The 54,883-nt window shown below is 72.3% G+C and carries 57 protein-coding genes and 1 riboswitch (2 of these 58 cut by a window edge); of the genes, 22 read left to right on the top strand and 35 right to left on the bottom strand.

The window, feature by feature from the left end; translation table 11 throughout:
- The 4 genes from AC5677_RS18955 to AC5677_RS18940 form a co-directional block, all read right to left on the bottom strand.
- Window positions 1-364, bottom strand: partial view of a hypothetical protein gene (locus AC5677_RS18955; RefSeq protein ID WP_497196197.1) — the 5' portion only. The gene continues 266 nt to the left of window position 1, outside the view; only the first 364 of its 630 coding nucleotides appear in the window; its start codon is at window positions 362-364; its stop codon lies beyond the left edge, outside the window.
- 152 nt (window positions 365-516) lie between these two features.
- On the bottom strand, window positions 517-1,014 hold the full coding sequence (locus AC5677_RS18950; protein ID WP_497196196.1) for a GNAT family N-acetyltransferase: 498 nt from the start codon (window positions 1,012-1,014) through the stop codon (window positions 517-519).
- A 9-nt stretch (window positions 1,015-1,023) separates the two neighbouring features.
- Window positions 1,024-1,620 carry a hypothetical protein gene (locus tag AC5677_RS18945; RefSeq protein ID WP_497196195.1) on the bottom strand — a complete coding sequence of 199 codons (597 nt, stop codon included), beginning with the start codon at window positions 1,618-1,620 and terminating at the stop codon, window positions 1,024-1,026.
- A gap of 67 nt (window positions 1,621-1,687) precedes the next feature.
- Complete coding sequence (locus AC5677_RS18940; RefSeq protein ID WP_497196194.1) at window positions 1,688-2,728, bottom strand: cation diffusion facilitator family transporter; 1,041 nt, start codon at window positions 2,726-2,728, stop codon at window positions 1,688-1,690.
- Between the two features lie 303 nt (window positions 2,729-3,031).
- Here AC5677_RS18940 and AC5677_RS18935 point away from each other — a divergent pair, with 303 nt between their 5' ends.
- Window positions 3,032-4,243 carry a cytochrome P450 gene (locus tag AC5677_RS18935; protein ID WP_497196193.1) on the top strand — a complete coding sequence of 404 codons (1,212 nt, stop codon included), beginning with the start codon at window positions 3,032-3,034 and terminating at the stop codon, window positions 4,241-4,243.
- A gap of 50 nt (window positions 4,244-4,293) precedes the next feature.
- Here the strand turns inward: AC5677_RS18935 and AC5677_RS18930 are convergent, their stop codons facing one another.
- From AC5677_RS18930 to tsaD, 6 genes are all read right to left on the bottom strand, one after another.
- Window positions 4,294-5,583 (bottom strand): cytochrome P450, encoded by a 1,290-nt coding sequence (locus tag AC5677_RS18930; RefSeq protein WP_497196192.1) that lies wholly within the window; start codon window positions 5,581-5,583, stop codon window positions 4,294-4,296.
- Entirely contained in the window at window positions 5,580-6,254 is a 675-nt protein-coding gene (locus tag AC5677_RS18925; protein WP_497196191.1) for a GTP-binding protein, read from the bottom strand. Before AC5677_RS18925 ends, AC5677_RS18930 begins: the two co-directional genes overlap by 4 nt.
- Window positions 6,235-6,591, bottom strand: a complete 357-nt coding sequence (locus tag AC5677_RS18920; protein WP_403500099.1) for a DUF742 domain-containing protein — start codon at window positions 6,589-6,591, stop codon at window positions 6,235-6,237. The genes AC5677_RS18925 and AC5677_RS18920 overlap by 20 nt, the downstream gene beginning before the upstream one ends.
- The gene (locus tag AC5677_RS18915) at window positions 6,588-7,001 is read right to left on the bottom strand and encodes a roadblock/LC7 domain-containing protein (RefSeq protein ID WP_497196190.1); all 414 of its coding nucleotides are present in this window, start codon (window positions 6,999-7,001) and stop codon (window positions 6,588-6,590) included. Before AC5677_RS18915 ends, AC5677_RS18920 begins: the two co-directional genes overlap by 4 nt.
- Window positions 6,998-8,677 (bottom strand): sensor histidine kinase, encoded by a 1,680-nt coding sequence (locus tag AC5677_RS18910; RefSeq protein WP_497196189.1) that lies wholly within the window; start codon window positions 8,675-8,677, stop codon window positions 6,998-7,000. The genes AC5677_RS18915 and AC5677_RS18910 overlap by 4 nt, the downstream gene beginning before the upstream one ends.
- Before the next feature lie 460 nt (window positions 8,678-9,137).
- Window positions 9,138-10,211 (bottom strand): tRNA (adenosine(37)-N6)-threonylcarbamoyltransferase complex transferase subunit TsaD, encoded by a 1,074-nt coding sequence (tsaD, locus tag AC5677_RS18905; RefSeq protein WP_497196188.1) that lies wholly within the window; start codon window positions 10,209-10,211, stop codon window positions 9,138-9,140.
- Between the two features lie 206 nt (window positions 10,212-10,417).
- Here tsaD and cbiE point away from each other — a divergent pair, with 206 nt between their 5' ends.
- Both cbiE and cobM read left to right on the top strand, forming a co-directional pair.
- Window positions 10,418-11,725, top strand: coding sequence for a precorrin-6y C5,15-methyltransferase (decarboxylating) subunit CbiE (gene cbiE, locus AC5677_RS18900; protein WP_497196187.1), 1,308 nt, complete (start codon window positions 10,418-10,420; stop codon window positions 11,723-11,725).
- Window positions 11,726-11,771: 46 nt separating this feature from the next.
- Window positions 11,772-12,587, top strand: a complete 816-nt coding sequence (gene cobM, locus AC5677_RS18895) for a precorrin-4 C(11)-methyltransferase (protein ID WP_497196186.1) — start codon at window positions 11,772-11,774, stop codon at window positions 12,585-12,587.
- 40 nt (window positions 12,588-12,627) lie between these two features.
- Here the strand turns inward: cobM and AC5677_RS18890 are convergent, their stop codons facing one another.
- From AC5677_RS18890 to AC5677_RS18880, 3 genes are read right to left on the bottom strand one after another with little or no spacing between them, the layout of a single operon-like run.
- Window positions 12,628-13,566: a MerR family transcriptional regulator gene (locus AC5677_RS18890; protein ID WP_497196185.1), complete on the bottom strand. Its 939-nt coding sequence runs from the start codon at window positions 13,564-13,566 to the stop codon at window positions 12,628-12,630.
- Window positions 13,567-13,600: 34 nt separating this feature from the next.
- Window positions 13,601-15,268, bottom strand: coding sequence for an MDR family MFS transporter (locus AC5677_RS18885; protein WP_497196184.1), 1,668 nt, complete (start codon window positions 15,266-15,268; stop codon window positions 13,601-13,603).
- A gap of 31 nt (window positions 15,269-15,299) precedes the next feature.
- Window positions 15,300-15,896 (bottom strand): NADPH-dependent FMN reductase, encoded by a 597-nt coding sequence (locus AC5677_RS18880; RefSeq protein ID WP_497196183.1) that lies wholly within the window; start codon window positions 15,894-15,896, stop codon window positions 15,300-15,302.
- A gap of 190 nt (window positions 15,897-16,086) precedes the next feature.
- Here AC5677_RS18880 and AC5677_RS18875 point away from each other — a divergent pair, with 190 nt between their 5' ends.
- Window positions 16,087-16,845 (top strand): TetR/AcrR family transcriptional regulator, encoded by a 759-nt coding sequence (locus AC5677_RS18875; protein ID WP_497196182.1) that lies wholly within the window; start codon window positions 16,087-16,089, stop codon window positions 16,843-16,845.
- Window positions 16,846-16,864: 19 nt separating this feature from the next.
- Here AC5677_RS18875 and AC5677_RS18870 read toward each other — a convergent pair whose 3' ends face one another.
- Window positions 16,865-18,055, bottom strand: coding sequence for a cobalt-precorrin-5B (C(1))-methyltransferase (locus tag AC5677_RS18870; protein WP_497196181.1), 1,191 nt, complete (start codon window positions 18,053-18,055; stop codon window positions 16,865-16,867).
- Window positions 18,056-18,072: 17 nt separating this feature from the next.
- On the opposite strand from AC5677_RS18870, the gene AC5677_RS18865 reads away from it, so the two are divergent.
- Both AC5677_RS18865 and AC5677_RS18860 read left to right on the top strand, forming a co-directional pair.
- Window positions 18,073-18,834, top strand: a complete 762-nt coding sequence (locus tag AC5677_RS18865) for a cobalt-precorrin-6A reductase (protein WP_497196180.1) — start codon at window positions 18,073-18,075, stop codon at window positions 18,832-18,834.
- Between the two features lie 195 nt (window positions 18,835-19,029).
- On the top strand, window positions 19,030-19,587 hold the full coding sequence (locus AC5677_RS18860) for a CchlQ (RefSeq protein ID WP_497196179.1): 558 nt from the start codon (window positions 19,030-19,032) through the stop codon (window positions 19,585-19,587).
- Window positions 19,588-19,732: 145 nt separating this feature from the next.
- On the opposite strand, the gene AC5677_RS18855 is transcribed toward AC5677_RS18860, so the two are convergent.
- From AC5677_RS18855 to cobG, 3 genes are read right to left on the bottom strand one after another with little or no spacing between them, the layout of a single operon-like run.
- Window positions 19,733-21,301, bottom strand: a complete 1,569-nt coding sequence (locus AC5677_RS18855) for a precorrin-2 C(20)-methyltransferase (RefSeq protein ID WP_497196677.1) — start codon at window positions 21,299-21,301, stop codon at window positions 19,733-19,735.
- Entirely contained in the window at window positions 21,298-21,930 is a 633-nt protein-coding gene (locus AC5677_RS18850) for a precorrin-8X methylmutase (RefSeq protein ID WP_497196676.1), read from the bottom strand. The genes AC5677_RS18855 and AC5677_RS18850 overlap by 4 nt, the downstream gene beginning before the upstream one ends.
- A gap of 2 nt (window positions 21,931-21,932) precedes the next feature.
- Window positions 21,933-23,324, bottom strand: coding sequence for a precorrin-3B synthase (gene cobG, locus AC5677_RS18845; RefSeq protein ID WP_497196178.1), 1,392 nt, complete (start codon window positions 23,322-23,324; stop codon window positions 21,933-21,935).
- Window positions 23,325-23,464: 140 nt separating this feature from the next.
- Window positions 23,465-23,554, top strand: a riboswitch (cobalamin riboswitch).
- 56 nt (window positions 23,555-23,610) lie between these two features.
- On the opposite strand from cobG, the gene cobN reads away from it, so the two are divergent.
- A complete protein-coding gene (gene cobN / locus AC5677_RS18840; RefSeq protein WP_497196177.1) occupies window positions 23,611-27,252 on the top strand; it encodes a cobaltochelatase subunit CobN in 3,642 nt (1,213 codons plus the stop codon).
- A 626-nt stretch (window positions 27,253-27,878) separates the two neighbouring features.
- Here the strand turns inward: cobN and AC5677_RS18835 are convergent.
- From AC5677_RS18835 to AC5677_RS18825, 3 genes are all read right to left on the bottom strand, one after another.
- Complete coding sequence (locus AC5677_RS18835) at window positions 27,879-28,409, bottom strand: hypothetical protein (protein ID WP_497196176.1); 531 nt, start codon at window positions 28,407-28,409, stop codon at window positions 27,879-27,881.
- Window positions 28,410-28,471: 62 nt separating this feature from the next.
- Complete coding sequence (locus tag AC5677_RS18830; protein WP_497196175.1) at window positions 28,472-29,695, bottom strand: MFS transporter; 1,224 nt, start codon at window positions 29,693-29,695, stop codon at window positions 28,472-28,474.
- A 165-nt stretch (window positions 29,696-29,860) separates the two neighbouring features.
- Window positions 29,861-30,604: a DUF4097 family beta strand repeat-containing protein gene (locus AC5677_RS18825; protein WP_497196174.1), complete on the bottom strand. Its 744-nt coding sequence runs from the start codon at window positions 30,602-30,604 to the stop codon at window positions 29,861-29,863.
- Between the two features lie 232 nt (window positions 30,605-30,836).
- Here AC5677_RS18825 and AC5677_RS18820 point away from each other — a divergent pair, with 232 nt between their 5' ends.
- Together AC5677_RS18820 and AC5677_RS18815 are read left to right on the top strand one after the other, a co-directional pair.
- Window positions 30,837-31,109 (top strand): DUF1876 domain-containing protein, encoded by a 273-nt coding sequence (locus AC5677_RS18820; protein WP_497196173.1) that lies wholly within the window; start codon window positions 30,837-30,839, stop codon window positions 31,107-31,109.
- 131 nt (window positions 31,110-31,240) lie between these two features.
- On the top strand, window positions 31,241-31,729 hold the full coding sequence (locus AC5677_RS18815) for a VanZ family protein (RefSeq protein WP_497196172.1): 489 nt from the start codon (window positions 31,241-31,243) through the stop codon (window positions 31,727-31,729).
- Between the two features lie 34 nt (window positions 31,730-31,763).
- On the opposite strand, the gene AC5677_RS18810 is transcribed toward AC5677_RS18815, so the two are convergent.
- On the bottom strand, window positions 31,764-32,534 hold the full coding sequence (locus AC5677_RS18810) for a hypothetical protein (protein WP_497196171.1): 771 nt from the start codon (window positions 32,532-32,534) through the stop codon (window positions 31,764-31,766).
- A gap of 301 nt (window positions 32,535-32,835) precedes the next feature.
- Between AC5677_RS18810 and AC5677_RS18805 the strand changes: the two genes are divergently transcribed.
- The 3 genes from AC5677_RS18805 to AC5677_RS18795 all read left to right on the top strand — a co-directional run bounded on the left by AC5677_RS18805 (window position 32,836) and on the right by AC5677_RS18795 (window position 34,464).
- Window positions 32,836-33,678: a helix-turn-helix domain-containing protein gene (locus AC5677_RS18805; RefSeq protein WP_497196170.1), complete on the top strand. Its 843-nt coding sequence runs from the start codon at window positions 32,836-32,838 to the stop codon at window positions 33,676-33,678.
- Window positions 33,660-33,872 (top strand): DUF397 domain-containing protein, encoded by a 213-nt coding sequence (locus AC5677_RS18800; RefSeq protein WP_497196169.1) that lies wholly within the window; start codon window positions 33,660-33,662, stop codon window positions 33,870-33,872. Before AC5677_RS18805 ends, AC5677_RS18800 begins: the two co-directional genes overlap by 19 nt.
- Window positions 33,873-33,942: 70 nt before the next feature.
- Window positions 33,943-34,464 (top strand): SMI1/KNR4 family protein, encoded by a 522-nt coding sequence (locus AC5677_RS18795; RefSeq protein ID WP_497196168.1) that lies wholly within the window; start codon window positions 33,943-33,945, stop codon window positions 34,462-34,464.
- A gap of 104 nt (window positions 34,465-34,568) precedes the next feature.
- On the opposite strand, the gene AC5677_RS18790 is transcribed toward AC5677_RS18795, so the two are convergent.
- From AC5677_RS18790 to AC5677_RS18775, 4 genes are all read right to left on the bottom strand, one after another.
- The gene (locus AC5677_RS18790; protein WP_497196675.1) at window positions 34,569-35,903 is read right to left on the bottom strand and encodes an LCP family protein; all 1,335 of its coding nucleotides are present in this window, start codon (window positions 35,901-35,903) and stop codon (window positions 34,569-34,571) included.
- 255 nt (window positions 35,904-36,158) lie between these two features.
- A complete protein-coding gene (locus AC5677_RS18785) occupies window positions 36,159-36,407 on the bottom strand; it encodes a hypothetical protein (protein WP_497196167.1) in 249 nt (82 codons plus the stop codon).
- Window positions 36,408-36,571: 164 nt separating this feature from the next.
- On the bottom strand, window positions 36,572-37,537 hold the full coding sequence (locus AC5677_RS18780; protein ID WP_497196166.1) for a M56 family metallopeptidase: 966 nt from the start codon (window positions 37,535-37,537) through the stop codon (window positions 36,572-36,574).
- Between the two features lie 3 nt (window positions 37,538-37,540).
- Window positions 37,541-37,969 carry a BlaI/MecI/CopY family transcriptional regulator gene (locus AC5677_RS18775; RefSeq protein WP_497196165.1) on the bottom strand — a complete coding sequence of 143 codons (429 nt, stop codon included), beginning with the start codon at window positions 37,967-37,969 and terminating at the stop codon, window positions 37,541-37,543.
- 301 nt (window positions 37,970-38,270) lie between these two features.
- Here AC5677_RS18775 and AC5677_RS18770 point away from each other — a divergent pair, with 301 nt between their 5' ends.
- Entirely contained in the window at window positions 38,271-38,846 is a 576-nt protein-coding gene (locus AC5677_RS18770) for a TerD family protein (protein ID WP_497196164.1), read from the top strand.
- 58 nt (window positions 38,847-38,904) lie between these two features.
- Here AC5677_RS18770 and AC5677_RS18765 read toward each other — a convergent pair whose 3' ends face one another.
- Entirely contained in the window at window positions 38,905-39,360 is a 456-nt protein-coding gene (locus AC5677_RS18765; protein WP_497196163.1) for a tellurite resistance TerB family protein, read from the bottom strand.
- A 224-nt stretch (window positions 39,361-39,584) separates the two neighbouring features.
- Between AC5677_RS18765 and AC5677_RS18760 the strand changes: the two genes are divergently transcribed.
- The 3 genes from AC5677_RS18760 to AC5677_RS18750 are packed head-to-tail and all read left to right on the top strand — an operon-like array spanning window position 39,585 to window position 41,388.
- Window positions 39,585-39,821: a hypothetical protein gene (locus AC5677_RS18760; protein ID WP_497196162.1), complete on the top strand. Its 237-nt coding sequence runs from the start codon at window positions 39,585-39,587 to the stop codon at window positions 39,819-39,821.
- Window positions 39,818-40,804 (top strand): acyl-CoA desaturase, encoded by a 987-nt coding sequence (locus tag AC5677_RS18755; RefSeq protein ID WP_497196161.1) that lies wholly within the window; start codon window positions 39,818-39,820, stop codon window positions 40,802-40,804. The genes AC5677_RS18760 and AC5677_RS18755 overlap by 4 nt, the downstream gene beginning before the upstream one ends.
- A gap of 50 nt (window positions 40,805-40,854) precedes the next feature.
- A complete protein-coding gene (locus AC5677_RS18750) occupies window positions 40,855-41,388 on the top strand; it encodes a DUF5994 family protein (RefSeq protein ID WP_497196160.1) in 534 nt (177 codons plus the stop codon).
- Between the two features lie 37 nt (window positions 41,389-41,425).
- On the opposite strand, the gene AC5677_RS18745 is transcribed toward AC5677_RS18750, so the two are convergent.
- From AC5677_RS18745 to AC5677_RS18730, 4 genes are all read right to left on the bottom strand, one after another.
- The gene (locus AC5677_RS18745; protein ID WP_497196159.1) at window positions 41,426-42,094 is read right to left on the bottom strand and encodes a response regulator; all 669 of its coding nucleotides are present in this window, start codon (window positions 42,092-42,094) and stop codon (window positions 41,426-41,428) included.
- Window positions 42,087-43,397, bottom strand: coding sequence for a sensor histidine kinase (locus tag AC5677_RS18740; RefSeq protein WP_497196158.1), 1,311 nt, complete (start codon window positions 43,395-43,397; stop codon window positions 42,087-42,089). The genes AC5677_RS18745 and AC5677_RS18740 overlap by 8 nt, the downstream gene beginning before the upstream one ends.
- Before the next feature lie 124 nt (window positions 43,398-43,521).
- The gene (locus AC5677_RS18735; RefSeq protein ID WP_497196157.1) at window positions 43,522-44,292 is read right to left on the bottom strand and encodes an ABC transporter permease; all 771 of its coding nucleotides are present in this window, start codon (window positions 44,290-44,292) and stop codon (window positions 43,522-43,524) included.
- A gap of 1 nt (window position 44,293) precedes the next feature.
- Window positions 44,294-45,268, bottom strand: a complete 975-nt coding sequence (locus AC5677_RS18730; RefSeq protein WP_497196156.1) for an ABC transporter ATP-binding protein — start codon at window positions 45,266-45,268, stop codon at window positions 44,294-44,296.
- 269 nt (window positions 45,269-45,537) lie between these two features.
- Between AC5677_RS18730 and AC5677_RS18725 the strand changes: the two genes are divergently transcribed.
- Window positions 45,538-46,002, top strand: a complete 465-nt coding sequence (locus AC5677_RS18725; RefSeq protein WP_497196155.1) for a DUF6344 domain-containing protein — start codon at window positions 45,538-45,540, stop codon at window positions 46,000-46,002.
- Window positions 46,003-46,524: 522 nt separating this feature from the next.
- On the opposite strand, the gene AC5677_RS18720 is transcribed toward AC5677_RS18725, so the two are convergent.
- The 3 genes from AC5677_RS18720 to AC5677_RS18710 form a co-directional block, all read right to left on the bottom strand.
- Complete coding sequence (locus AC5677_RS18720) at window positions 46,525-47,094, bottom strand: DUF1707 SHOCT-like domain-containing protein (protein WP_497196674.1); 570 nt, start codon at window positions 47,092-47,094, stop codon at window positions 46,525-46,527.
- 63 nt (window positions 47,095-47,157) lie between these two features.
- Entirely contained in the window at window positions 47,158-47,337 is a 180-nt protein-coding gene (locus AC5677_RS18715; RefSeq protein ID WP_497196154.1) for a DUF5708 family protein, read from the bottom strand.
- Between the two features lie 150 nt (window positions 47,338-47,487).
- A complete protein-coding gene (locus AC5677_RS18710; RefSeq protein WP_497196153.1) occupies window positions 47,488-48,210 on the bottom strand; it encodes a DUF4232 domain-containing protein in 723 nt (240 codons plus the stop codon).
- Between the two features lie 170 nt (window positions 48,211-48,380).
- Here AC5677_RS18710 and AC5677_RS18705 point away from each other — a divergent pair, with 170 nt between their 5' ends.
- Entirely contained in the window at window positions 48,381-49,160 is a 780-nt protein-coding gene (locus AC5677_RS18705) for an aminotransferase class IV family protein (protein ID WP_497196152.1), read from the top strand.
- Between the two features lie 67 nt (window positions 49,161-49,227).
- Here AC5677_RS18705 and AC5677_RS18700 read toward each other — a convergent pair whose 3' ends face one another.
- Window positions 49,228-49,515, bottom strand: coding sequence for a hypothetical protein (locus AC5677_RS18700; RefSeq protein ID WP_497196151.1), 288 nt, complete (start codon window positions 49,513-49,515; stop codon window positions 49,228-49,230).
- 177 nt (window positions 49,516-49,692) lie between these two features.
- On the opposite strand from AC5677_RS18700, the gene AC5677_RS18695 reads away from it, so the two are divergent.
- Together AC5677_RS18695 and AC5677_RS18690 are read left to right on the top strand one after the other, a co-directional pair.
- On the top strand, window positions 49,693-50,826 hold the full coding sequence (locus tag AC5677_RS18695) for a site-2 protease family protein (protein WP_497196150.1): 1,134 nt from the start codon (window positions 49,693-49,695) through the stop codon (window positions 50,824-50,826).
- A 7-nt stretch (window positions 50,827-50,833) separates the two neighbouring features.
- Window positions 50,834-51,580: a PP2C family protein-serine/threonine phosphatase gene (locus AC5677_RS18690; protein WP_497196149.1), complete on the top strand. Its 747-nt coding sequence runs from the start codon at window positions 50,834-50,836 to the stop codon at window positions 51,578-51,580.
- Between the two features lie 98 nt (window positions 51,581-51,678).
- Here AC5677_RS18690 and AC5677_RS18685 read toward each other — a convergent pair whose 3' ends face one another.
- Window positions 51,679-52,572, bottom strand: a complete 894-nt coding sequence (locus AC5677_RS18685) for a D-alanyl-D-alanine carboxypeptidase family protein (RefSeq protein ID WP_497196148.1) — start codon at window positions 52,570-52,572, stop codon at window positions 51,679-51,681.
- A gap of 350 nt (window positions 52,573-52,922) precedes the next feature.
- On the opposite strand from AC5677_RS18685, the gene AC5677_RS18680 reads away from it, so the two are divergent.
- Together AC5677_RS18680 and eccCb are read left to right on the top strand one after the other, a co-directional pair.
- Window positions 52,923-53,360, top strand: a complete 438-nt coding sequence (locus AC5677_RS18680; RefSeq protein WP_497196147.1) for a hypothetical protein — start codon at window positions 52,923-52,925, stop codon at window positions 53,358-53,360.
- On the top strand, window positions 53,353-54,883 hold the 5' portion of the coding sequence (gene eccCb, locus AC5677_RS18675; protein WP_497196146.1) for a type VII secretion protein EccCb. It continues 2,834 nt past the right edge of the window; 1,531 of the gene's 4,365 nt are visible here — the first part of the coding sequence; the start codon lies at window positions 53,353-53,355; its stop codon lies off the right edge, out of view. Before AC5677_RS18680 ends, eccCb begins: the two co-directional genes overlap by 8 nt.

The following is a 54,883-nucleotide window of genomic DNA, read 5'->3' as shown; positions in this document are numbered from 1 at the left end:
CGTCCGTGGTCGGGACGCGGGGCGACAGGGCGGTGGCGAGCCGGCCCGCCAGGCTGTTCCAGCCGCCCTTGAGCGGCTTGCCCTTCCTGCCCCGGCCCCCGAAGAGGTCCGGCATCGGTTCGAGGACGGCGTCGAACAGCCGGAAGATCCCCCACAGGCGCCGCTTGGTGCCCTCCCAGCGGTCGCCCGGCAGCCGGTGGCCCGCCAGGACACGGGGACGGTTCCAGCGCCACGGCTTCGGCAGCCGGTGCCCGGGAAGGGCCACTTCGCTCTGGACGAGCCGCTCGCCGGCCGGGAGCGCCGTCACCGCCCGCTCCCTCGCCTCCTTGTACGGGACCCTGCCCCAGGCGACCCGTAGGCTCATACATTTCCCCCGTGGCGGTACGCCGCCCCCATGCCCGTCGCATGTCAAGTCTGCGCGAAAACAGGACCGTTGCTTGGAAGGAACTGTAGCGAGCCCGGCCGCTCGGCAGGGTGCGAGGGCACCCACGGCAACGGATCCCGGTGGCGCCGGGGTCAGTGGCGCTCGGTCTCCTCGGTCTTGAAGGTGCGGAAGCCCCGGCGGTGATAGTTGGGCAGCGCGCGCGGGTGGTCGAACGACGAGGTGTGCAGCCAGACCCTGTTCACCGTGGGGAGATGGGCCCACGCCTGCTGGATCCCGAGCGTCAGCGCGTATCCGCCGAGCCCTCTGCCGACGAACTCCGGGAGCAGCCCGAAGGTTTTGATCTCCACTTCGCCGCCAGGGTGCAGATCGTAGGAGACGATGCCGGTCGGCTCCCCCTCGAAGGACAGCAGCCAGAACGTCCGAGCCGGGCAGGCGGCCAGCCACGCGGCCCATTCCCGCTCGGTCCGGCGTGCGCTCCGCCAGCCGTAGGGGGCGCCGATCCTGGCCGGCAGGTCGATGACCAACGGCGAATCCCGCTCCAGCCGCTCCAGGGCCAGACCGGTCACGGGGGCCGCCGGATTGAGCTGGTCACGGGCCGTCATTTCGACGTACGTCACGATCTCCTTCATTCGCGAAGGTTAGGGCCTGCCCGGGGGCGCATCGGCCAGGCGTCGGCGGCACTCCTCGAGAGCCCGCTCCACGGTCCGGTCCCTCTCGCCGTCCCCGGGCAGGAGCAGCGCACCGGCCGCAGACAGCATCCTCCAGAACTCCGCGGGCCTGCCGCGGTCGGCATCGGGGCCGATCCGCACGAGCACCAGGAAAGCGCCGGTCAGCTCGCCTTTGAAGAGGCGGCGGGACAGCCCGAACGCAATGCCGCTGCCCATGCTGCCCGCGGCTGCCGCGGCGAGGTTCAGCAGGCGCCGGGCCTCCGTGCCGCGCTCGTCCAACGACCCGGGAACGTCGAACACGCCGCCCATCTCCAGAAATTCCCCGCACAGCTCCTCCTCCCCCGCGCAGTAGTGCTGGAACAGCTCGTCGGCATCCCCGCCGAGCCGCTTCTCCACGTCGGCGACCGGCCGGCCGAGGGCAAGGCAGACGGCCCACATCGAGGAACGCCAGTCCGCCGTCCGCGCCGCGAACTCAGCGAACACCTGGACCGGTGCGACGCCCGCCCGCAGCCTCTCGCCCGCCGCCCTCACCATCGCGCCGTCCGCACCGGTGCCCTGGACCGTCATCTCGCTGTTCCTCCCGCCCCAGCTCGGCATCGAGCCCACCACATGACCCCGGCTGCCGAGAACTGTCCTAGTGCCGGTGCGGTCCCGGCCGGTGGACCGGTCCGTGGGCGTCCTCGCAGTGGCCGGTGGCGTACGGCTCGGTGGTGGCGTCCGGCCCCAGGGTCAGGACGTCCGGGGCGCTGGACTCCTCGCCCACGTGGTCGACCTGGAGGGTGGCGTGGGTGATGCCGTACTCCGTGCTCAGCAGTTCCTGGAGGCGGCGGCGGACCTTGTGGCAGTCGCCGCCGGGGGCCACCAGGATGTGGGCGGAGAGGGCCGGCTGGCCGGAGGTGATCTGCCAGATGTGCAGGTCGTGGATCTCGACGACCTGTTCCTCGGCCACCAGGTGGTCGCCCAGGGCGTCCGGGTCGACGCCGGCCGGTGCGGCCTCCATGAAGATCCGGCCGGACTCGCGGACCAGGCCGGTGCCGGCCTTCAGCATCAGCGCGACGACGACGAGCGAGGCGATCGCGTCGGCCCGCTGGAAGCCGGTGGTCAGCACGATCAGGCCGGAGACGGCGGTGGCGACGAAGCCGAACAGGTCGGTGAGGATGTGCTGGTAGGCGCCCTCGATGTTGAGGCTGGAGCGGTTGGCCCGGGAGAGGAACCAGGTGCAGATGAGGTTGATGACGATGCCGGAGAGGGCCGTGACGACGACGAGCCCGCCGGTCACCTGGGGCGGTGAGATCAGCCGGGTGACCGCCTCGTAGCCGAGCCAGGCGGACAGGAGCAGCAGGGTGATGCCGTTGGCCTGGGCGGAGAGGATTTCGGCGCGTTTGAGGCCGTAGGTGTAGCCGCCGCGTGCGGGGCGGGCGGCCAGCCGCATCGCGATCAGTGCCAGGATGATGGAGACCGCGTCGGTGAGCATATGCGCGGCGTCCGAGATCAGGGCCAGGGACTGCGCCACGACGCCGATGACGACCTCGATCGCCATGTAGGCGGTCAGGAGCAGCAGCGCGGCGCGCAGCCAGCGGCGGTCGGCGTCCGGGGAGACACCGTGCGAGTGGCCGTGCGAGTGGCCGCCCGGCCGGCTGTGGTCGTGCCCGTGGCTGTGGGCGTGCTCGGTCATGGGCGCGCTCCTTCCTGGGTCGTCGTTGCGAAGCAAACCGCACTTCGACGAAAGATCCAAAGGCTGCACCGGTGACCGTTGTCATTACCGTCGAACGGCGTATCGTGCCTGGTCAGAGCGGTGTGGGCGGCGACGCGGCCGGGACGGGCCGGGACGCGGAAACGGACTGCCGGCATCCCTTTCCGCGCGATGCCGAGGACCGGAACCCTTGATAAGGGCACGCCAAAGAGACGATCTTGGTGGGGCGGACGGCTCGCGATGCCGCGGTCCGTGTTCGTACCCCTACTGAGGAGAGTCGTGCCCGTGAACCGAGAAGCGCCGGACATCCTGTCGCCGGAATTCGCCGCGGATCCGTATTCCGCCTATCGCGTGCTGCGCGACGACTTCCCGCTGCTGCACCACGAGGCCACTCAGAGCTACATCATCTCGCGGTACGAGGACGTCGAACGGGCCTTCAAGGAGCCGGTGTTCACCACGGACAACTACGACTGGCAACTGGAGCCGGTACACGGCCGGACCATCCTCCAGATGAGCGGCCGGGAGCACGCGGTGCGCCGTGCGCTGGTCGCGCCGGCCTTCCGCGGCAACACCCTGGAGCAGTCGTTCCTGCCGGTGATCGAGCGCAATGCCCGTCAGCTCATCGACGGGTTCCGGGGAGCGGGCACCGCCGACCTGGTGGCGGAGTTCGCCACCCGCTTCCCCGTCAATGTCATCGTCGACATGCTGGGGCTGGACCAGGGCGATCACGAGCGCTTCCACCGCTGGTACACCGCGATCATCGGGTTCCTCGGCAACCTCTCCCAGGACCCGGACGTCGCCGCGGCGGGACTGCGCACCCGCGACGAGTTCGCCGCGTATCTGCTGCCCGTCATCCGCGAGCGCCGCGACCACCTCGGCGACGATCTGCTCTCCACGCTCTGCGCCGCGGAGATCGACGGGACGCGGATGAGCGACGAGGACATCAAGGCGTTCTGCAGTCTGCTGCTGACGGCCGGCGGGGAGACCACCGACAAGGCGATATCCAGCCTGCTGCACAACCTGCTGCGCCACCCCGAGCAGCTGGCCGCGGTGCGCGCGGACCACTCGCTGATCGCGCCGGCGTTCGCCGAGACGCTGCGGTACACCCCGCCGGTCCACATGATCATGCGGCAGGCCGCCGAGGACATCACCATCGGCGGCGGCGAGGTGCCCAAGGGCGCCACCCTCACCTGTCTGATCGGCGCGGCCGGGCGGGACGAGCGGCGCTACGCCGACCCCGACACCTTCGACATCCACCGTGCCGACCTGTCCGCCACCACCGCCTTCTCGGCCGCCGCGGACCATCTCTCGTTCGCCCTCGGGCGGCACTTCTGCGTCGGCGCGCTGCTGGCGAAGGCGGAGGTCGAGGTGGGCGTGGCCCAACTGCTCGACGCGCTGCCGGAGATGGCGCTGGAGCCGGGAGCGGAGCCGCGGGAGCAGGGGGTCTTCACGAGGGGGCTGGATACGCTGCCGGTGCGGTTCACCCCGGCGGGATAGCCCGCCCTTCGCAGGGCGGTGTTTCACGTGAAACACCGCCCCGTGCCCGCTCATCCGTACAGCGCGCCCGGTGTCCCCATCGCCGGAATCGGCGTATACGCGGGCGTGAACTCGACCGGCAGCCCGACCAGGCCGCGCATCCACAGCGACGGATGCCACACCAGGTCCTCGGCGGGCACCGTCAGCATCACGTCCGGCAGCCGGTCGAGCAGCACCTCCACCGCCGCCTTGGCGATTACCTCGGCGATCTCCGGGGCGGGGTAGGGACAGGCGTGTTCCCCATGGCTGAAGGACATATGGGCCTGGTTGCCGTCGGCGCCGGCCTCGCTGAAGTCCGGCCGCACCTGGGGATCGGTGTTGGCGGCGGCCAGCCCGAGAATCACCAGATCCCCGGTACGGATCCGGCGGCCGCCGAGCTGGGTGTCGCGCGCCGCCCAGCGGCCGATGTAGTTCTGGGTCGGGGTGTCGTGCCAGAGCACCTCGTTGAGCGCCTGGCCGACGCTGCGCCGCCCGCCCGAGAGGCTGACCGCGAACCGGTCGTCGGTCAGCATCAGCCGCAGCGTGTTGCCGATCCAGTTGGCGGTCGGCTGCTGCGCGGCGGCCATCACCACCAGCAGATCGATGACCGCTTCCTCATCGGCCAGCCCCGCCTCATGGCCCAGCAGCCGGGACGGCACATCGGCGCCCGGCTTGGACCGCCTGGCCTTGACCAGCCGCTGCATCCGCGCGGCGACCCGCTGGTGCGCCGCGATCGAGCCGTCGTCGGCGTTCAGTGACGCGGCGATGTCGGCGGCCAGTTCGGGCACCTCGGTCGCGGGGAAGCCGAAGAGCTCGGCGATGACGAGCAGCGGCAGCCGGGCAGCGTAATGGACCATCAGATCCGTCTCGCCGGACCCGGCGAACGCGTCGATCAGCCCGTCCGCCAGCCGCTCGCAGATCTGCCGCAGCTCGAACTGGTCGATCGCGGTCAGCGCATCGCTGATCGCCCCGGCCCGCCGCCGGTGCTCGGGCCCCTCGGCGAACATCACCGACGGCTGGTGCCCGACGAACGGCATCAGCGGCCAGCCCTCGGGGATGTGCTCCCAGGCGTGCCAGCGCCGGGAGTCGCGTGCGAACAGCTCCGGGTTGCTGGTGACCTGGTGCAGCTCGCGGTAGCCCAGGACGAACCAGCCGGGGATGTCGCCGTCCAGGAGGACCGGCGCGACCGTCCCGTACCGCGCGCGCATCTCGCGGTAGAGCTTCGCCGGGTCGTCGCTGAAGCCGGCGCCGTACAGCGGTACGGCGTCCGTGCCGGGCCGCATCGGGCAGCCGCCGGTCCGGGGGTGCTGCTGTTCGGTCATGGCGCGGTCTCCGCGGTCTCCTGTACGGACAGGGCGTAGAGATGGTCGACCAGCGCGATCAGCACGGCCTTGCTGGACTCACGGTCGCGCGCATCGCAGTGGATCAGCGGCACGTCCGGTGAGAGGTCGAGCGCGTCGCGGATCTGATCGAGGGTGTGCCGCTCCCCGCCGAAGTCGTTGTGCGCGACGATGAACGGCATCCCGTGCGCCTCCAGCCGGTCGATGGCGTACCAGGAGTCGTCCAGCCGCCGGGTGTCGACCAGGACCACCGCGCCCAGCGTTCCGGAGAACAGCCGGTCCCACAGGAACCAGAAGCGTTCCTGGCCGGGTGCGCCGAACAGATACAGCACCGAGCTGTCGTTGATGCTGATCCGGCCGAAGTCGAAGGCGACGGTGGTGGTCGACTTGCCCTCCACGCCGGTGGGGTCGTCGACGCCGACGCCCGCCCGGGTCATCGTCTCCTCGGTGTTCAGCGGCCGGATCTCGCTGACCGAGCGGACCATGGTGGTCTTGCCGACGCCGAAGCCGCCGACGATCACGATCTTCAGCCCGTTGTCGGCGGTGGCGCTCAGCGGAATGCGGTCGGCGTCGGTGCCGGTCGCCGTGGCCGGGTTCGGAGGGGCGGTCACAGCGGCGGTCGCGGCGGCGTTCTCAGAGGCGGTGGAGTGCATCGAGCACCTCCTTCAGCAGGTCGGCGGCGGGGAGTTGGGCGGTGGCGGCGGTGCGCGGATGGCGGGCGGTGACCTGCCCGCGGTCGAGCAGGTCGGACAGCAGGATCCGGACCACGCTGACCGGCATCCGCAGCTCCGCCGAGACCTCGACCACGGCCAGCGGGCGACGGCACATGGTCAGGATCCGGGCATGCTCGGACTGCATGCCCGGTGTCGGATCGCATTCGCTGACGATGAGGGTCACCAGGTCGAGCGTCCGGTCGTCGGCGGACCGGCTGCGTCCGCCGGTCACGGTGTAGAGCCGGTCCGGATCATCGTCAGGACCGAGCCGTTTCATGCCGGCTGCCCGCCCTCGTCACGCGGCGCGGCCTGCAGATACTCGCCGATCTGCTCCACCAGCTCGTTCATGTTGAAGCCGATCAGGCCGACATCGGCGTCCTCGACGGCGATCAGCGCCAGATGGGCGCCGTTCCCGGCCTCCACGATGAACAGCACGCCACCGTGGAACTCCGTCATCGCCTGCCGTACGCCACCCGTACCGTCCCCGAACTCCACGGACGCGCCGTGCGACAGGCTCTGTATCCCGGAGGCGATGGCGGCCAGCTGGTCGGCCTGATCGATGGTCAGGTCCTTGGAGTGGCACAGCTTGAGCCCGTCCCGGGACAGGACCAGCGCATGGCGCGCGCCCGGAGTCTTCTGGAGCAGGTTCTCCAGCATCCAATCGAGGCTGTGGTCGGTGGTGTTCATCGGGTCTCGTCCTCCGGACGTGCTGGAGAGGGTGCAGGGGGTGACGCGGGTGCGCCGCCGGTACGGGTGTCCGGGGCGGCGTCGGTGGGCGTGCCGTCGGCGGTATCCGGGGCGGATGTGCCCCGGAAGGCCTTACGGAAGGAGCTGAAGCGCGCCGCCGACTCCTCCACGGAGCGGGCGGGCCGGGCGGGCCTGCGGGCGTCCGGCGTCCGGCCGTGCGCCGGACCCGTGCCCATGGGGGCGGAGGCCAGGGTCTGGCCGCGGCGGCGCTTGGGCAGGCCGCTCTCGCCGAATTCGGTCGGCGGAGCGGGCTGCGCCTCGGGGGCGGGCTCGGGCGCCGGAGCCGGCTCCGGGGCGGACTCGGCCCGGGGGCCGGGGGTCTGGGCCTGGCGGGTGCGCCGGGGGAGCGGCGCCGGTGCCTCGGACCCGGACACGGGCCGGTCCTGGGGCGCCGGCTCGGACTGCGCCGGGCGCGGGGACCGGCTCTCCGGCTCGTCCTCGGCGGCGCGCCGGGGAGCGGGGACCGCGGCCCGCGGGGCCGTCACGACCGTGTCGGCGATCGGCGGCTGCTCGGCCTGCTGGGCCGGCCGGGCCTCCGTCACCAGCTGCTGCGGAATCAGCACGACCACGCCCGTGCCGCCGCGCGCCGACGGCCGGAAGGACACATTCAGTCCGTGCTTGCGCGCCAGACAGCCCACCACCGCGAGCCCCAGCCGCGTCCCGGACAGCGACATCAGGTCCAGCGTGGCCGCGGACACCGACTGCTGGGCCCGCTGCAGCGCGGCCTCACCCATCACCAGCCCGCTGTCCTCGACGCTGACCACCACGCCGGCCTGCGCCTCCTCCACATACACATGCACCGGGGACAGCGGCGGCGAGAACGACGTCGCGTTGTCCATGATCTCGGCCAGCGCATGCATGATGCCCTCGGCCGCATGCCCGGCGATGGCGACGTCACTGCTGTTGTGCAGCTGGATACGGCGGTAGGCGCTGATCCGCCCCATCGCACCGCGCAGGATGCTCTCCATCGCGATCGGCTTGTTCCAGCGGCGGCCGGACCGCGCCCCGGTCAGTACGGCGATGCTGTCCGCCAGCCGCCCCGCCTGCGCCGTCGTATGGTCCAGCTTCATCAGATCGCCCAGCACTTCCTCGCCGTGCCGGTCCTCCATCTCGCGCAGGTCCGCGAGCATCCCGGTGGCGAGCGCCTGTACGCGGCCGGCGGCATTGGCGCAGGCGGACATCGCCGCGGCCCGCATCCGCTCACCGCGGCCGACCTCCTCGGCCAGCGTCCGCAGGATCCGCTGATGCGCCCCGGCCGTGGGCGTGGTCGTACGGCTGAGCGCGGTGTCCACCGAGGCGCCGTCCCGCAGCTCCGCGACCAGCGCGGGCAGCGTCTCATCGGCCAGCCGGTCGGCCTCGGCCCGGATGTCCCCGATCCGCGACCGGTAGTGCCGTACCAGCCGCTGCTGATGCACGGCGGTCGCCACCGCGGCGCTCAGCGCCACCCCGCCGGCCCCGCCTGCCCAGGCCAACGGCATCCGTACGGACGGCGGCGCGAGCAACACCGCCCACACGCACAGCCCCCCGGTCACCACCAGAGCGACTGCCAGGGTGCGCGCGGCCGCGCCCAGCGGCGTGTGCGCTGCCTGACGGCGGGAGGGTATCCGTGCTGACATCAAACAGGTCCTCGTGAGCGATGGCGGCTGCGGGCGGTGCGGGGTGGTGATTGTGTCGGGGCGGACGGGGGGAGCGAAACCCCTGGGGGAATCGAGGTATCGGCGTACGGGAGTTGCGTCCTGCGACGTGTCGTATGACGCGTCACGCGACGTGGTGCGTGACGTCTCCCGTGGCGCGTTCTGCGACGTGGTGCGTCATGCGCCCTGCAAGGCGTTCTGCGGCGGATGCGGCGTGTGCGTTACTCCAGGTAAGGCTCGGTGTGCGACGAAGAAACGATCGAAGATCGTCCAGGCACTTTAGCCGCTCGCCGGGATCGGGCAACTTCCGTATCGCCCTCTGCCGTTGAGGCACGATTCGCGCAGGTCATCCCGCGATAGCCGGACTTCAGCCGGACTTCAGCCGGACTTCAGCCGGACGGCGACGAGGCGGCCGTCGGGACGGCCGGCGCCCGGTCCCCCGCTACGCCGCCCGGACGCGCTCCCCGGCCACCGGATGCAGCGCCGCGAACTCCAGCGGCGCCGACGGGTCGATGGACACCTCCAGCGGGGCGGGTTCGGCCCCCGCCCGGACCAGCAGGTCCCCGACCGCCGCGATCATCGCCCCGTTGTCCGTGCACAGCCGCAGCGGCGGCACCCGCAGGCGGATCCCCGCCGCCGCGCAGCGCTCCTCGGCCAGCGACCGTACGCGCGAATTGGCGGCCACCCCGCCCACCACGACCAGCGTGCCGACGCCGTGTTCGGCGCAGGCGGCCACCGCCTTGCGGGTGAGGACATCCGCCACCGCCTCCTGGAGCGAGGCCGCGCCGTCGGCGAGCGGGAGGGGGCGGCCCGCGGCGCGATGGCTCTCCGCCCACCTGGCCGCCGCCGTCTTCAGACCCGAGAAGGAGAAGGCGAAGCGGTTCCCGGGCGGTCCCGAGGTCAGCGGGCGGGGAAAGGGGACAGCGCGCGGATCCCCCTCGCGCGCTGTCCGGTCAATGGCCGGGCCGCCGGGATACGGCAGCCCGAAGACCCGGGCGACCTTGTCGAAGCACTCGCCGGCGGCATCGTCCAGGGTGTCGCCGAGGTGCACGATCGGGTCGCGCGCCAGGTCGCGTACGAGAAGGAGGGAGGTGTGGCCGCCGGAGACGATCAGGACGACGCAGGGGTCGGGCAGCGGGCCGTGCTCAAGGGTGTCGGCCGCGACATGCCCCGCGAGGTGGTGCACCCCGTACAGCGGCACACCGAGCGCGTACGCCAGCCCCTTCGCCCCCGCCAGCCCCACCTGAAGGGCCCCGGACAGCCCTGGTCCCGTCGTCACCGCAACCGCTCCGATGTCCTGGGCCCGCAGCCCCGCATCGGCCAGCGCGGCCCGTACGACCGGGGTCAGGGCATGCACATGGGCGCGGGCCGCGATCTCGGGGACGACGCCGCCGAATCGCGCATGCTCGTCCATGCTCGACGCCAGCGCCTGCCCGAGCAGCCGGCCGTCCCGCACCAGCCCCGCGCCCGTCTCGTCGCAGGACGATTCGATCCCCAGCACCACCGGCGAGTCCACCGAGCCGCTCCCTCCGTTCCGTCCCGCGTTCTTCTCTCTTGGCCGTAATTGCAAACTATATGCAATAAGGGGGGAAGGGTATCGGGCGGCCGAGGGCCGGCCGGGGCTCCGCCCCCACCGGCGACCCGTACCCGCCGGTCAGTAGAGTTCCCCTCCCACAGAGTTCCCCTCCCTCTCCCGCCCCGACGAACCCCGAGGTACCGGCAGTGAGCCCCGCATCCCCCCTCTCCGTGGTCGGCATCGGGGCCGACGGCTGGGACGGTCTGCCGACCGGCTCCCGGCAGGTCCTGCGCGAGGCCGAGGTGCTGATCGGCGGGGCGCGGCAGCTGGCGCTGCTGCCCGAGGTGTGCGCGGGCGAACGGGTGCCGTGGCCGTCGCCGCTGCGGCCCGCCGTGCCGGGGCTGCTCGCCGCCCACGCCGGACGCCGGATCTGCGTGCTGGCCAGCGGCGATCCGATGTTCTACGGGATCGGGCGGACGCTGAACGAGGTGGCCGGAATGCCCCTGCGGGTGCTGCCGCATCCCTCCTCCGTCTCCTACGCCTGCGCGCGGCTGGGCTGGCCGGTGGAGGAGACGGAGGTCGTCACGCTGGTCGGGCGGCCCGCCGAGAGCCTGGCCGGGGCGCTGTACGACGGGCGGCGGCTGCTGGTGCTGTCCGCCGGTGCGGGCACCCCCGCCGAGGTCGCCGCGCTGCTGTGCGCCCACGGCTTCGGGCCGACCCGTATGCGGATCCTCGAACAGCTCGGCGGGGAGCGGGAACGGGTGGCCGAGTGCACGGCGGCCGACTGGCCGGAGCCGTCAGGGGACGACCCCGGTACCGTCGACCCCCGCAACGTCGACCCCCGCCACGTGGACCTCCACACCATCGACCCCCTCAACGTCATCGCGCTCGACTGCGTCCGCGGGCCCGCCGCCCGCCGCCTCTCCCTCGTCCCCGGCCTCCCCGACGACGCCTACGAGCACGACGGCCAGCTGACCAAGCGCCATGTCCGCGCCGCCACCCTCGCCGCGCTGGCCCCCGCCCCCGGCGAACTCCTCTGGGACATCGGCGGCGGCTCCGGCTCCATCGCCGTCGAGTGGCTGCGCGCGCACCGCAGCTGCCGCGCCGTCAGCGTGGAGCGCGATCCGGTGCGGGCCGAGCGGATCGGCCGTAACGCCCGTTCGCTGGGGGTGCCGGGGCTGCGCGTCGTCACCGGGGCCGCGCCCGCCGCGCTGGCGGATCTGCCGGTGCCGGACGCGGTGTTCATCGGCGGCGGACTGACCGCCCCCGGGCTCCTGGACGCGTGCTGGCAGGCGCTGCCGCCGGGCGGCCGGATCGTCGCCAATACGGTGACGCTGGAGTCCGAGGCGCTGCTCGCCGACCGCTACCGGCGGCACGGCGGCGACCTCGTCCGCCTCGCCGTCGCGCACGCCGTCCCGGTCGGCGGCTTCACGGGCTGGCGGCAGGCGATGCCGGTCACCCAGTGGTCGGCCGTGAAGCCGGCCGGTGGCGAGGCGGGACGCTGTTTCACGTGAAACCACGCCGCACACCACCCACGCAGCATCTGGAGAACGAGGAACGATGACCGTCTACTTCATCGGCGCGGGCCCCGGCGCCGCCGACCTGATCACCGTGCGCGGCGTCCGCACCCTCGCCTCCTGCGGGGTGTGCCTGTACGCGGGCAGCCTGGTGCCGCGCGAGCTGCTGGACGGGTGCCCGCCCGGCGCCCGGCTCGTCGACACCGCGCAGATGGACCTCGACGCCATCGTCGGGGAGCTGGTGCGCGCCCATGAGGAGGGCCACGACGTCGCCCGGCTGCACTCCGGCGACCCGTCCGTCTTCAGCGCCGTCGCCGAGCAGATGCGCCGCCTGGACGCGGCCGGGGTGCCGTACGAGGTGGTGCCGGGCGTCCCGGCCTTCGCCGCTGCGGCCGCCGCCCTCAAACGCGAACTGACCGTCCCCACCGTTGGCCAGACCGTCATCCTCACCCGCGTCGCCCAGCGCGCCACCCCCATGCCCGAGGGCGAGGACCTGGCCACGCTGGGCCGCAGCGGCGCCCTCCTGGTCCTCCACCTGGCCGCCATGTACGTCGACCGGGTCGTCGCCGAACTCCTCCCGCACTACGGCGCCGACTGCCCCGCCGCCGTCGTCGCGATGGCCTCCCGCCCCGACGAACTCGTCCTGCGCGGCACCCTCGCCGACATCGCCGACCAGGTGAAGGCCGCGGGGGTGGTCCGGACCGCCGTGATCATGGTCGGCCGGACGCTGGGCGCCGAGCAGTTCCGCGACAGCCACCTGTACTCGGCGGACCGGGAGCGCCCGCATGCGCCGTGCGGGGAGAGCGGGGAGAGCGGGGGGACGCGGCGCGGGGATCCGGGGCGGTCTCCACTGCGGTGACCAGGTGACCAGGTGACTGGGCGACCGGGCGACTGGGTGACTATGCGTCGCGGTCGTTCCGCAGGGCTTGGACGAGCCAGGGGTACACCGGAATCAGACTCGGTACCACCTGCCAGCCGTTGACGATCCACACCAGCCGCCAGTACCGGTCCACCCTGGGGTCGTGCGCCTCTTCGAACTGGCGGGCCATCCAGTCCCGGAATTCCGCGTCGGGGGTGCGCGCGAGCGCTTCGGCGAAGCGGCGCACGAGGTCGTCGACGACGGGTACGGCACTGTTGCTGAGCGGGTCGATGCCCGACTCCATGGCCTCGGAGACCGTCTGACGGGTGAACTCCATCAGGTCCTCGCCGGCCTCGCGCTCGATGGCGGGCGTGCGCCCGGCGGCCTGGAGCATGGCCGTCCGGCGCATCCGGGCCCGGAAGTCCTCGTCGCCGACCAGCTCGGCGAGCTCCACCCACGCGGCGACCTGTTCGCCGGACGGATCGTCGGGGAGGTCGGGAGTGGCAGCGCGAACCATGGCCACCGCGGCCGGGTCGGCATCCACTGTGCCGAAGGTGCCCTCCACGAAATCGTCGATCAGACGTCGGCGTTCTTCGCCGGACAACTGCGTGAGCCGGTGCATGAGCTTGATCTCCTCGGGATCGGACCCGCGTCCGGCCACGACTCGCAGCACGCTCCGACGCAGTTGCAGCACCCGGATCTGGACGTCCATGGCATCGGCGTGCGCCGCGGCGACGTCCGCCACCGAGAGCTCGCGGTCCAGTACCCGTTGAATCGTGGCCAGGTCCATGCCCAGCTCACGCAGTGTGCGGACGAGTTCCAGACGAAGCAGTGCGTCGAGGTCGTAGAGCCGATAGCCGGCGGGACTTCGGGTGGTCGGCGCCACCACCCCCGAATCGGAGTAGAACCGGATGGTCCGCACGGGCAGGCCGGTCCGCCGGGAAAGCTCCCCGATCGAGTAGAGGGTGGTCGCGTCCATGTCCCCCACTCTGCTGCCTCCAGTCACTGGAGACTCAAGCCTGGTCCCCTCCTCCTGAAGGGTCCCCTCTTCCTGAAGGATCCCCTCCTCCTGAAGGGTCCCCTCTTCCTGAAGGATCCCCTCCTCCTGAAGGATCGCCTCCCTCCGAAGTGCCCGCCGCCGCCGGCCCCTTCCGCAGCGGCACCTCGCGGATCAGCCAGGCGGCCGCAAAGGTGACGGCGCACAGCGCGGCCGTGCCGACCATGACGCCGTGCAAGCCACCGGTGACGCCCGCCCGGAAGGCGTCCCGCACCGGCTCGGGCAGCCCGCGCAGCACCGCGGGGGTCATGTCGTGGCCGCCGGCGAGCCGCGCTCCGTCCGGGCCGAGCCGGTCCGTGAGGGTGGCCGCCATCCGGCCGGCGTAGACGGAGCCGAGCACGGCGACGCCGAGCGAGCCGCCGATGGTGCGCAGGAGTGTGGTGGTGCCGCTGGCCGCGCCCATGTCGCGGGGGTCCGCGCTGTTCATGGTGATCAGCATCGAGGGCTGCATCAGGCAGCCCAGGCCCGCGCCGAGGACGAGCGTCAGCGCGGAGGACACGGCCGTGGGGGTGTCGTCGCCGACCGTGAGCAGGGCCAGGGCGCCCGCCGTGGCGACCGCGCCGCCCGCGATGGGGTACGGGCGGTACCCGCCCCCGTTGGCGACCGCCCGCCCGATGAACAGCTGCGCGCCCATCATGCCGAGCATCAGCGGCAGGAGCAGCAGCCCGCTCTGCGTCGACGACATGCCCCGTACGAACTGCATGTACTGCGGCAGATAGCTCGCCGCGGCCAGCATCGCCGCGCCCACCAGGAAGCTCAGCACCTGCGCGAGCGTGAAGTTGCGGTCGCTGAACAGGCGCGGCGGGATGATGGGTTCGGGTGCCCGTCGCTCCACCCGGACGAACCAGCCGAGGGCGGCGACCGCGAGCGCGGCGAGCCCCGCGATCTGCGGTGAGATCCAGTCGTACGCCGTGCCGGCCCAGGTCCCCAGCAGGGTGAGCGCCAGAATGCCCGCGGTGAGGAGCGCGGCGCCCGGGTAGTCGATCCGGGCCGCGCTGCGCTCGCCGCGCAGCCGGATGCGGAGCCCGACGATCAGGAGCGCGGCGGCGCCGACGGGCACGTTGACGTAGAAGACCCAGCGCCAGTTCAGCTGGTCGGTGAGGAACCCGCCGAGCAGCGGGCCGCCGATCATGGCGACCGGCATCATCACGCCGATCATCGACTGGGCGCGCCCCGCCTGCGCAGGCGACAGAAGCGTCCCGATGAGGGAGAGCGCACCCACGAAGAGGCCGCCCGCGCCGAGTCCCTGAAGCGCCCGGAACGCGATCAGCTGCCCCATGTCCTGGGCGAGCCCGCAGAGCACGGAGCCGATGAGGAAGACCACGATCGAGGCCAGATAGCCGCCCTTGCGGCCGTACAGGTCGCCGAGTTTGCCCCAGATCGGGGTGGTGACGGCGGTGGTGAGCAGATAGGCCGTCACCACCCAGGAGAAGTGGTCGAGGCCGCCCAGGTCGCCGACGATCGTCGGCAGGGCGGTGCCGACGATCGTGCCGTCGAGTGTCGCCAGGATGATGCCGAGCAGCAGCCCCAGGACCGCGAGCCGCGACGGCGGCGCCGGGTCCGGCGGCCGGTGGCTGCCGGGCCCGGCCGTCTCGTCCGCCGCCTCTTCCGTACGTTGACGCATTCTTCCCTCCCTCGGAAGCCCTGGTGCCGCGTCAGGCGGCGTACGGGCGGACGGTCCTGGCGTCCCGCAGCGCCTGGGCCCACCAGGCGAGCTGGTCGAGCATGGCCTTGGCCGCGGTGTCGCTCTCCGCGTCCTTCATCGCGTGCGCCTCGTCGAACAGGCCCCAGGCGTGGTGGAGGCTGACCGTGTTGCGGATGGTGGTGGCGTTCAACTCGGCCATGACGAGCCGGAGTTGCTCGACCGCGCGCAGGCCGCCCGAGATGCCGCCGTAGGAGACGAAGCCGATCGGCTTGGCGTGCCACTGCTCGTTGTGCCAGTCGATGAGGTTCTTCAGGGGCGCCGGGAAGCTGTGGTTGTACTCCGGCGTGACGAATACGAACGCGTCGGCCGCGGCCAGGCGCGGCGAGACGGCGGCGAGGGCCTCCTCGGTGCCGGGCGCGGCCGGTTGGCCGAAGGCCGGGAGGACGGTGGGCAGCGGGGTCTCGGCCAGGTCGACGACGTCGACGCTCATGTCGTCGCGCTGTGCGAGGTGGCCCTTGATCCACTGGGTGACGACGGGCGCGAAGCGGCCCTCCCGGGTGCTGCCGACGACGACCGCGATGTGGAGCTGCTGCGGCTGCTTGCTCATGGAAATCCCCCTGCTGTGTAGGACGTCGGCCGTGTAGGACGTCGGCTGTGCACGTCGCCCGTCGCGCACGACGTCTGTCGTGTACGACGTATCGAGACGCGTACAACGTACACGTCGATGTGTACGCCGTCTACTAGAGATACGCTGTACACGAACGGTCGGCCGAAGACCGGCCGGAGAGGAGCCCCACGTGGCAGCCCAGAAGAAGAGCGACGGCGCGGATCAGCCCGTGCTGTGGGAGCGCCTGGAACGCCCCACCGCCGCGCCCCGCGCCGCACTGACGCCCCGGAAGATCGCCGCGGTGGCGGTGCGGGTCGCCGATGCCGAGGGCTTCGCCGCCGTCACCATGCGCCGCCTCGCCACCGAGCTGGGCGTCGCGCCGATGGCCGCGTACCGCCATGTCTCGGGCAAGGACGACCTGTGGGCGCTGATGGTCGACCAGGTCATGACCGAACTCGCCGTCCCCGACGAGGTGACCGGCTGGCGCGACGTCCTGCGCGCCTACGCGCTGGGCAACCGCGCCATGATGCTGCGCCACCCCTGGCTGGCCCAGCTGCCCACGCCGCACTTCGTGCTGACGCCGAACCGGATGGCGGCCGCGGAACGCCAGCTGGCCGCGCTCGACGCGCACGGTCTGGACACCGACACGATCATGGCCGCCTTCCGCGCGGTCAACGCCTATGTGCACGGCGCAACGCGGTCCGAGGTGGCGCTGCGCGAGTACATGGAGGACAACGGCTGGGGCAGCGGCGACGAGACGCGCCGCGCGCTCGCGCCCCAGATGACCTATCTGATGGAGACCGGCCGCTACCCGACCTACCGGCGCTACACCGTCGGGGCCGCGCGCAAGGACGACGCCGCCTGGCAGTTCGAGACGGGGCTCGACTACGTGCTCGACGGCATCGCGGTCCGGCTCGGCGACAACGTCAGGCCCCAGGACAGGCCCTAGCCGGGTGTGGAGTCCAGGGCTAGGACCTGTCCGAGCCGCCCGGCCCCCGTGGCTCCGCCCGCCCCACCACCATCCCCGCCCGGTCGATGCAGATGACGTCGACGGCCACCGGGGCGCCGCGCAGCACGGTCAGCGCCTCGTCCCGCGCGGTGGCCGCCACCAGGTCACCCAGCGGCACCCCCGCCGCCTCGCACAGCCGCAGCGCGGCGAGCCCCGTATTGGCCTCGGCGACGGCGCCCGCCAGCTCCTCCCCGGCGCCGCCCCGCCGCGCCAGCTCGGCCAGAAAACCCTTGTCCACCTGCGAACGCGCCGAATGCAGATCCAGATGCCCGGCCGCCAGCTTCGACAGCTTGGCGAAGCCGCCGCAGATCGTGAGCCGTTCGACGGGATGCCGCCGGATGTACTTCAGCACCGCCCCCGCGAAGTCCCCCATGTCCAGCAGCGCGTCCTCGGGCAGCTGGTGCAGGGCGACCACGGTCTTCTCCGACGTCGACCCCGTACACCCCGCCACATGCCGCCGTCCCGCCGCACGCGCCACATCCACCCCGCGCCGGATGGAGTCGATCCAGGCCGAGCAGGAGTACGGAACGACGATCCCGGTGGTGCCCAGGATGGACAGCCCGCCGAGGATCCCCAGCCGGGGATTCCATGTACTGCGGGCGATCTCCTCCCCGTGATCGACCGAGATCTCGACCTCGACATCGGCCGACGCCCCCGCGCCCCCGTAGCGTTCGGCCACCGCCGCCAGATGCTCCCGCATCATCTGCCGCGGTACGGGATTGATCGCGGGCTCGCCGACGTCCAGGGGCAGGCCGGGACGGGTGACCGTCCCCACGCCCGGCCCGGCCCGGAACACCACGCCGGAGCCGGGTGCCAGCCTCCGCACCCGCGCCCGTACCAGCGCCCCGTGCGTCACATCGGGATCGTCCCCGGCGTCCTTCACCACCCCGGCCATGGCACCGGTCCGGTCCGGCGCCAGTTCCTCCACCGCCAGGGCGAAGGACGGCGTCTGCCCCTTCGGCAGCGTGATCGTCACCGGATCCGGGAACTCGCCGCTCAGCAGGGCCGTGTACGCGGCCGTGCTCGCCGCCGTCGCACACGCCCCGGTCGTCCACCCGGGCCGCAGCCCGGTGTGCGCGAGCTGGGCGGCGCGCCCGCCGCTCCCCTGGCCCGTCCCCGTCGCCGTACCCTTCGCTTGCGCGTCACCCACGGAGGAAATCACCGCTCATGCACGACGACCGCCCCGCCCACGTCCTGATCCTCGGCGGTACGACCGAGGCCCGCCGCCTCGCCGGAATACTCGCGGCGGAGCCGGGCCTGCGCGTGACGACCTCGCTCGCCGGCCGGGTCGCCGCGCCCCGGCTGCCCGCCGGGGAGGTACGCATCGGAGGGTTCGGCGGCCCCGCGGGCCTCGCCCGCTGGCTGCGCGAGCACGCGGTGGACGCGCTCATCGACGCCACCCATCCTTTCGCCGGCACGATCAGTCACAACGCGGCCCAGGCGGCCGCCACCGCCCATGTTCCCCTGCTGGCCCTCCGCCGGCCCGGCTGGGTCCCCGGCCCGGACGACACCTGGCACCCGGTCGACTCCCTGCCCGAGGCCGCCGCCCTCCTCCCCACCCTCCCCGGCACCCGCATCTTCCTCACCACTGGCCGTATGGGCCTCACCCACTTCGCCCACCTCACCGACCTCTGGTTCCTCGTGCGCTCCGTGGACGCCCCCGAGCCCCCGCACCCGCCCCGGATGCACACCCTGCTCGACCGCGGCCCCTTCACCCTGGACGGCGAACGGCAACTGCTGCGCGACCACCGCATCGACGTCCTGGTGACCAAGGACAGCGGTGCCACGGCCACCGCCGCCAAGCTGACGGCGGCCCGGGAGGCGGGTGTGCCGGTGGTGGTCGTACGGCGGCCTCCGGCCCCGGCGGGGGTGCCCGAAGCGCCGGACCCGGCGGCCGCGGCGGACTGGGTGCGCAGGCTCTTCGGCTGATCCCTGCACCCTTCAACTCCCGCTTCTGGCGGACAATTTGATCGCAACGGGGCGGTGCCGGTGCCTCTCGGGGACGACTCCGGACCGGCCGAACCGAACCGACCGCAGGACAGGCGTGGTTGAGCGATACTGCCTGACGCGGTGACGCGGTACTGCCTGGCGTGGTGACGCGGGGGACACGGTGAAGGGGGAAGCGTGGACTGGGGCACCCTCGTCGCGACGGTGAGCGGCGGCTTGATGGCGATCTCCGGCACCGTCCTGGCGGATCGCCTCCGTCACCGCCACGAGACCGACCGCAGCAGCGAGGCGCGGCGCCGGGCGGTGTACATCGAGTTCATCACCGCCGCCGGGGAGTGCCACGCGCGCCTGCGCCGCCTCGCCCAGGACCCGGACGCCGAGACCGACCTCGACGCCGCCGCCCGTGCGGCGCTGAACGAGGCCGCGATCCATGAGGTGCGGGAGCGGCTGTACATCGACGCGACGGCCGCCATCGCCGGCGCCGGGCAGGAGATGTTCGAGCGCCTGCGTGCGCTTCAGCGGGCGGTCGCCGCGGGCGCCCGGCACACCTCACCCGCCTTTCACGAGGCCTATCACCCCTACCTCTCGGCCGTCTGGGCCTACCGCGTGGCGGTCCGCACGGAACTGGAGGGTGAGGCCCTGACGCCCGGGGTGTTCGGTTGGGGCGAATGGGACGGCACGGACCGCTGCACGCTGTGCCGCGAGCCCTTGAGCGCCGCACCGGCGTCGGGCTGACCGAGGTCGGAGGCGGACCGGCTGCGGGGCCTTTCCGTCGCCCCTGAGCTCGCCCGCCCCAAACCGGCGATCCGAGCCGCCCGGCAAGTAGCGCGCCGAGCGCCCCGCGGCCCCCGCCCCAACCCGGCGGGGGCCGCGGTAGTCGCTATGCCTCCGGATACCTCCGGGGTGTCCACACCACGTCCTTGTTCGTGCCGTCCTCGCGTCGTACGGCCTGTGTCTGGGACGAGCCGATGAGCAGGATGGTGCGCATGTCGACCTGGGCGGGGTCGAGGTCGGCGAGGCGGACGGTACGGACGGACTCCTCGGGGCCGCCGACGTCGCGGCCGAGGACGACCGGGGTGTCGGGGGCGCGGTGTTCCAGGAGGAGTTCGCGGGCCTTGGCGACCTGCCAGGTGCGGCTGCGGGAGCCGGGGTTGTAGAGGGCCAGGACCAGGTCGGCGGCCACCGCGGAGCGCAGGCGGTCGGCGATGACTTCCCAGGGCTTGAGGCGGTCGGAGAGGGAGATGACCGCGTAGTCGTGGCCGAGGGGGGCGCCGGCGCGGGCCGCGGCGGCGTTGGCGGCGGTGACGCCGGGCAGGACGCGTACGGGGATGGCGCGGTACGGCTTCTCACACGCCACCTCCAGGACGGCCGTGGCCATGGCGAAGATGCCGGGGTCACCACCGGAGACGACGGCCACCCGGCGGCCGCGGCGGGCCAGATCCAGGGCGAGTTCGGCGCGTTCGGACTCGACCTTGTTGTCGGAGGCGTGGCGGCGCTGGCCGGGGCGGGACGGGACCCGGTTGAGGTAGGTGGTGTAGCCGACGAGGTCGTCGGCGGCGGCGAGGGCGCCGCGCGACTCCGGAGTCAGCCAGAGGGGGCCTGCCGGGCCGGTGCCCACCACGACGACTTCGCCGACGGCGGGGGAAGTCGGGTCGGCCGGGTCGGCAGCCTCGGCCGGGTCGGCCGCGGCCGGCGGGTTCGCGATGCGGCTGGGGACGACGGCGACGGAGAAGTAGGGGACCGTGTCGGAGTCGATGGCCGACAGGGCGTCGGTGCGTTCGCCGGACATGGTGGCCCGCTCGACGTAACACGCCTCCGCCATCCGGCCCGAGCGCTCCATGGCGCGGCGGACGGTCGGGAAGGTGCGGCCGAGCTTCATGACGACGGCCGCGTCGGTGGCGGTCAGGCGGGCCGTCAGCTCCTCCTCGGGGAGCGTGCCGGGCAGGATCGTCAGGACCTCGTCGGCCTCGGCGAGCGGCTTGCCCAGGCGCGCCGCGGCGGCGCTGATCGAGGTGACGCCGGGGATCACCTCGGTCGGGTAGCGGTCGGCCAGCCGCTTGTGCATGTGCTGGTAGGAGCCGTAGAAGAGCGGGTCGCCCTCGGAGATGACGGCGACCGTGCGCCCGGCGTCCAGGTGGGCGGCGAGGCGCGCCGCCGCCGCCTCGTAGAACTCGTCGAGCGCGCCCCGGTAGCCGCCGGGGTGGTCCGTCGACTCGGTGGTCACCGGGTAGACCAGCGCCTCTTCGATGTGGTCGGGGCGGAGGTGCTCGGCGGCGATGGAACGCGCGATGGACCGTCCGTGCCGGGCGCTGTGATACGCCACCACATCGGCTTCGGCGATGACCTGTACGGCCCGTACGGTCATCAGCGACGGGTCGCCGGGGCCCAGCCCCACCCCGTACAGACGGCCGGTGTCACGGGCGTTGGCCTGCTGCTCGCTCACGCTTATTCTTCCTCGCTCGCTATGGCGTTGATGGCGGCCGCGGTCATGGCGCTGCCGCCGCGCCGCCCGCGCACCACGATGTGGTCCAGCTCCGACGGGTGGGCGATCAGCGCGTCCTTGGACTCGGCCGCGCCGATGAAGCCGACGGGTATCCCGATGACGGCGGCCGGGCGGGGCGCGCCCTCCTCGATCATCTCCAGGAGGCGGAAGAGGGAGGTGGGGGCATTGCCGATCGCGATCACCGCGCCCGCCATGCGGTCGCGCCACAGCTCCATGGCGGCGGCGCTGCGGGTGGTGCCCATCCGGGCGGCCAGGTCCGGGACGGAAGGGTCGGCGAGGGTGCAGACGACGTCGTTGTCCGCGGGGAGCCGCTTACGGGTCACGCCGCTGGCCACCATGTTGGCGTCGCACAGGATCGGCGCGCCGGCGCGGAGCGCGGCGCGGGCGCTCGCCACCACCCCGGGGGTGTAGGCGAGATCGCGTACGAGGTCGACCATGCCGCAGGCGTGAATCATCCGAACCGCCACCTGGCTGACATCGGCGGGCAGCCCCGCGAGGTCCGCCTCGGCGCGGATGGTGGCGAAGGACTGGCGGTAGATCTCCGCGCCGTCCTTCTCGTAGTCGAATACGGTCACGGTCACGGTGCCTTCGGGGTGGTGGGGACGGGGGAAAACCGGGCGGGTGGGGCGGGAGAAGAGGGGCCGGGTGGGATGGGAGACGAGGGGCCGGTGTCCACCGGGCTCACGACGGACGCCCGGTAGCCGTCCGCGGCGGTGGCGCCGGCCAGGACGTCGATCCACGGACCGCCCTGCGGATGCCCGCAGCGGCGTTCGCAGCCCGACCAGTGGACGGGGAGACCGGCACCGGCACCGGGGGCGGTGCCGGTGGTGACGGCGTGTACGGCGTCGGCGCGGACATCGGTACGGGACTTGGCACAGCCGGGCAGGCCGGTGCAGGCGCCGATCCGGTACCAGGGGGAGTCGGGGGTGGTGACCAGCCCGGCGGCGGCCAGTTCCCGCAGGCGGGGAGCGGCGGCCGCGGCCGGCAGGCCGGGGACGATGACGCCGCGCCAGGGGGTGAGGCGGAGTTCGCCGGATCCGTGCTGGGCGGCGACGGCGGTCAGCAGGCGCCACTGGTCGACGGTGAGGCGGCCGAGCGGAGCCAGGACGGAGAGGGCGCGGCGGCCGTCGGGGCCGTCGATGATGCCGGGGGCGGGGGTTTCACGTGAAACATGCGCCGAGCCGCCGTACGGCTCCACCCCGCGCACCCCGATCCCGGCGCCCCGCAGCCACTCCGCCACCTCACGCGCCGTCAGCGCATGCCCGGCCGGCAGCTCCCGCACCCGCCAGGCACCGGACCCGCTCGCCTCCGCCGCCGCGAGGAACGCCTCCGCCGCGGCCAGCGCGGCCCGCGGCGCATCCGCCCCGGCGACCCGCACCGCGTCCGGATCGTCCCCGACCCGCAGCAGCGCCCCGTCCCGGCCTTCCCCGGCGGGGCCCCGCTCTGCGACCAACCTCACATCGCCGCCCAACCCGGCGACATCTCCCCGTCCGTCGTCCAGGACGAACAGAAAGCGGCCGGAAAGTGCCGGTGCGGTGCTGCTCGCGCACAGCAGCGCATCCAGTCGCCGGGCCCACAACCGCACGTCAGACGGGGTGTGTGGGTCGATTCCGGCGAGCGGGGAGGCGAGGATGTTGCGGATGCGTTCGTGCTCTGCGGAGGGGAGCAGCCCGGCGTCGCTGAGCAGCCCGGCGAGTTCGCCGCCGCTGCCGTCCGGCAGACCGCGCAGCTCGACGTTTCCCCGCGACGTCAGGGACAGCCGGCCGTCGCCGAGCCGGTCCGCGGCGTCCCCCAGCGCCGCTGCCTGATGTGCCGTCACATCGCCGGCGGGCAGCCGTACTCGGGCCAGCTTCCCGTCCGCCGCGGAGTGCAGCCGCAGCGCTCCCGGGCAGGCGTCACCGCGGTCCCGTACGGGCGCTTCGGCCCCTGAGGGGCGCGATGTGGGGGAGGGCGGCATGGCGGCGAGCATACCCACGACGGTGCGCCCCGGATCCGGGGCGCCGGGGCCTTCCGGCAGCGCGTTCGGATGCGCTCTCCCGCGCCCGCGGCGTAGCCCTTACTATGCAGGTCGGCGGGTCGGCTGACCCGCCGGACGCCACGACGGCGCCGGGCCCCAGGGCCCGAGGGAGGAAGCCCGGTGAGAATCCGGCGCGGTCCCGCCACTGTGAACCCGGTTCCCGCCGGGTGAGCCAGGAACTCCCGCCGTCCATACGACCACCCGGGGCGCGGACACCCCGAGGAAGGCCTGCGCTCGCATGCTGCATTCGTCCGGGGAGTCCTCCCCGCAGCCCCGCATCCTGCTGCTGTCGACCTCCGACACCGACCTGCTCAGCGCCCGCGCTGCCACCGGTCCGGTGCCGTTCCGGCTCGCCAACCCCGCCCGCCTCGACCTCGACGGGCTGCCCGCGCTCCTGGAGGGCACCGACCTCGTCGTCGTCCGCCTCCTGGGCGGCATCCGCGCCTGGCAGGAGGGCCTGGACCTGCTGCTCGCCGAGGACCAGCACCGGCCGGTGGTCGTCCTCACCGGTGAACAGGCGCCCGACGCCCAGCTCATGGAGCAGTCCACGGTCCCCGTGGGCATCGCGGCCGAGGCGCACGCCTACCTGGCGCACGGCGGCCCGGCCAACCTCGGCCAGCTCGCCCGCTTCCTCGCCGACACGGTGCTGCTTACCGGCCACGGCTTCGAGCCGCCCGCCGCCGCCCCCACCTGGGGCCCGCTGGAGCGTGCGGCCCGTACGGACGTGACCGGTCCGACCGTCGCCGTGCTCTACTACCGCGCCCACCACATGAGCGGCAACACCGGCTTCGTGGCCACTCTGTGCGAGCAGATCGAGGAGGCGGGCGGCCGCCCCCTCCCGCTCTTCGTCGCCTCCCTCCGTGCGCCCGAAGCCGAGCTGATCCAGGCGCTGCGCGCCGCCGACGCCATCGTCACCACCGTCCTCGCCGCGGGCGGCACCAAGCCCGCCGAGGCCTCGGCCGGCGGCGACGACGAGTCCTGGGACGCGGGCGCGCTCGCCGCCCTGGACGTGCCGATCCTCCAGGCGCTGTGCCTGACCGGCTCGCGCGCCGCCTGGGAGGAGAACGACGAGGGCGTGTCCCCGCTGGACGCCGCCTCGCAGATCGCCGTCCCTGAGTTCGACGGGCGCCTGATCACCGTTCCGTTCTCCTTCAAGGAGGTCGACGAGGACGGCCTCCCGGTGTACGTCGCCGACCCCGAGCGCGCCGCGCGCGTCGCCGGTATCGCCGTACGCCACGCCCGGCTGCGCCACATCCCGGCCGCCGAGAAGCGCCTGGCCCTCGTCCTCTCCGCCTACCCCACCAAGCACTCCCGCATCGGCAACGCCGTCGGCCTGGACACCCCGGCCAGCGCCGTCGCCCTGCTGCGCCGTCTGCGGGCGGAGGGCTATGACTTCGGCACCGAAGAGGTCCCGGGGCTCGCGTCCGGTGACGGCGACGAGCTGATCTACGCCCTCATCGAGGCCGGCGGCCACGACCAGGAGTGGCTCACCGAGGAGCAGCTGGCCCGCAACCCGGTCCGTATCCCGGCCGCGGACTACCGGCGCTGGTACGCCACGCTCCCGCAGGAACTCCGGGAGTCGGTGGAGGAGCACTGGGGGCCGCCGCCGGGCGAGATGTTCGTCGACCGGACGCACAACCCCGACGGCGACATCGTCCTGGCCGCCCTGCGCCGCGGCAATCTCCTCATCCTCATCCAGCCGCCGCGCGGCTTCGGCGAGAACCCGATCGCGATCTACCACGACCCCGATCTGCCGCCCTCGCACCACTACTTGGCGGCCTACCGCTGGATCGCGGCCGCCGCCGACGACGGCGGTTTTGGCGCCGACGCCATGGTCCACCTGGGCAAGCACGGCAACCTGGAATGGCTGCCGGGCAAGAACGCCGGCCTGTCCGCCGCCTGCGGTCCCGACGCCGCCCTCGGCGACCTCCCCCTCGTCTACCCCTTCCTGGTCAACGACCCCGGCGAGGGCACCCAGGCCAAGCGCCGGGTGCACGCCACCCTCGTCGACCACCTCGTGCCGCCGATGGCCCGCGCCGAGTCGTACGGCGACATCGCCCGCCTGGAGCAGCTCCTCGACGAGTACGCCGCGATCTCCTCCATGGACCCGGCCAAGCTCCCCGCCATCCGCGCCCAGATCTGGACGCTCATCCAGGCCGCCAAGCTCGACCACGACCTCGGCCTGGAGGCCCGCCCCGACGACGAGGGCTTCGACGACTTCCTCCTGCACGTCGACGGCTGGCTGTGCGAGGTCAAGGACGCCCAGATCCGCGACGGTCTGCACGTCCTGGGCGGCGCCCCCACCGGCGAGGCCCGCGTCAACCTCGTCCTCGCGATCCTCCGCGCCCGTCAGATCTGGGGCGGCACCTCGGCGCTGCCCGGTCTGCGCGAGGCGCTCGGCCTGGACGAGTCCGCCGCGACCCGTACGACGGCCGACCAGGCCGAGGAGGCGGCGCGCGCCCTGGTGCAGGCGATGGAGGACGCCGGCTGGGACCCGGAGGCGGTGACGTCCGTGGCCGCCGCCCACAACGAGCAGGTCCGGGCCGTCCTCGACTTCGCCGCCCGCCAGGTGGTCCCCCGGCTCTCCGCCACCACCGACGAACTCGACCACGCCGTCCACGCGCTGAACGGCGGCTTCGTCCCGGCCGGCCCGTCCGGCTCGCCGCTGCGCGGGCTGGTCAACGTCCTGCCGACCGGCCGGAATTTCTACTCCGTCGACCCCAAGGCCGTCCCCTCCCGGCTCGCCTGGGAGACCGGCCAGGCGCTCGCCGACTCCCTCCTGGAGCGCTACCGCACCGACAACGGCGACTGGCCGCAGTCCGTCGGCCTGTCCCTGTGGGGCACCAGCGCGATGCGCACCAGCGGCGACGACGTCGCCGAGGCCCTGGCGCTCCTCGGCGTCCGGCCCGTCTGGGACGACGCCTCCCGCCGCGTGACGGGCCTCGAACCCATCCCGCTCGCCGAGCTGGGCCGCCCCCGCATCGACGTCACCCTGCGCATCTCCGGTTTCTTCCGCGACGCCTTCCCGCACGTCATCGGCCTCCTGGACGACGCCGTACGGCTCGCCGCCGGGCTGGACGAGCCCGCCGCCGACAACTTCATCCGCGCCCATGCGCAGGCCGACCTCGCCGCCCACGGCGACGAACGCCGCGCCACCACCCGTATCTTCGGCTCCCGTCCGGGAACGTACGGCGCGGGCCTGCTCCAGCTGATCGACTCCCGCGACTGGCGCACCGACGCCGACCTCGCCGAGGTCTACACCGTCTGGGGCGGCTATGCGTACGGCCGCGGCCTGGAGGGCCGCCCGGCCCGCGACGAGATGGAAACCGCCTACAAGCGCATCGCCGTCGCCGCGAAGAACACCGACACCCGCGAACACGACATCGCCGACTCCGACGACTACTTCCAGTACCACGGCGGCATGGTCGCCACCGTCAAGGCGCTCAAGGGCAAGGCCCCCGAGGCCTACATCGGCGACTCCACCCGCCCCGAGACGGTCCGCACCCGCTCGCTGGTCGAGGAGACCTCCCGCGTCTTCCGCGCCCGCGTGGTCAACCCCCGCTGGATCGAGGCGATGCGCCGCCACGGCTACAAGGGCGCCTTCGAACTGGCCGCGACCGTCGACTACCTCTTCGGCTACGACGCCACCACCGGAGTCGTCGCCGACTGGATGTACGACAAGCTCGCCCAGACCTACGTCCTCGACGCCGAGAACCGTGCCTTCCTCCAGGACGCCAACCCCTGGGCCCTGCACGGCATCGCCGAACGCCTCCTGGAGGCCGAGTCCCGCGGCATGTGGGAGAAGCCGGACGCCGAGACGCTGGCCGCGCTGCGGGATGTCTTCCTGGAGACGGAGGGCGAGCTGGAGGGCGAGGACTGAGCGATCGGCGGGCCTCCGGGCCCGCTGGTTGTCCCGCGGGCGGCGGCCGCGCCGCCCGCGGTGGCGCAGCCCTTCTACATCCGCCCTTCTGCTTCCGCCCCTTTTGGCTCCGCCCCATTTGGGTCCGTCCATTTACTTCCGCCCTTTTGCTCCATTCGGGTGAATGACTCACCCTGGAAGGGCAGGCAGCGCGACGACGGTGCCGCCCTCGGCCGGTCACCTCGGCCGGCGGGAACTCTCCTCGGGGGTCGCGCGGACAAGAGTGAGGTGGAGTCCATGCAAGCGCGACGTATGCGACGTCCCTTCGCCGTAGCGGCAGCCGGAGTCATGCTGGCGGGCGGCGCGACGATCGGCACGGCGAGCGCTGCCACAGCGGCCCCCGCGCCCTCGACCACCAGCATCTCGACGGTCCACCACTACCGGTGCACCTGGGTCGGGGGGCACTGGAACCGGGTCTGGTTCAGGGGCCACGGCAACATTCACCACGGCGATCACGGCCGAGGCCATGGGCACTGGGTGAAGGTGTGGGTCAGGGGCCACTGGAGCCCCCCGCACTGCAATCTCCGCTAGGGCATGTCCTGGCGGAGGTCCTTGGGGTCTGCCGGTAGCCCAGGAGTTACGGGGCCTTACGGCGCCGGATCCGGGTCGGTGAAGTAGGCGGACGGCTCGTCGGACATTCCGTCGTCGGTCGACAGCTGCATGCCGTACCGCACGGGCTGCTGCGGATAGAGGTACCGCAGCGCGGCGTCCGTGGCCTTGAAGTCACCTTCCGCGTCGACGAGGTGGAGCTCTTGGCCGTGCCGGAGCGGTGCGCCCTCCAGTACCGCCGGAACCGCCTCCTCGAAGCCCGCCCAGTCGATGGTCACTTCACGGCGCGTCCCGCCCTCCTCGTCCGCGTCCCGGATGAACCGGCGCAGATCGACGTGGCCGGTGCGCCGGCCGTTCTCGATCAGCCACAGATCGGCGCTCTCGCCGTCGAAATGCACATCTATCCAGCCCTGGCGCTCCTCTGGGTCCGGGCCGTCGATGTACATGTCCTGCAACAGCGCGCGGATGTGCGCGCGCTGTGCGTAGACGAAGAACAGACTCCACTCGGTCTGCCCGGAGTACGACTTCTCCAGGACATAGGCGCTCCGGCCCCGCGGCTCATCGCTCATGCCTGCCACCATGCCAGGTGCCACTGACAAAGCGGCCCAACGTCCCCTCCCCCAGGGGCTGTTCATCCCTGGCTGCGCTCCGGCCACTCGCGCCCGCAGGCCCGGTGCAGCCCCACGGCCACGGCCATGAGGGCCGCGGTCAGCCCGCCCAGCGTCATGACCGCCGACGGCGACGCGCGGTCCACCACCGCGCCCCCGGCCAGCGCGCCGAGCGACAGGGTCGCCTGGAACGACGCGGTGAAGAGCACCGAGGCGGCCTCCGGCGAGCGGGGCGCGGACCGGGCGAACCACGTCTGGGACGCGACGGGCACGGCGCCGTACGCGATCCCCCAGACGACCAGCAGCGCGACCGCCCCCGCCGCCCCCCGTCCGCAGACCGGAAGCAGCAGGGTCGCACCGGACACCGCGCACGCGGCCAGGGCGAACGTGGCACGCGGGTAGCGGGCGACGGCCGCGCCGCCGAGGAAATTGCCGAGGATGCCCGCGGCTCCGTAGACCAGCAGGAAGACGGTGATCCCACCCGGGCCGACCCGGGTGACCTGCCGGAGGAACGGCGTCACGTAGGTGTACGCGCCGAAGTGGGCCAGCACGATCAGAAAGGTCGTGAGCAGCGCGAAGCGGGTGTGGACGCCGCGGAGCAGGGCGCGCAGCGCCGTGAGGCGGGTGGGCCGGACGGCGGGGAGGGCGGGGACCAGCAGCATCAGCATGACGGCGACCGCCGTGGTGAGCACCCCCATGGCGAGGAATGCCGTCCGCCAGCCGGCGAGGTCGCCGAGGAAGGTGCCGGCGGGGACGCCGAGTACGGAGCCCAGGGGGACGGCGGAGAAGATCACCGCGGTGGCCCGGCCGGCCGACTCCGGGCGGACGAGGCGGTCGGCCAGGCCGACGCCGATGGACCAGAAGCCGCCGATGGTGATCCCGACCAGGACGCGGGAGAGCAGGACGAGCCCGTAGAGCGGGGCGGCCGCGGCGAGGAAGTTGGCCAGCGCCAGGAGCAGGGTGAGGGCGCAGAGCATCAGGCGGCGGTCGAAGCGGGCGGTGGCGACGGTGACGGTGGGGGCGGCGACCGCGGCCAGGACCCCGGGGAGGGTCATCATCAGGCCGGCCGTGCCGTCCGAGATGCGGAAGTCGGCGGCGATGGCCGTCAGCAGGCCGATCGGCAGGATCTCGGTGGTGACGATGGAGAAGATGCCCAGGGTGATGGCGGTGACGGCGAGCCAGGAGAGGAGGGGGCTGCGGGCGGCGGAAGCGCCCGTGGGCGCGGCGACGGTGGGTGCGGCAGGCATGGCGGTGTCCCGGTGAGCGGTGGTGGGGAAGCGGTGCTCACCAGTCCAGCAGAGGCGCGGGACGCGGTCCGGCAGGTTTCCGACCTGGTAGTGGGCGGGGCGGTGGAGCGGCCCCGCCCACTGCCGGAAAACCGCCGGGGGCCTGCCGGCGGGGCCGAACGTGACCTACCGCGACCGGAGTTGCGTGGCGTCGATCGACCCGTTGCTGGTGGTCAGGTCCAGCCGGAAGCGGCCCGACGGGTCGTTGGCGACGGCGATATGGGTGTCGCCGTTGTCGGTGCGGGCGGTGACGCGGTAGCGGTCCTTGGGCACCCGCACCGTGATGGCACCGTTGGACGTCTCCGCCCGGATGCTCTGCGGCGTGCTGGGCGCGAGGTCGATCTCCCCGTTGGAGGTCCGGGCCGTGATGCCCTGGCCCGACAGGCCGCGGCCGGTGATCTCGCCATTGGTGGTCCGTACCTCGGCCGGGCCCGCGACGCCGTCCAGGTCGATGTCGCCGGAGCTGGTGGTCACCGCCACCTTGCCCACCTTGGTCAGACGCACCGCACCGTTGGAGGTCTCCCCGCTCACCGGGAGGCCCGCGGGCAGCTCGACGGTGTAGGTGACCGAGCAGCGCGCGCCGCAGCCGCCGAGCACCAGGACGCCGTCCTCCACCTTGTGCGTGGGCCCCTCGGGCCGCTTGTCGCCGTGGTACCTGACCGAGCGGTGGACGGACACCATGCCGCCGCCCTTGCCGCCGCGCAGCGTGACCCCGCCCGAGCCGGTGTCCAGCCGTACGGCCGTGACCTTCTGCGACACCACGGCGTCGTCGGTGAAGGTCTCCCCGGGGAGCAGCCCGCAGGCGCTGAGGGCGCCCGCGCCGAGAGCGGCCAGCGCGGCGGTCCCGGCGAACCGGACTCGGAGGTGCATGAAATCCCCTGGTGGTGTCGGGAGTTGGCGGTCGGACGGCCGGGCGCGGTGGTGCGCGCCCCGCTCGCCGAGGCTAGGCCGCGCGCGGCGGCCGGGCCCATGGGGTAATCCCCCCGAACCGGGGTGCGGCGGGCCCCATGTGCGGTCGCCGCGCGCCGGTGCGACGATTTTGTTGAGGAGTGTGGTGGGGGGCGGGGCAAGCGTTGCTCGGGGGCGTACGAGGAGGCTTCCGGTGACCGAGAACAAGATGTGGGACGCGGAGATCAACATCACCGAATCCGGCAGCGAGGTCAGGGCCGAGGCCCGGCTGCGCGGCAAAGAAGGCGGGCAGATGGTCGGCCAGGGCACGGCACGCCGTAACCCGGCGGACGAGGACGTCCCCGCCATCGGCGACGAACTGTCGGCGGCGCGGGCGCTGTCGGACCTCAGCCAGCAGCTGTTGCAGCGGGCCGCGCACGACATCGAGGTGCACACCGCCAAGCCGGTGGAGCGGCTGCGTTCCTGAGCGGGGAGCGCGTGCGGGACCAGGGTGTGGCGGTGCGGAAGGGCGTGGCGGAGCGGGAGTTCATGGATTTTTCATAGCGGCATCGTGTGCATGCATGGCATGACGTGCCATGTGCGGCGTACGTTTTCCGTATGCCCTCCACAACGCACGGCGCCGTGATGGCGGCGCTCACCCTGCTCCTCGTCGTTGCCGCGGTCGCGGCGTACCGCCCGGTCGCGCGGAGAACGGGCTGGTCCGCACGGGCCACGCTGGGGGTGCTGCTGGCGGTGGCGGTGTGCCTGGGGATCACGCTCCCCGATCAGATCGTCGCCGGGACGGCCGGGCGGCTCGGCGCCTGCGTGGCCGGGGAATCGGTCCGCACGCTGACGGGCGGCTTCGCGCACAACGCGGTCAATGTCGTGCTCTGGATCCCGATGGGGCTGTTGGGCACCCTGGCGTCGCGCCGGCCGCTTGCCGTGACGCTCGCGGGATCGGGCACCTGGGTACTCGTCGAGCTGCTCCAGGCGCTGGACCCCGTACGGTCCTGCCAGCCGGTCGACTGGGCGAACAACACCGCGGGGGTCGCGATCGGGGCCCTGGCGGGATGGCTGGCCGTCCGGGCCCGCCGCGAAGCGCCCTGAATTTCCTTGACGCAAGGCGCTTTCCGCCGGGGGGTCAGGGGCCGGTGGTCGTGCCGGCCGTGCTGCCGCAACTGTCGCAGCCGCTCGTGGTCGGCTGTGTGGCGCCCTGGTCGGGGGGTGTGGTGGTCGCGGTGGTGTTGGCTGTGGTGTCGGTCGGCTGTGTGACGCCCTGATCCGGGGGCGTTGCGGCTGTGGTGGTGTTGGCTCCCGTGGGTCCGGTCAGCTGTGCGGGGCCCTGGTCCGGGGGTGCCGACGTCGTGGTCGTCGTGGTCGTGGGCGACTGCGTCGGGGTGGACGTCTCATCGGCTCCGGCGGCCATCGTCATGACCGTCAGGTTCACCATGGCCGCCATGCCCATGGAATTGTCGGTATTGACTTTCTTCCCCGACGGGTGCTGATTCATCTCGTCGATATACCCCGCTATCAGCCCCTGCCGCATTCCTTTGGCGTAGGCACTGTCTCCCGCGAATGTGGGAGGAGATCCTTTCAGGTGCTGCTGGTAATCGGCATACGCTTTCTTCGCGCCTATCGGCTTTCCTTCGTCGAAGCCCTTTTGGTACGTGCTCCAGTCGAAGGGCTTGGGCGGGGGCGCTTGCTGCCTGGCGTCGTGCTGGATGTTCGGGGCGGCCGTCGCCTCGTGTGCGGAGGTCGGGGCGGTATGCGCCAGGGCCGGGCCGGCGCCTCCCAGGAGCGCGCCCGTCGCCATCACGGCGACCGCGCCGAGCCTGGTCGCCCGCTGGATCCCGCGGGGGCGAGCGCTTTTGCTGAACATTTCAAACACCGGTCTCGTTTTCCCCTGCTTCACCTTGCGAGATTACGTCGGAAACTCGGCGCGGGGAGGGGTCGGACGGCCCAATGATGGGGGCCATGCCGGGTGGTCGTGTCCGGTGCGGCGATGGAATCGTCGAGTATTCAATATTCCGCGCCGGGGCGGCTGCGGTTCGCGACCCGCCGCGCCTGCCGCCTGCCGCCCGGCCGCTGGTGTGGGGTTCTGTGGGCATTTGGTGCCGCTCCCGTCCACCGTTTCCCGGCGTGGCGCTCCGGACGCCAACTACCGTGAGTGTTCCGGCCATTACAGGAATGGGCCGGCTGCGGAGGAGGGCACCATGCCGCCGAGAAGGGCCGTCACGGGACGGAGCAAGGAGCCGCGGCGTCGGTTCGCGGAGGAGCTGCGATTACTGCGGAGGGAGAAGGGCGAGAGCCTGCGGAGGCTCGGCGAGGTGGTCGGCTGGGACCCGTCGCTGTTCGGGAAGATGGAAAGCGGGCAGACCCTGGGGGGCCCGGAGGTGGTGGAGGCGCTGGCCCACCACTACGGGACGGGGGGATGGCTGCTGACGCTCTGGGAGTTGGCGCTCGGGGATCCGACGCAGTTCAAGGAGCAGTACCGGCGGTACATGGCTCTGGAACAGGAGGCGTTGAGCCTGTGGCAGTACTCCGTGAGTGCGCCGCCGGGCCTGCTTCAGACGGCCGGGTACGCGCGCGAGGCGATCGCGTCGGGCGGCGCCAAGGGCGGGCAGCTGGACCAGCAGGTCGAGGCGCGCATAGGGCGACGGAAGCTGCTGGAGGGGGACGATGCTCCGCCGTTCCGCGTCATCCTCTCTGAGGCGGTGCTGCGTACGTCGCTCCGGGACGCACGCGAGTGGCGGGAACAGCTGGAGTGTCTGGCGGAGGCGGCGGAGCGCCCGAATGTCACGCTCCACGTTATGCCGTTCAGTGCAGGTCCCCATGGCGTGATGAGCACCGACGTGATGTTCCTGCGACTACTGGACGGAAGTACCGTGGCGTACGTCGAGAACGACTTGCGCGGCGAACTGATCGAGGAAAACAGCAGGGTTGAACGTTTGCAACGTACCTATGATGCGGTGCGTGACCTGGCTCTGTCCCCGGTCGAGTCGCGGAAGTTCATCATGCGAACGTTGGAGGAAGTGCCGTGCGATCTGTCGACCTGAGCAACGTGGCGTGGCGTAAGAGCAGCTACAGCAACACGGACGGTGGCAACTGCATCGAGGTCTCCGACAACCTCCCCGCCCTCGTCCCCGTACGGGACAGCAAGGACCCCCACGGCCCCGCGCTCGTCTTCGAGTCGGCTGCCTGGGCGTCCTTCGTCACCGCCGTGAAGGTCGGGGAGCTGACCGGCGCCTGACGCCGAACCGGCCCCAACGGCACGGCCCCGCCCGAGGCGGGGCCGTGCCGCATGTATGGAGGACTTAGTGGTGACAACGCTTTCCGAAATCACCGCCCTGTTGGGCGAACCCCGGTTCAACTGGTCGGATCCGGCTCCATGGACCGAACTGGAGCGGGAACTCGGTGTCGAATTTCCGGCGGACTTCCGCGAGATCGTGGATGCCTACGGCTCGATCGAGATCAACAAGCAGCTGTATCTGAAGCACCCCGCCGGCCACCTTCTCCACAATCTGGGAAAGGACATCAGGGGAGATCTCGAGCTCTGGCGCGACGAGGACATGGTGGAGTACCTGCCGAGTCCGGTGGGGGCGAACCCAGGGGAACTGATACCGGTGGCGACGGCCACGACGGGCGAGGCGGTTTTCCTGTGCATTCCCGACGACGCCTCGTCGTCCTGGCGCGTCGTGGTCCAGGAGTTCGACAGTCCGGCCTGGACTCTTTACGAGATGACGTTCGGTGCGTGGTTTCTGGCTTATCTCCAGGGCAGGGACGTGACGTTGTGTTCTCGCAACTGGGCGCCGGACGGCCCGTACTACGAATTCCTGCCCTGAGGAAAGGGAACGCGGTGGTATCTCCCTCACGTCACCCGGGCTGGGGACGCGAGGGGGATACCACCGCGCGGAGAATCGCGAGAATTACCCGTGCACGGCGCGTTCTAGGACTGCCCGACCGCTTTCGCGAAGTCCGGCCCCACCGTCAGGGTCACCTCGCCCGGTGTCGCCTCGGCGGACTCGTCGGTCTTCGTGCCGCGCAGATGACCGGAGAGGACCTCGGCCTGGGTCTTGAGCGCGGCGGGGTAGGTGATCGTGGTCTTGTCCGTGGCGGGGGCGTTGCCGGTGCCGGTGACCGTGAAGCCGAGCTTGCGGAGCTGTTCGGCGGCGGTGGCGGCCTGGCCCGAGGTGCCCGTGCCGTTGAGGACGCGGACCCGTACGGAGTGGGCGGTCACCGGGTTCTTGGCGGCCTCGGCGAGCTTCTTCTTGCCGGCGGCGCCGAGCTCGCGGTCGTGGGCGATATCGCTGAACAGCTGGGTGGCCTGCGGGTACTGCCAGACCACATTGGCGTTGTCGGTGGGGACATCGGCCTCGCGGTAGTAGTTCGGCACGGTCACGAACGTGAGGCGGTCGCTGGGGATGTCCTTGACCGTCGAGGCGAGGCTGGTGAGCTCGTCGAGGTTGTCCAGGCCCTTGTCGGCTTTGAGGGACTTGGTGGCCGCGTCGAGGAAGTCGTAGAGAGCGCCGGGGCTGGTCAGCTTCTCCTGGGCCTTCTTGCCCAGCGCCTTCATGAATTCCTGCTGGCGGCCGATGCGGCCGAGGTCGGTGCCGTCGCCGACGCTGTAGCGGGTACGGACGTAACCGAGCGCCTTCTCGTCCCGTACGGTCTGGCAGCCCGCGTCCAGGTCGAGATGGGCCTTCTTGTCGTGGATGGCGTGCTTGGGGCAGACCTCGATGCCGTCCAGGGCGTTGACCATGCCCTTGAAGCCCTGGAAGTCGATCGAGGCGAAGTTGTCGATCCGCAGCCCGGTGTTCTGCTCGATGGTTTTGATGCTGCACGCGGCGGCCTTGCCGACGCTGCCGGTGTCACCGCCGATGGAGAACGCCTCGTTGATCTTGAAGCTGTGCGGCGTGGACTTCGTGCCGTTGCCGCGGGTGCAGGAGGGGATCGGCACCCAGGAGTCGCGGGGGAAGGACAGCGCGGTGGCCCATTTACGGTTGGCGGCGATGTGCAGCACCAGCAGCGTGTCCGACTGCATGGTGGTCAGGCCCTTGCCGTACTTGGCGTTGGCGCCCGCGCGGCTGTCGGAGCCGACCAGCAGGATGTTCTTGGAGCCGGGGCTGAGGTTGGCGGGCCGGTCGCCGTCGATGTTGATGTCCGAGCCCTGGATGTTGCCGTCCAGCTTGATGTACGCCCAGACGCCGACACCGGCCGTGCCGAGCAGCACGACGCCGACCACGCCGCCGGTCCAGGCGAGGATCCGGCCGCGGCGGGTCATGCGGACCTTGCCGGACCGGCGGGAGCCGGCGGCGGGAGCGCCCTTTCCGGCGCGGCGGGATCTGCCGGCGGCGCGGCGGGAGGCGGGTGCGTCTGCCGACGCGGAAGCGCCGGAGGTGCCGGATCCGGCGTCGGACTGCCGGACCTCCCTCAGCTGCTGGGTCTGCCTGTCATCCACGCCGGTGGCCCTTCTGGTCCTTCAGGTGTATCGCATGGGGGGTGCGGGAGGTGTGGGAGGTGAGGAGGGAGCGGGGTGTCAGATTCCGGTGCTGGGGAGCAGCCGTACGGAATCCGGGTCGTAGTGCAGCCACCGCGGAGGCGTGCCGCCGGGAACGGTGCGCAGTCGGCACCACTCCTGGCCCGCCTCGTCCGTCCACCAGCCGCTGATCCGGCCCAACTGCCAGCTGCCGTCGGGATGGTGGACCTCCACGGGCTGATAGACCCATCGCACCTCCCCGTCCGGAGGCGGGCTGTCCCAGGTCAGGAGTCCGCACCTCGTCGCCATCTCCCCCTCCGGCCGCGCCTGTCGCGCATCTGTGGGACGCAAGACTACCGACAGTATCTACAGCGCTGTAGAAGCTGATCGAGAAGCCGGCCGGTGTGCGGTGGATCACAGCACGGGCCGGGCGGCCCGGACGTACGGGGGAGTTACTTGGGCTAAGTGTGCACTCACAGCGGCGTTGCCGCCTTGAGAACGACGAACAGGGCTACCGACGCGTTCAGTGCGGAGACCGCGGAGGCGGCCGTGCCCGCGGCGGCGACGAGGGCGGCCAGACCCGCCGGGGTCAGCGCGGGCGGCCAGCTGCGGGCCGGCGGTACGGGCGCCAGCAGCGCGGCCACCCGGCGCGGCACCGGCCCCGGTTCGGGCGCCGCGAAGTGCGCCAGCTCCGGGTACGGCGCCGCGCGGGCGATCAGCGCCGCCTTGCCCACGGCGCGGGCCGTCAGCCGCCGGTCGCCGACCGCCCGCGCGGCCTCCTCGTCGGCCCAGCGCTCGGTGCTGAAGGCGACCGCCGACCGCAGCGGCAGCAGCAGCGGGTTGACGCAGCCGGCGAGGCGCACGAGCAGGAGGTAGCGGTGGTGGCGGCAGCTCAGATGGGCCCGCTCGTGGGCGAACAGGGCGCGCCGCTCGTCGTCGTCCAGGCTGCGCAGCATGCCCCGGGAGACCGCGATCCGGCCGGGCCTGCCGGGGCGGCCGGGCCACCCGGGGGCGCCGGGCACCGCGTAGGCGTACGGCTCGTCGTCCGGCAGTACCGCGGTGTCCGAGCCGCCCGGCAGCACGTCCAGCGCGCGGTGGGTGCGGGCGCGGATCCGGCGGTGGCGGCGCAGCGCGGTGGCGCAGGAGATCAGGGCGGCGGCCAGCAGGGGGATCGCGGCGGCGCCGGCCACCTCGGCGTACGGCACCGCGGCCCGTACCTGCGGGTCGGACCAGCCGTCGGGCAAGGGGTTGCCGGGCAGTTGGGCCGTCCCGACGACCATCAGCAGCCCCAGGCACAGCGTGCTGCACAGGCCGAGCACGGCGGCGAGCAGCGTCAGCAGGCGGGTGCTGCCGCGCGGATGGAGATGCTGCTCCGCGAGACGGGCGATCGGCAGTGCGGTGAGCGGCAGCACGAGCGGCAGAAAGACGAAGACGCCCACCGGTCAGCCTCCGCGCGCTTCGGGGTCCGCGCCGGTGGCCGGGTCGTCGCCGGTCGCGCGGTCGAGGAGGGTGCGCAGCAGCTGCTCGTCGTGGGCGGAGAGCGCGGAGACGAAGCTGGTCAGGACGGCGTCCCGGTCGGGTTCGCCGTCCAGGACGCGGCGCATCCGCAGCGCGGCCAGCCCCGCCTCGTCGGCGGCCGGGGTCCAGGCGTAGGCGCGGCCGGACCGTTCGCGGGTGACGGCGCCCTTGGCGTGCAGCCGGGACAGGATCGTCATCACCGTGGTGTAGGCCAGGTCGTCGCCGAGGCGTTCCTGGACCCAGGCGGCGGTGGCGGGGCCGGGCGCGTGGTGCAGCGCGGCCAGGACCTGGGCCTCCAGCTGTCCCTGTCCGCGCCGGTGGGAGCGCTCCTTGCCGAAGGGCTTGCCGCCCATGCCGTCGCCTCCCATTGCGTCAGGTGTCCCGCCGGACGGGACGTCGGGGCATCTTACGGGGGCGGCGGGGCGGGACGGCCGGGTGCGGGGAGCCTGCCGTGGCCGGTTTCCCGGCCCGTTCCCCGTCCGTTGTCCGGTCCGTTTCCCGGCTCGGTCCCCGGCCGTTTCCCGGTCCGTTCCCCGGCCGTTTCCCGGCCCGTTCCCCGGCCGTTGTCCGGTGCCGCAGATCCCGCCGCTGGACTTCTACACTCCTGTAGATTTTCCGCTGAATCCGGAACGCAGGCAACACTTGGAGGATGCCATGGGAGTCTCGCTGGCCAAGGGCGGCAACGTCTCTTTGTCGAAGGAAGCGCCCGGACTGACCGCCGTGACGGTCGGCCTCGGCTGGGACGTACGGACGACGACCGGCACCGACTACGACCTGGATGCCAGCGCCCTGCTGTGCACCGAGTCCGGCAAGGTCGCCTCGGATCAGCACTTCGTCTTCTACAACAACCTCACCAGCCCCGACGGTTCCGTCCAGCACACCGGCGACAACCTGACCGGTGAGGGCGAGGGCGACGACGAGTCCATCAACGTCACGCTGACCGGCGTGCCCGCCGAGATCGCGAAGATCGTCTTCCCGGTCTCCATCCACGACGCCGAGAGCCGCGCGCAGAGCTTCGGCCAGGTCCGCAACGCCTTCATCCGCGTCGTCAACCAGGCCGACGGCAACGAGCTGGCGCGCTACGACCTGAGCGAGGACGCCTCGACCGAGACCGCGATGGTCTTCGGCGAGCTGTACCGCAACGGCGCGGAGTGGAAGTTCCGCGCGGTCGGCCAGGGGTACGCCTCCGGCCTGGCCGGGATCGCGGCGGACTTCGGCGTCAACGTCTGAGACCCGCAGCGGGCGGGAGGGGCCGCTTCCCCTCCCGCCCCGCCGTACGGGGCCGCGCTCAGAGGTCGAACTCCTCCGGCGCGATGTCCAGCGCGAAGCACACCTCGCGCACCACGCCGCGCTCCGTCTTGTCGAAGTCGCCGTCCGCGCCGCCGATGACGATCCCGATCTGGATGACGGCCCGCGCCTCGACCGGCTTCTTCTTCACCTTGCCGACCTCCTGCATCACCCCGACCTTGCCGAAGTCGAAGTCGGCGGCGAGCTTGTCCAGGTAGCCGTCGAAGCGGCGCTGGAGATCGTCCGCGGCGAAGTTCTGCAGCACCTCGTTGGTGGCGATGAGCTGAGCCACCCGCCGGCGCTCCGCCGGGTCGATGGTGCCGTCCGCGGCCGCCACCAGGGCGCACATCGCCATGCTCGCGTCCCGGAAGGCGCCGCTCTTGAGGTCGTTCTTCTTGGCGACGAGCTGGGTCTGCATCGTCTGGGCGGAATCCTTGATCCGGTCCCACAGCGCCATGTCTGTCTGTCTCCTTCGGTGGTCGTGGTCGTGGCCGTCGCGGCCGTCGTGCGGAGCCGACCAGGCCGTTTGGTCATGCGGAAGTAAAATCTACAACGTTGTAGAAGTAATGGTTGAGGCGGGCTCGTCGCATGCGGCCGGTAAATAAGCGTTACGGGGGTATTTAGGGGGATTGTCCGGGTACGGTGGAATCAACAGAGGGACAGAAGGCCGAGGTGAGCACCGTGCAGATTCTGTTGACCGTCGTCGTACTGCTGGCGCTGATCGCGCTCGGCGTGCTGTTCCTCATCCGGCTCAACGCCCAGTCGACGGGCCGGATGGCCACCCACGTCCACGCCGACCTGCACCCGCCGTTCCTGCACCGGTCGCCGAGGCGGCCGCAGGACGAGGCCCCCGCCGAGCCACCGGAATCCCCGCCGTCGTCCCGTGGCGAACCGCCCTGGAAGAGCGACACCCGGTGACCTCCGCGACCCGGCCCCCCACCCCCTCGCCGCACGAGTACGACGGGACGTCGCCGTTCCCTACCGATGGCACCCAAGCCCCGCCCGGCAGCGGCCGCCGGATGTACGTCACGGTCACCGGCATCATCGTCGTCGCCCCCTTCGTCGGCCTGGGGGTGGCCATCCCGCTCCTGTGGGGCAGCGTCGTCCGCCCCCTCGACCTCGTTCTTCTGGCCGTCTTCTACGTGATCAGCGGCCTGGGCGTCACCGTCGGCTTCCACCGCGGCCTCACGCACGGCAGCTACACCGCCGCGCCCGCGCTGCGCATCGCGCTCGCCCTCGCCGGATCGCTGAGCTTCCAGGGCGATGTCATCGACTGGGTCGCCACCCATCGCCGCCACCACGCCTTCACCGACCGCCCCGGCGATCCGCACTCCCCGTACCGCTACGGCACGAGCCTGCGCGGACAGCTGCGCGGCCTGCTCCACTCCCATATCGGCTGGCTGTTCGGCAACGACCCCACCTCACACGAGCGCTACGCCCCCGATCTGCTCGCCGACCGCGGCATCCGGGCCGTCGACCGTGCGTTTCCCGCCCTGTGCCTGCTCACCCTCGGCCTCCCCTTCGCGCTGGGCTGGGCCCTCGGCGGCTCCTGGGTCACCGGCCTCACGGCCCTCCTCTGGGCGGGCTTCCTCCGCATCGCCCTCCTCCACCACGTCACCTGGAGCGTGAACTCCCTCTGCCACGTCATCGGCGAACGGCCCTTCCGCACCCGCCGCCACGACCGGGCGACGAACCTGTGGCCGCTGGCCCTGCTCTCCTTCGGGGAGAGCTGGCACAACCTGCACCACGCCGACCCGACCTGCGCCCGGCACGGCGTCGACCGCGGTCAACTGGATCTCTCCGCCGCCGTCATCCGGCTCTTCGAACGTGCCGGCTGGGTGTGGGACGTCCGCTGGCCGGATCCGGCCCGTGTTGCGGCCCGCCGCATCGAGGCGGGCTGAGACCGGGTAGCACCAGGACCCCATCCCCTGTGCACCGCCAGGAGCACACCATGACCACCGCCCCCCTCGGGCCATCCCTCCACGAACACCCCGACCACCGGGATCACCCCGACCACCCCGCACCCCCGCCCGTCGCCCGGCTGACCATCGCCCCGCCCGGCCCCGTCCTGCGGCCGGTCGACGGCGCCTGGTGGCCCCACTCGACCGACCTGCTGGCCGAACTCCCCGAGCTGCTGAAGGCGTTGCCCTTCGACTGGCCGCGGATCACCCACGCCACGGTGAACGGCTCGACCTGGAGCTCGCTGCCCACCACGATGCTGGTGGAGGGCCATGTCGTCCGCCTGCGCCGCACCAGGACGACCCGGCCGGGCCCGGACACGGTCTGCCTGGTGGCGGCCGGCAGCGGCCGCTGGGACCTGCTGATCATCCCGCCGGACACGCCGGAGGCGGAGGCCGTGGCGGCCATGGCCGGAATGGCGAGGGAGGGAACGTCAGACGCGCCGGATGCGCCGGATGCGCCGGGTGCGCCGGGTCCGGGAGGTGCGGCCGATACGGCGGATACGGCGGATACGGGGCGGCGCTGACGCCGTCACGGCACGGTGACCGGGCGGCGACCGCACCTCAGCCCAATATCCCCCGCTCATAGCCCACCGCCACCGCCGCCGCCCGGTCCTTGGCGCCCAACTTGCCGTAGATATGGGTCAGATGGGTCTTGACCGTCGCCTCGCTGATGAACAGCACGGCGGCGATCTCGCGGTTCGAGGTGCCCTTGGCGACGAGTTCGAGGACCTCGCGTTCGCGGGCGCTGAGGGGTTCGTTGCGCGGTGACCTGACCCGCGAGACCAGGCGGCCGGCGACCGCGGGGGAGAGCACGGTGCGGCCTTCGGCGGCCGCCCGCACGGCCGTGAACAGCTCCTCGCGCGGGGCGTCCTTGAGCAGATAGCCGGTGGCGCCGGCCTCGATCGCCGGGAGCGTGTCGGAATCGGTGTCGTACGTCGTGAGCACCAGGACCTTGCCGCGCAGTCCCCGGCGGCCCAGTTCGGCGATGGCCGCGACGCCCCCGCCGCCGGGCATCCGCAGATCCATCAGCACCACATCGGGGTCGAGGCGGACGGCGAGTTCGACGGCCTGGACGCCGTCGGCGGCCTCGCCCAGGACGTCGAAGCCGGGGGAGGAGGCGAACATCCCGCGCAGCCCGTCCCGTACGACGGGGTGGTCATCGACGATGAGGAGGGTGATCACGGGACCGGTCCGCCCCGTGGGCTCGACGTGCTCAATGCGCTCAACCATGGCCGACCAACGGTACGCGGGCGGAGACGGCCGTGCCCTGGCCCGGTTCCGACTCGATGTCGACGGTGCCCGCGATGCGTTCGGCGCGGGCCCGCATACCGCCCAGGCCGAAGCCCCCGGTGCGGCGGCGGGGCGGGGGCGCCGCGGGATCGAAGCCGCGGCCGTTGTCGCGGATGTCCAAGGTGACCTCGCCGTCCATGTACGAGAGGGTGACACCGACCCGTGAGGCCCCGGCGTGCCGACGGGCGTTGGCCAGGCCCTCCTGGGCGATCCGCAGCAGCGTGGCCTCGACCTCGTGGTGCAGCGGTTCGGCGGTCCCGGTGACGGTGAACTCGGCGCTGATGCCGGTCGCCGCCGACCATTCCTCGGCCGTGGTGCGGAGCGCGGCCGGCAGTTCGTCGTGTTCCAGCGCCCCCGGGCCCAGGTTGTGCACCGATCGGCGCGCCTCGCCGAGGCTGTGCCGGGCCAGCTCCGCGGCGCGCCGGGCGTGCGCGCGGCCGAGCGCCGGATCGGCGCTCTCGGCGGCCGCCTCCAGCTGCGTGATGATGCCGGTCAGGCCCTGCGCGAGGGTGTCGTGGATCTCGGCGGCCAGCCGGCGGCGCTCATCGGCGATGCCCGCCTCCCGCGCCTGGAGGAGGAGCTGGGCGTGCAGGCCGGCGTTCTCCTCCAGCGCCAGGGCCAGCCGGGCGTTCGTGCGCTCCAGTTCGGCGATGGTGGCCGCTTTGGCGGCGGCCAACTCGGCCTGTTTGGTGCCGAGATGGACGAAGAGCAGCACCATGGCGGCGTGCACGGCGAGCAGCGCGCCGAACAGCACCCAGCCCAAGGCGCCGTCCGGAGGCAGCCCGCCGGACTGCGCGCCCGCCATGATCACGGCGGTGGCCAGCAGCGCCGGGCGGACGTAGCGGCGCGGCAGGATGGCCGCGGCGTCGAAATAACCGGTCACCGCGTAGATGGAGAAGAGCCCGTTCAGCACGGACAGCGCGGCGGTGACGGCGAAGCGCACGACGTAGAAGACCTGCCCGGCCGGGGCCCCGTCGGGCAGCTTCCGGCAGGCCAGACCCCACCAGACCTGGAGCCCCAGCGCCACCGTGGTCAGCGCCCCGACCACGTACGACTCGCCGCGCGTCATCAGCGCATCGCCCGACACCGCGGCCGTCAGCACCGCGAAACCGAGGAGGAGGCAGCCGCCCCAGCGGCGGAATCTGCGCTCCCAGGGAAGGTGGGACGGTCGTTCGGCCAGGGGCTGCCAGGGGACGGGCTCCCCTCCCGTACGGGCTTCCGTCTCGCCGTCAGCGCGCGCCATGCGGTCAGTCTCCCCCACGCCCTCGCCCCCTTCCCCGCCCCTCACTCTCTGCTTCTCACTCTCTGCTCCGCACCCCTCGCTCTTCCCCCCCCCGCTCCGCACCCCTTGCTCCGCCCCCCGCTCCTCACTCCCAGCGGAAGAGCCTCTTCGCGCACCAGCCCGCCACGGCCGTCCACGCCGCCATCACCGCCAGATGCGTCCAGTCCGGCCAGTCGCCGGCCGCGGCCTGGGCGAGCGCCTGCGACCCGGCGCCGAACGGCAGCAGCTGGACGATGTGTTGCAGCGTCTCCGGCATGGCCTGGACCGGAACCCACACCCCCGCGCCGAACATCATCGGGAAGAACACCGCCGTCCCGGTCACCTGCGCGCTCTTGGCCGTACGCGCCACGGAGCAGATCACACAGCCCAGCGCCAGCGCACTGGCCAGGGTGAGGGCCAGCGCCAGCGCGTACCCGGCGAGCTGCCGCGGCAGCTGCACCGCGAAGGCGAGCCGCCCGATGGTGAGGGCCAGCGCGGCCGAGATCAGGGCGGCCGCGCCGTGCAGCGCGATCCCCGCACCGAGCAGCGCCCCCGGGCGTACCGGCGTGGTCGACATCCGGCGCAGAATGCCGCGCTCCCGATAGCCCGTCAGCAGCGGCGGCATCGCCTGCACCCCCGCCATGATCATGGCCACCAGCAGCGTCACCGGCACATAGAGATCGATGGTCCGGCGGCCCCCGAGCTCCGGCTGCGCCTCCCGGAAGGACGGGATCAGCCCGAGGATGGTCAGCAGTACGGACGGGAACAGCCCGACCCAGAACAGCGTCCCCGGCTCCCGCCGGAACAGCACCGCCTCGGTCCGGAACACGGCGAGGGTCGCCGACCGCGAACGGGCGGTGTGCGGAGCGGTGGTCATCTCAGGCCCCCTGGGCGGTCGGTGCGGTCGGTGCGGTCGGAGCGGTCGGGGCCTTCAGATCGGTCAGATCGAGGAAGGCGTCATCGAGCGTGGCGTCGCTGACGCGCAGCTGGTGGGCGGTGATGCGGTGCCGGGCGAGCAGCGAGATCACCGCGTCGACGGTCGCGTCCGTACCGCGGATCACCAGCCGCCCGTCGCCGCCCGTGGCGCCCCGGTGGCCGGCCGCCGGCTCCACGGCCCCGAGGCCGGGCAGCGCCGCCAGCTCGGCCGGGTCCAGCGGCGCGGAAGGTGTGAAGGCGATGACGACGGACTGGGCGGACCGGCCGATCAGGCCCGCCGGGGTGTCCAGGGCGGCGAGCCGGCCCCCGTCGATCACCGCGATCCGGTCGCAGAGCCGCTGCGCCTCCTCCATGAAGTGCGTGACCAGCAGCACCGTCACCCCCGCGTCGCGCACCTCCTCGATCAGCTGCCAGGTGTCGCGGCGGGCCCGCGGATCGAGCCCGGTGGTCAGCTCGTCGAGGACCACCACCCGTGGATTGCCGATCAGCGCCAGCGCGATGAACAGCCGCTGTTTCTGGCCGCCGGAGAGCTTCCCGAAGCGGGCGGAGAGCCGGCCGGTGAGCCCGAGCCGGTCGGCGAGCGCCCGCCAGTCGGCCGGCCGCGGATAGCAGGCGGCGTACAGTTCCAGCGCCTCGCGCACGGTGAGCTTGGCCTGGAGCTCGCTCTCCTGGAGCTGACTGCCCAGGATGTGGGTGACCCGGTCGTGGTCGGCGACCGGGTCGAGCCCGCCCACCCGGATCGTCCCGGCGTCCGGGACCCGTAGCCCCTCGATGCATTCGACGGTCGTGGTCTTGCCCGCGCCGTTCGGTCCGAGTACGCCGAAGATCTCCCCCTCCTCGACCGCGAACGAGACACCGTCGACCACGGCCCGGCCCCCGTAGGCCTTGCGCAGCCCGCTGACTTCGATGATTGCCATACGTCGAGGATCCGCGCCCGGCCTCCTCCGCCACATCGCCCATCGCGCTCGGAACGGCATCAACCGATCGGCTGACCGGGCCCTACGACCCGTCACCACGGGGGCCCGCTACGCCATCCGGATGGTGTTCATCGGAAGAACGCCGACGCGGGGGCGTCGGTCCTCGGATCCTCGCATTGCGTACTCATCATAAGAAAACGCAACAGATCTCCAGCCGATGTGCACCCCCCGCACGTCTCCCGCTGGGATCCCGATGAAAGTGAGGGGCCATGGCTGCGACCAAGGTCATGAAGTTCTGGGCGGTATGCCTTGCCGTACTCGGCAAGCTGCTCGCATCCCTGGGCGTCTCCGCCCACGCCACGGCGGCCCGCCGGGAGGCCGCGCAGGCCGCGCCCGCCCCGACCACCGCGTCGCCGACCATCGCCCGGCCGCGCACCGAGCCCTCGCTGCCACCCACGCCCTCCACACCCGCTTCGCCCGCCACACAGCTCTTCGGCCAACTCGGCTACGCGCAGCGCAGGTTCGTCACCGCCCAGCTCCCGCCGACGATCAAGCAGCGGATCCGCGCCGAGGCCCACGGGGCCTCCCCCACCTCCCGCAGCCGCCTGGCCACCAGCGCCGAGCCCCTGCCGACCGCCCCTGCCAGGGCCGCGCGGCACTCCGGCTCCCGGCGCGAGGCCGCCGCGGCCATCCCGTCGCCCCGTCGCCGGGCGCACTCCGCGTGCGCCGCGTGACCTGACCTGACGTTGCTTGAACTGAGTTGGCCTGACCTGAGTTGGCCTGAACACTTGGCCTGAACCGACTTGGCCCGACCCGCTCAACGACTCTGCCCCGACCTGGTGAGACCGCCCTGATGGCGGGACGGCGCGTGAGGACTCCGTGCCGGGGACGCCGGGCCCGAGAGGCGGACCGAACGGCGGACAGAGAGGGCGATCGCGGGGAGCGCGATCGCGGGGACCGTGGTCGCGGAGACGGGCGATCGCGGAGAGGGACCGACCACAGAGATTCATGACGCGGAGCCGTTGGCGTTCGCGGCTCCTCGGGCGTAGGCGTACGCCGGGTGGGCCGGTGCGAGGTGCCGGGCTCCGTCGGCCGAAGCCGTCCAGTGATGGGCGGCTCTTTTGCTGTGTGCGGGGCCGTTTTGCTGTGTGCGGGGCCGTGAAGGGGGCCGCTCCGTACTGCTCTGTACGGCTCTGTACGGCGGCGATGCAGAGCTCGTCGGGTCCCGTGTCCGCTCCGGGGCTGCCGCGGCGCCCCTAGAGCCACTTCTGCCAGTACCTGCGGCGGTCGCTGCCGGGGTGGGCGAGGACGATGTCGCCGACGAGGGCGAGGCCGGTGACGCGGAGGTGCGGGGCGGCGGCGTCCGGTGCCGAGTGCGGACGGGTCAGATCGCGGATGTCGCCGACGAGGCTCCGGCAGGTGACCTCGATGCGTACGCCTTCGGGGAGCAGCAGATGCACATCGCCCACGACCGCGAAGGCCGCGACGGTCAGTTCGCCGTCGGCCGGTGCCGGGGCCGCGCACAGATCGAGGGTCACATCGCCGAGGACCGCGGTCGCCTCCAGGCGGGTCTCCGGGCCGGTGTGGTGGCGGGTGAGGTCGCCGAACAGTGCCCGGAAGGCGCGCCGTCCGGATGATTCACCGGACCGGGGTGCGGCCACCGTGGTGGGCAGGTCCTCCCCGATGCTCGCCAACTCCGCGCGGAATCGGGCCAGATAGGCCGCCTCACAGCGCTCGGCCAGCTCCTCCAGGGTCAGCCGGCCGTCCGCGGCGGCCTGTCGGAGGCGTTCAACCATGTCCTCGCGCTCGGCGTCCGAGGCGAGCACCTGCGCCGGGGGAATCGGTGGGGTCGGGGGAGGCGGGGGAGGCGTGGCCGGGGGCGGTGCCACCTACTTTCCCGCCTTCCTGCCCAGCCCGAACAGCGCGAACAAGGCCTCCGCGGCGCCCACGACCGCCAGGACCAGACCGGCCTTGTGCAGGGAGACGTACGGCGTGTGCACGTCCTTCGTGGTCAGCCAGAGGATCACGCCCACGATCGCCAGGGCAATGCCGATCGCCAAACCCTTCATCAGGTCCCTCGTCCCTTGTGGTGGTGCCGGTGCTGGTGTCCTGGACCAGCCTTCCGTCCGGGCGAGGAATGCGGATCATCCGCAGGTAGGCAATGCGCGGCCGCCGCCTGCCACTTTCTGTGTAGGGCGGCGCGTCGTGCGCGGGGACGGTCAGCCGACGCCGACCGGGCTGACCCAGCTGCCCGGGTGGGTGGCGCCGCTCTGGTCCAGGACGGCGCCTCCGAAGGGCCACTGGAGGGTGAAGTGCTCCGTCTCGTTCGGCGGGGTGATGTTCACCTGGCCCGGCTCGATCCGCTTCTCGGAGCCGTCGAGCGAGGGCAGCACCTTGAAGGTGAAGGTGGTGTGCCCGCCCGGCTTCAGATGCACGGTGACCGGCTTCTGCGCGCTGCGGGGCAGGTCGAAGGTGTTGCCGGGGCCGGAGTTGCCGACGAGCTCGACGCCCGGGAAGCCGCTGAGGGTGCACTCGCTGTTGCCGATGTTCTTCAGCCATACGCCGACGGTCTGCTGGGCGTCGCCGTGCATGTCCGGGCGGCCGCCGCCGTCGCTGCCCCAGCCGGCCTTGAGGTGGTCGGTGGTGCAGCGGCTGCCGCCGGAGCCGGCCGAGCTGCCGGAGCCGCCGGAGCCGCCGGAGCCGCCGGAGCCGGCCGAGCTGCCGGAGCTGCCGGAGCCGGCCGAGCTGCCGGAGCTGCCGGAGTCGGCCGAGCTGCCGGAGCTGCCGGAGCTGCCGGAGCCGGCCGAGGCGGCGGTGGACGGTGCGCTCCCGGCGTCGGCCTGGGCGTCCTGGCAGGCGCTGAGCGCGAGCGCGGCCGCGCCGGCGATCAGCGTGGCGACAAAGGTCTTGCGTCCGCGGTGGAGCGTGAGGTGCTGCGACATGGTGTCCCCAGGTGGTGTCGGAGGGCCGGTCCGGTGCGCGTCCCGTTGCAAGAAGACTCTCCGCGGCCGCTGGCGATCGGCTAACACGTGGCTAACGCGGCGCCACGGGCCCCGAGGCGCCGCCCGCGCCCCGTACCCGCCCGCCGCCCCCTCGCTGACACACTCGCCCCATGGCGCTCTTGAACGGACATCCCGCGGACCCCGACGCCCTGCGCACCCTCGCGCTCACCAATTACGGCCACTTCACCACCCTGCGGGTGGACGGCCGCCGGGTGCGGGGGCTGTCCCGGCACCTGGAGCGGCTGGTGCGCGACTGCCGGACGGTCTTCGGCGCGGAGCTCGATCCGGGGGCGGTGCGCGGGTACGTCGGCGAGGCCGTGGGCGACCGGACCGGGGCGTGCGTCGTACGGGTCACCGTCCTCGATCCCGGGCTGGACATCGGCCGCCCGGCCGCCGCGGGCGATCCCCATGTGCTGGTCGGCCTCCGGCCGGCGGGTGCGCTGCCGCCGCCCCCGATGCGGGTGGCGACCGTGCGCCATCAGCGGGAGGTGGCGCGGGTCAAGCACACCGGGCTGTTCGGGGCCCTGTACCAGCGGCGGGCGGCGCAGCGGGCCGGGTTCGACGATGCGCTGTTCGTGGGGCCGGACGGGCTGGTTTCCGAGGGGCCGACCTGGAACGTGGGGTTCGTGGCGGCCGACGGCGGGGTGGTGTGGCCGCGGGCCGATGTGCTGCCGGGCGTCACCATGGGCCTGCTGCAGGAGGCGCACGGCCATCTCGTCGCGCCGCTGGCCGCCGATGAACTGCCGTCCGTGCAGGCGGCGTTCGCGACCAACACCGCCATCGGCGTGCGGGCGATCGGGGCCGTCGACGACATCCCGCTGGACCCGGCGCACCCCGTGCTCGTCGCGCTGCGGGAGTGTTACGAGGCGGTGCCCGGGGAGCCGCTGTAGGGCCCGCGGGGCGTTCGGGCGGTCACCGCTCCGGCGCGCCTCCCGGCGTCTTCGTCGTCGCCGGGTGTCACAGGACCAGCCGCTCCGGCATCGGCTGCTCCACCCCGTCCAGCTCCAGCGTGCACCGGGGCGTGGTCGGCACCAGGTGCGGCTCCCGCACCAGGACCCGGAACGGATGGGCGGGCTCGCCCGGCAGCTCGCCGTCCAGCACGTTCATCCCTCGCCCGTGCACCTTGCGGTAGGCGATCACTTTGCCGTTGACCAGCAGTTCTATCTCGCCTTCCCGGCTGGGCCCGACGTTCACGGTGATCGAGTTGCCCTCTTGGTCCACATGGAAGTGGTGGCTCCGGCTCATGGTGCACCTCCGATATCCCGTGTATGCCGAATCGCCATACGTATCTGGCTGCGCATACCTAAAAGGATAAATCCGGCATTTAGTGTAAAAAGCCGAGGGTACTCCCCGCGCACCCATACCTGCCGGGCGGCCCGAGAGCGACAATTGTGGTGAACGGGGGTGTGCTGGGAGACGGCGATGAACGGTTCGATCCGGCTCGGACGAGTGGTCGGGGTACCGCTGCGGATGCACTGGAGCGTGCCCCTGCTGGTCGTCCTGTTCGCCTACGGGCTCGGCCGCCGGACCCTCCCCGTCCTGATGCCGGGACGCCCGCCCGTGGTCTACGCCCTCGCCGGCGTCGCGGGCGCCGCCCTGTTCATGGGCAGCCTGGTCCTGCACGAGACCGCACACGCCGCCACGGCCCGGCGCAAGGAGATCTCGGTCGAGGACGTGACGCTGTGGGCGCTGGGCGGCATCACGCGCATGGGCCGCCCCAAGACCGCCGCGGCGGCCTTCCTGGTCGCGGTCAGCGGCCCGCTCACCAGCCTGGTCATCGGCGGCGCGGCGCTCGGCGCGGGCATCGGGCTGCATGCCCTGTCGGGCTGGGCAGCCGTCCCCGGCGTCGTCCTGCTCTGGCTCGGCTGGGCCAACCTCTTCCTCGGCGTCTTCAACCTCCTGCCCGCCGTACCGCTCGACGGCGGACGGGTGATGCAGGCGCTGCTGTGGTGGCGCACCGGAGACCGGGAGCGCGCCGATCTGACCGCTTCCCGGGGCGGCCAGATCACCGGTGTGCTGCTGGCGGGCGCCGGCTGGATCATCCTCCTGCGCGGGGCGCCGGCCGGTCTCTGGCTCGTCTTCATCGGCCTCTTCGTCATGGTCGTGGCCGGGGCGGAACGGCGGCATGCCGCCCTCCACACCGCGCTGCGCGGCCTGCGGGTGTCCGACGCCATGACCACCCCCGTGGCCACCGGCGCCGACTGGCTCACCGCCCAGCACTTCATCGACGAGGTCGCCGTCCACTCCCGGCACTCCGTGGTGCCGCTGCTCGACTTCGAGGGGCGCCCCAGCGGGATCGTGCAGATCCGCAGGCTGGCGGCGGTCCCGGCGGCCAGCCGCGACTCCGTGCGGGTCAAGGAGGTGGCGATCCCCCTGTCCCAGTGCGCGGTCGCCGCCCCGGACGATTTGCTGACCGAGGCCCTCGACCGGATCAGCCTGCGCACCGGGATGCGCGTGCTCGTCGTCGACGCGGGGCATCTGGTGGGCATCGTCACCGGCAAGGACGTCTCCCGGCTGATGCAGCGGCATACGCTCGGCGGCCGGGCGCAGGAGTGATGCGGCGATGAAGTACGTGACGGTCACCGCCCTCAGCCACACCGGGCTGATCCGCGACCACAACGAGGACAGCCTGGTGGCCGGCCCCTGGACGCTGTGCGGCACGGTCACCGAGAACCCCCAGACCCTGGTCTTCCCGCTCGGCCATCCCCTCGTCGTCGCGGTCGCCGACGGCATCGGCGGTCAGCCGGGCGGCGAGGTGGCCAGCGAACTGACCGTCCGTCAACTGTCCACCGTCGGACCGTCCCTGCGCTCCGAGGAGGCGCTGCGCGACGCCCTGAACGTCTGCAACCACGCGGTGTACTCCGCCGCCGGCCGCGACCCCGGCCTCGCCACCATGGGCACCACCGTCGCCGGCGTCGTCGTCCTCCCCGATTCCCTCCTCGCCTTCAACGTCGGCGACAGCAAGGTCCTCAACGCCACCCCCGACGGCCTGCGCCAGCTGAGCGTCGACGACAGCCCGCCGCTCTCCCCGGGCCGCCGCACCACCTCCCTCATCACCCAGTCCCTGGGCGGCGCCCTCCGCTTCACCCCCGTCGTCCCGCATATCACCGCCACCCCGCTGTCCCCCGCCGACCGCTATCTGACCTGCACCGACGGCCTGACCGACCCGGTGCCGGAGGACACCCTCGACGGGCTGCTGCAACTCCACTCCCACGACAACGGCAAGGCCGCGTTCGAGCTGTGGAAGGCCGCGATCGAAGCGGGCGGCCCGGACAACATCACGCTGGCGCTGATCGCCGTCGGCCCCTGACCGCCCGGCGGCTCCGGCCGTCCCCGCCGCACGGCAGAGGGGCCCGCCCGCGGCCACCGGCCGCGCGCAGGCCCCTCGCCTGTTCCGTCCGCTACGGGTTACTTCGTGAACCCGTAGTCCATCAGCTTCTTCGCGGACGTCGTACGGGCGGCCACCGAGGAGTCGGCGAGGACCGTGCCGATGACCGTCTTACCGCTGCGGGTGGCGGCGAAGACCAGGCAGTACTTGGCCTCGGGGCCGGAGCCGGTCTTGACTCCGATGGTGCCGGAGTAGCTGCCGAGCAGGGTGTTGGTGTTGGTCCACTCCATGTAGCGGTAGCCACCGCTCTTGGTCGTGACCTTCTGCTTCGTCGACTTCGTCTTCACGACCGAACGGAACGTGGAGTACTTCATCGCGCTGCTGGCGAGCTTGGTCAGATCGCGCGGCGTCGAGTAGTTCGCGCCCTTGCCGATGCCGTCGAACGAGTCGAAGTGCGTGTTCGTCAGGCCGAGGCTCTTGGCGGTGGAGTTCATCTTGCCGATGAACGACTTCACCCGCGCGTCACGGGTGGTGCCGGTGCCGAACTTGTCGGCCAGCGCGTACGCCGCGTCGCAGCCGGACGGGAGCATCAGCCCGTACAGCAGCTGACGGACGGTGACCTTGTCGCCGACGATCAGCTTGGCCGACGAGGCCCAGTCGTTGTCGACGATGTAGTCGCTGTACGCCTTCTGGACCGTGACCTTGGCGTCCAGGTCGAGGTTCTTCTGCGCCAGGACCACCCGGGCCGTCATGATCTTGGTGGTGGAGCCGGTGGAACGGCGGGTGTCGGCGGCCTTGGTGTACAGGCTCTTGCCGGTGCCGTTGTTCATCACGTAACCGCCCGCGGCGGTGATCGTGGGAGCCGCCGGAGCGGCGGCCTGCGCCGGAGCGACGAACGCGCCGGCCGCGAGGACGGCGCCGGAGGTGACGGCCACGGCGGTTGCGCGACGGAGGCCCTTGATGCCGATTTTCAAATGAATACTCCCAATACGCCTGCGGGGCGGATACATGCACAGCGGTCACATGCGGTGCGGTCACATGAGAATGCCGCATCGCTTGTGAGACGCCTGAGGCGACCCGATGGATGCACGCGTTCCGCAAATCTTCTTCGGCCTTTCACGGCTCCCGGACGGCTCGCGCGCCGCCGGTGCCGGGGCCGCCGCGCCTGCCGCCCCGGTCGATCCGCACGCCGCGGCGGACAGCGCGGGGAGGAGCGCCTCGCCGCTCGCCAATATGCCGTGCACCGCGTCGAGTTGAGGGTCGGATGCCTGCGCATGAGGCGCCTGCTGCCATTAGAATCCTCGGGAAACCAGAGAGGTGACGCATGGCGATCACGGGGGACCTCACACTCGTCGTCCACGACGAGGACACCGACGACCAGGAGCTGGACGAGCTGACCCGGCAGCTTCAGCAGGAGCTGCTGCTGCTCGATCTGCCGGACGTCGTCCGGGCGAGCGTGCCGGGAGCCGCGGGGGGCAAGAGCGGACTGCTGGAATCGGTGGGGACGCTCCTGGTCAGCGGCGGGTTCTCGGTCGCCCTCCTGCGCTCGCTGACCCTCGTCGTCCGGGACTGGATCAAGCGCGGCGGAGCCCGTAAGGCCGTCCTGGTCAGCGGGGAGCGCCGACTGGAACTCACGGGGGCGTCGAAGAAGGCGCAGGATGCGGCCGTGGACGCCTGGATCCGGTCGCTGGCCGCCGAGGAGCCGGAAGCCGGGGGGCCGGCCGGCGGAGGACCGGCCGGCGGAGGACCTGCCGGTGGGTGAGCGGCGCGCCCTGCTGATCGCCACCGAACGCTACCTGGACCAGAATCTTCCGCAGCTCCGCTCCCCCGTACACGACGCCCGCAAGCTGGCCGCCCTCCTCGAGGACCCCGACATCGGCCAGTTCGATTCCGTACAGGTCCTGGTCGATGAGTCGAAGACGGTCATCGAGGAGGCGGTGGAGCGGCTCTTCCGCGACCGGGGTGTCGATCTGGCGCTGGTCTATCTCTCCTGCCACGGGCTGAAGGACAGCCGGGGCCGCCTGCACTTCGCCACCGTCAAGACCAGCCGCGAACTGATCCGTGCCACCTCGGTATCCGCGGAATTCATCAAGGACTCGATGGAATACAGCCCGGCGAAGCAGAAGATTGCCCTGCTGGACTGCTGCTTCTCCGGCGCGTTCGGATTCTCCAAGGGCGACACCGCCCTCGACGACTTCCCGCAGCAGTTCGTGGCCCAGCGCGGCAGCGTCGTGATCACGGCCTCCAACGCCATTCAGGAAGCGGTGGAGGACGAGACCGCGACGGGCGGTGCGACGGAGTGGAGCTCGGTCTTCACCCGCTCGGTGATCCAGGGCCTGACCACGGGCAAAGCCGATCTGGACGAGGACGGCTGGGTCACCGCGCAGGAGCTCTACGACTATGTCGCCGAGGCCGTGGGCCGGACGCATGAGCAAAAGCCCATGTTCTTCGGTCACGACATCCAAGGCGGCAGCCGGCTACGGCTTTCGAAGGCCGCGCCGCACGCGCATCGCCCGTTCCCCGGTCTGACGGAAGCGGACGGGCCGTCCCCGCTCGCCACCGTCGACCAGCTCCTGCCGCCGATCGTCGCGACCGAGCACCGCGGGCTGACCGCCGAGGGCTGGCCGGACAGCGGCAGACTGATCACCCCGATCGGACGGTCGCACCGGGTCGAGGGCCGCCGCGTCCACACCCACTGCGTCGACCTGTCCGGCGGAGCGGGGCATGTCGCCGTGGCCGGCGGCCCGCGCAGCGGCAAGACCCTGTTCCTCCAGACCCTGGTGACCTCGCTGGCCCTGACACACACCCCGCACGAAATCGAGTTCCGCTGCATCGATTTCGGCGGCGGCGGCCTGCGGCGCCTGGCCCATCTGCCGCATGTACGCGGCATCGCGGGACGTCAGCACCCCGACGATGTGCACCGCATGGTCTCGCAGGCCGTCTGGCTCAACACCCGGCGCGAGAACGACTTCGAACGCCTCCCGTCGGTCGACTCCATCGAGGCCTACCGCGCCGCCCGTGCCCGTGGTGAGCTCGCCGACCAGCCCGTGGGCGATGTCTTCCTGGTGGTCGACGGCTGGTCCGAATTCGCCGACAACTTCCAGGACCTGGCGCTGGCGGTCCGGGGGATCGGCTCCACCAGCCTGCGGCACGGCGTCCACCTCGCGGTGAGCACCACGCACTGGTCCGCCCTCCCCAGGCCCCTGCTAGAGGTGATGCTGACCCGCTTCGAGCTGCCGCTCAGCTCCCCGGACGGCTCGATCGTCCACCCCGAGCTCGCCGCCC

Source organism: Streptomyces sp. JLSY215, from assembly GCF_059682825.1.
This window is presented reverse-complemented; position numbering and strand designations above follow the sequence as displayed.

Bases quoted from the DNA above. Each gene is read 5' to 3' on its own strand.
- AC5677_RS18690 (WP_497196149.1), top strand. From the start codon at position 50,834: ATGAAGTACGTGACGGTCACCGCCCTCAGCCACACCGGGCTGATCCGC.
- AC5677_RS18920 (WP_403500099.1), bottom strand. From the start codon at position 6,591: ATGAAACGGCTCGGTCCTGACGATGATCCGGACCGGCTCTACACCGTG.
- AC5677_RS18925 (WP_497196191.1), bottom strand. From the start codon at position 6,254: ATGCACTCCACCGCCTCTGAGAACGCCGCCGCGACCGCCGCTGTGACC.
- cobM (WP_497196186.1), top strand. From the start codon at position 11,772: ATGACCGTCTACTTCATCGGCGCGGGCCCCGGCGCCGCCGACCTGATC.
- AC5677_RS18830 (WP_497196175.1), bottom strand. From the start codon at position 29,695: ATGCCTGCCGCACCCACCGTCGCCGCGCCCACGGGCGCTTCCGCCGCC.
- AC5677_RS18930 (WP_497196192.1), bottom strand. From the start codon at position 5,583: ATGACCGAACAGCAGCACCCCCGGACCGGCGGCTGCCCGATGCGGCCC.
- AC5677_RS18835 (WP_497196176.1), bottom strand. From the start codon at position 28,409: ATGAGCGATGAGCCGCGGGGCCGGAGCGCCTATGTCCTGGAGAAGTCG.
- AC5677_RS18775 (WP_497196165.1), bottom strand. From the start codon at position 37,969: ATGGGCGGCAAGCCCTTCGGCAAGGAGCGCTCCCACCGGCGCGGACAG.
- AC5677_RS18790 (WP_497196675.1), bottom strand. From the start codon at position 35,903: ATGACCCGCCGCGGCCGGATCCTCGCCTGGACCGGCGGCGTGGTCGGC.
- AC5677_RS18815 (WP_497196172.1), top strand. From the start codon at position 31,241: ATGCCCTCCACAACGCACGGCGCCGTGATGGCGGCGCTCACCCTGCTC.
- AC5677_RS18695 (WP_497196150.1), top strand. From the start codon at position 49,693: ATGAACGGTTCGATCCGGCTCGGACGAGTGGTCGGGGTACCGCTGCGG.
- AC5677_RS18950 (WP_497196196.1), bottom strand. From the start codon at position 1,014: ATGAAGGAGATCGTGACGTACGTCGAAATGACGGCCCGTGACCAGCTC.
- AC5677_RS18680 (WP_497196147.1), top strand. From the start codon at position 52,923: ATGGCGATCACGGGGGACCTCACACTCGTCGTCCACGACGAGGACACC.
- AC5677_RS18885 (WP_497196184.1), bottom strand. From the start codon at position 15,268: ATGCGTCAACGTACGGAAGAGGCGGCGGACGAGACGGCCGGGCCCGGC.
- AC5677_RS18890 (WP_497196185.1), bottom strand. From the start codon at position 13,566: ATGGACGCGACCACCCTCTACTCGATCGGGGAGCTTTCCCGGCGGACC.
- AC5677_RS18715 (WP_497196154.1), bottom strand. From the start codon at position 47,337: ATGAAGGGTTTGGCGATCGGCATTGCCCTGGCGATCGTGGGCGTGATC.
- cobG (WP_497196178.1), bottom strand. From the start codon at position 23,324: ATGCTCGCCGCCATGCCGCCCTCCCCCACATCGCGCCCCTCAGGGGCC.
- AC5677_RS18825 (WP_497196174.1), bottom strand. From the start codon at position 30,604: ATGCACCTCCGAGTCCGGTTCGCCGGGACCGCCGCGCTGGCCGCTCTC.
- AC5677_RS18945 (WP_497196195.1), bottom strand. From the start codon at position 1,620: ATGACGGTCCAGGGCACCGGTGCGGACGGCGCGATGGTGAGGGCGGCG.
- AC5677_RS18880 (WP_497196183.1), bottom strand. From the start codon at position 15,896: ATGAGCAAGCAGCCGCAGCAGCTCCACATCGCGGTCGTCGTCGGCAGC.
- AC5677_RS18910 (WP_497196189.1), bottom strand. From the start codon at position 8,677: ATGTCAGCACGGATACCCTCCCGCCGTCAGGCAGCGCACACGCCGCTG.
- AC5677_RS18865 (WP_497196180.1), top strand. From the start codon at position 18,073: ATGCACGACGACCGCCCCGCCCACGTCCTGATCCTCGGCGGTACGACC.
- AC5677_RS18745 (WP_497196159.1), bottom strand. From the start codon at position 42,094: ATGGTTGAGCGCATTGAGCACGTCGAGCCCACGGGGCGGACCGGTCCC.
- AC5677_RS18710 (WP_497196153.1), bottom strand. From the start codon at position 48,210: ATGTCGCAGCACCTCACGCTCCACCGCGGACGCAAGACCTTTGTCGCC.
- AC5677_RS18730 (WP_497196156.1), bottom strand. From the start codon at position 45,268: ATGGCAATCATCGAAGTCAGCGGGCTGCGCAAGGCCTACGGGGGCCGG.
- AC5677_RS18700 (WP_497196151.1), bottom strand. From the start codon at position 49,515: ATGAGCCGGAGCCACCACTTCCATGTGGACCAAGAGGGCAACTCGATC.
- AC5677_RS18725 (WP_497196155.1), top strand. From the start codon at position 45,538: ATGGCTGCGACCAAGGTCATGAAGTTCTGGGCGGTATGCCTTGCCGTA.
- AC5677_RS18705 (WP_497196152.1), top strand. From the start codon at position 48,381: ATGGCGCTCTTGAACGGACATCCCGCGGACCCCGACGCCCTGCGCACC.
- AC5677_RS18740 (WP_497196158.1), bottom strand. From the start codon at position 43,397: ATGGCGCGCGCTGACGGCGAGACGGAAGCCCGTACGGGAGGGGAGCCC.
- AC5677_RS18915 (WP_497196190.1), bottom strand. From the start codon at position 7,001: ATGAACACCACCGACCACAGCCTCGATTGGATGCTGGAGAACCTGCTC.
- AC5677_RS18940 (WP_497196194.1), bottom strand. From the start codon at position 2,728: ATGACCGAGCACGCCCACAGCCACGGGCACGACCACAGCCGGCCGGGC.
- AC5677_RS18785 (WP_497196167.1), bottom strand. From the start codon at position 36,407: ATGGCGACGAGGTGCGGACTCCTGACCTGGGACAGCCCGCCTCCGGAC.
- AC5677_RS18805 (WP_497196170.1), top strand. From the start codon at position 32,836: ATGCCGCCGAGAAGGGCCGTCACGGGACGGAGCAAGGAGCCGCGGCGT.
- AC5677_RS18735 (WP_497196157.1), bottom strand. From the start codon at position 44,292: ATGACCACCGCTCCGCACACCGCCCGTTCGCGGTCGGCGACCCTCGCC.
- AC5677_RS18750 (WP_497196160.1), top strand. From the start codon at position 40,855: ATGACCACCGCCCCCCTCGGGCCATCCCTCCACGAACACCCCGACCAC.
- AC5677_RS18765 (WP_497196163.1), bottom strand. From the start codon at position 39,360: ATGGCGCTGTGGGACCGGATCAAGGATTCCGCCCAGACGATGCAGACC.
- cobN (WP_497196177.1), top strand. From the start codon at position 23,611: ATGCTGCATTCGTCCGGGGAGTCCTCCCCGCAGCCCCGCATCCTGCTG.
- AC5677_RS18770 (WP_497196164.1), top strand. From the start codon at position 38,271: ATGGGAGTCTCGCTGGCCAAGGGCGGCAACGTCTCTTTGTCGAAGGAA.